The sequence below is a fragment of the uncultured Ruthenibacterium sp. genome (assembly GCF_963558415.1).
Classification (GTDB): domain Bacteria; phylum Bacillota; class Clostridia; order Oscillospirales; family Ruminococcaceae; genus Ruthenibacterium.
Genome location: NZ_CAUWGY010000015.1, coordinates 1 through 45846, shown reverse-complemented (window position 1 = coordinate 45846; position 45846 = coordinate 1). Strand labels below are relative to the sequence as shown.

37 protein-coding genes are annotated in these 45846 nt (G+C 45.7%); 21 read left to right on the top strand and 16 right to left on the bottom strand.

From position 1 onward, the window contains the following. Nucleotides 1-143: 143 nt before the first annotated feature. Nucleotides 144-827 (bottom strand): response regulator transcription factor, encoded by a 684-nt coding sequence (locus AB5H98_RS04400; protein ID WP_367924705.1) that lies wholly within the window; start codon nucleotides 825-827, stop codon nucleotides 144-146. Continuing rightward, the gene (locus AB5H98_RS04395; RefSeq protein ID WP_367924704.1) at nucleotides 824-2599 is read right to left on the bottom strand and encodes a Na/Pi cotransporter family protein; all 1776 of its coding nucleotides are present in this window, start codon (nucleotides 2597-2599) and stop codon (nucleotides 824-826) included. Before AB5H98_RS04395 ends, AB5H98_RS04400 begins: the two co-directional genes overlap by 4 nt. A 278-nt stretch (nucleotides 2600-2877) precedes the next feature. Between AB5H98_RS04395 and AB5H98_RS04390 the strand changes: the two genes are divergently transcribed. The 5 genes from AB5H98_RS04390 to phoU all read left to right on the top strand — a co-directional run bounded on the left by AB5H98_RS04390 (nucleotide 2878) and on the right by phoU (nucleotide 6979). After that, nucleotides 2878-3750, top strand: a complete 873-nt coding sequence (locus tag AB5H98_RS04390) for a phosphate ABC transporter substrate-binding protein (RefSeq protein WP_367924703.1) — start codon at nucleotides 2878-2880, stop codon at nucleotides 3748-3750. Nucleotides 3751-3818: 68 nt separating this feature from the next. Further along, entirely contained in the window at nucleotides 3819-4691 is an 873-nt protein-coding gene (gene pstC / locus AB5H98_RS04385; protein WP_367924702.1) for a phosphate ABC transporter permease subunit PstC, read from the top strand. Continuing rightward, nucleotides 4681-5529, top strand: coding sequence for a phosphate ABC transporter permease PstA (gene pstA, locus AB5H98_RS04380; protein WP_367924701.1), 849 nt, complete (start codon nucleotides 4681-4683; stop codon nucleotides 5527-5529). Before pstC ends, pstA begins: the two co-directional genes overlap by 11 nt. 13 nt (nucleotides 5530-5542) lie before the next feature. Beyond that, nucleotides 5543-6304 (top strand): phosphate ABC transporter ATP-binding protein PstB, encoded by a 762-nt coding sequence (pstB, locus tag AB5H98_RS04375; protein WP_367924700.1) that lies wholly within the window; start codon nucleotides 5543-5545, stop codon nucleotides 6302-6304. Nucleotides 6305-6322: 18 nt separating this feature from the next. After that, complete coding sequence (phoU, locus tag AB5H98_RS04370; protein WP_367924699.1) at nucleotides 6323-6979, top strand: phosphate signaling complex protein PhoU; 657 nt, start codon at nucleotides 6323-6325, stop codon at nucleotides 6977-6979. Nucleotides 6980-7121: 142 nt separating this feature from the next. Here phoU and AB5H98_RS04365 read toward each other — a convergent pair whose 3' ends face one another. From AB5H98_RS04365 to AB5H98_RS04350, 4 genes are read right to left on the bottom strand one after another with little or no spacing between them, the layout of a single operon-like run. Continuing rightward, nucleotides 7122-8063, bottom strand: a complete 942-nt coding sequence (locus tag AB5H98_RS04365; protein WP_367924698.1) for a carbohydrate kinase — start codon at nucleotides 8061-8063, stop codon at nucleotides 7122-7124. Nucleotides 8064-8082: 19 nt separating this feature from the next. Next, a complete protein-coding gene (locus AB5H98_RS04360; RefSeq protein ID WP_367924697.1) occupies nucleotides 8083-9249 on the bottom strand; it encodes an iron-containing alcohol dehydrogenase in 1167 nt (388 codons plus the stop codon). 15 nt (nucleotides 9250-9264) lie between these two features. After that, a complete protein-coding gene (locus AB5H98_RS04355) occupies nucleotides 9265-11001 on the bottom strand; it encodes an ABC transporter ATP-binding protein (protein ID WP_367924696.1) in 1737 nt (578 codons plus the stop codon). Continuing rightward, nucleotides 10998-12689: an ABC transporter ATP-binding protein gene (locus tag AB5H98_RS04350; protein ID WP_367924707.1), complete on the bottom strand. Its 1692-nt coding sequence runs from the start codon at nucleotides 12687-12689 to the stop codon at nucleotides 10998-11000. Before AB5H98_RS04350 ends, AB5H98_RS04355 begins: the two co-directional genes overlap by 4 nt. Nucleotides 12690-12852: 163 nt before the next feature. Here AB5H98_RS04350 and AB5H98_RS04345 point away from each other — a divergent pair, with 163 nt between their 5' ends. The 4 genes from AB5H98_RS04345 to AB5H98_RS04330 all read left to right on the top strand — a co-directional run bounded on the left by AB5H98_RS04345 (nucleotide 12853) and on the right by AB5H98_RS04330 (nucleotide 17398). After that, nucleotides 12853-13536, top strand: a complete 684-nt coding sequence (locus AB5H98_RS04345; protein ID WP_367924695.1) for a response regulator transcription factor — start codon at nucleotides 12853-12855, stop codon at nucleotides 13534-13536. Further along, entirely contained in the window at nucleotides 13529-14539 is a 1011-nt protein-coding gene (locus tag AB5H98_RS04340) for a sensor histidine kinase (RefSeq protein ID WP_367924694.1), read from the top strand. The genes AB5H98_RS04345 and AB5H98_RS04340 overlap by 8 nt, the downstream gene beginning before the upstream one ends. Nucleotides 14540-14664: 125 nt before the next feature. Further along, nucleotides 14665-15432, top strand: coding sequence for an ABC transporter ATP-binding protein (locus AB5H98_RS04335; protein WP_367924693.1), 768 nt, complete (start codon nucleotides 14665-14667; stop codon nucleotides 15430-15432). After that, complete coding sequence (locus AB5H98_RS04330) at nucleotides 15425-17398, top strand: FtsX-like permease family protein (RefSeq protein WP_367924692.1); 1974 nt, start codon at nucleotides 15425-15427, stop codon at nucleotides 17396-17398. The genes AB5H98_RS04335 and AB5H98_RS04330 overlap by 8 nt, the downstream gene beginning before the upstream one ends. 148 nt (nucleotides 17399-17546) lie before the next feature. On the opposite strand, the gene AB5H98_RS04325 is transcribed toward AB5H98_RS04330, so the two are convergent. Together AB5H98_RS04325 and AB5H98_RS04320 are read right to left on the bottom strand one after the other, a co-directional pair. Continuing rightward, nucleotides 17547-19682, bottom strand: a complete 2136-nt coding sequence (locus tag AB5H98_RS04325; protein ID WP_367924691.1) for a hypothetical protein — start codon at nucleotides 19680-19682, stop codon at nucleotides 17547-17549. A 3-nt stretch (nucleotides 19683-19685) separates the two neighbouring features. Continuing rightward, a complete protein-coding gene (locus tag AB5H98_RS04320) occupies nucleotides 19686-21794 on the bottom strand; it encodes an RND family transporter (RefSeq protein ID WP_367924690.1) in 2109 nt (702 codons plus the stop codon). A gap of 202 nt (nucleotides 21795-21996) precedes the next feature. Here AB5H98_RS04320 and AB5H98_RS04315 point away from each other — a divergent pair, with 202 nt between their 5' ends. Both AB5H98_RS04315 and AB5H98_RS04310 read left to right on the top strand, forming a co-directional pair. Then, a complete protein-coding gene (locus AB5H98_RS04315; protein ID WP_367924689.1) occupies nucleotides 21997-22587 on the top strand; it encodes a TetR/AcrR family transcriptional regulator in 591 nt (196 codons plus the stop codon). A 108-nt stretch (nucleotides 22588-22695) separates the two neighbouring features. Next, nucleotides 22696-25278, top strand: a complete 2583-nt coding sequence (locus tag AB5H98_RS04310) for an NYN domain-containing protein (RefSeq protein ID WP_367924688.1) — start codon at nucleotides 22696-22698, stop codon at nucleotides 25276-25278. A 31-nt stretch (nucleotides 25279-25309) separates the two neighbouring features. On the opposite strand, the gene AB5H98_RS04305 is transcribed toward AB5H98_RS04310, so the two are convergent. Beyond that, nucleotides 25310-26122 carry an alpha/beta hydrolase gene (locus AB5H98_RS04305; protein ID WP_367924687.1) on the bottom strand — a complete coding sequence of 271 codons (813 nt, stop codon included), beginning with the start codon at nucleotides 26120-26122 and terminating at the stop codon, nucleotides 25310-25312. 86 nt (nucleotides 26123-26208) lie between these two features. Beyond that, a complete protein-coding gene (locus AB5H98_RS04300) occupies nucleotides 26209-27096 on the bottom strand; it encodes a LysR family transcriptional regulator (protein WP_367924686.1) in 888 nt (295 codons plus the stop codon). A gap of 121 nt (nucleotides 27097-27217) precedes the next feature. Between AB5H98_RS04300 and AB5H98_RS04295 the strand changes: the two genes are divergently transcribed. The 3 genes from AB5H98_RS04295 to AB5H98_RS04285 are packed head-to-tail and all read left to right on the top strand — an operon-like array spanning nucleotide 27218 to nucleotide 29068. Continuing rightward, a complete protein-coding gene (locus AB5H98_RS04295) occupies nucleotides 27218-28030 on the top strand; it encodes a YoaK family protein (protein ID WP_367924685.1) in 813 nt (270 codons plus the stop codon). A gap of 53 nt (nucleotides 28031-28083) precedes the next feature. Continuing rightward, entirely contained in the window at nucleotides 28084-28785 is a 702-nt protein-coding gene (locus AB5H98_RS04290; protein WP_367924684.1) for a DNA alkylation repair protein, read from the top strand. After that, on the top strand, nucleotides 28775-29068 hold the full coding sequence (locus tag AB5H98_RS04285) for an MGMT family protein (RefSeq protein ID WP_367924706.1): 294 nt from the start codon (nucleotides 28775-28777) through the stop codon (nucleotides 29066-29068). The genes AB5H98_RS04290 and AB5H98_RS04285 overlap by 11 nt, the downstream gene beginning before the upstream one ends. Nucleotides 29069-29116: 48 nt before the next feature. On the opposite strand, the gene AB5H98_RS04280 is transcribed toward AB5H98_RS04285, so the two are convergent. The 4 genes from AB5H98_RS04280 to AB5H98_RS04265 are packed head-to-tail and all read right to left on the bottom strand — an operon-like array spanning nucleotide 29117 to nucleotide 32683. Continuing rightward, entirely contained in the window at nucleotides 29117-29827 is a 711-nt protein-coding gene (locus AB5H98_RS04280; protein WP_367924683.1) for a YggS family pyridoxal phosphate-dependent enzyme, read from the bottom strand. Beyond that, nucleotides 29824-30378, bottom strand: coding sequence for a TIGR01440 family protein (locus AB5H98_RS04275; RefSeq protein ID WP_367924682.1), 555 nt, complete (start codon nucleotides 30376-30378; stop codon nucleotides 29824-29826). Before AB5H98_RS04275 ends, AB5H98_RS04280 begins: the two co-directional genes overlap by 4 nt. 54 nt (nucleotides 30379-30432) lie before the next feature. Next, a complete protein-coding gene (gene glgB / locus AB5H98_RS04270; protein ID WP_367924681.1) occupies nucleotides 30433-32229 on the bottom strand; it encodes a 1,4-alpha-glucan branching protein GlgB in 1797 nt (598 codons plus the stop codon). Next, complete coding sequence (locus AB5H98_RS04265) at nucleotides 32216-32683, bottom strand: MarR family winged helix-turn-helix transcriptional regulator (RefSeq protein ID WP_367924680.1); 468 nt, start codon at nucleotides 32681-32683, stop codon at nucleotides 32216-32218. Before AB5H98_RS04265 ends, glgB begins: the two co-directional genes overlap by 14 nt. A gap of 126 nt (nucleotides 32684-32809) precedes the next feature. Here AB5H98_RS04265 and AB5H98_RS04260 point away from each other — a divergent pair, with 126 nt between their 5' ends. From AB5H98_RS04260 to AB5H98_RS04235, 6 genes are all read left to right on the top strand, one after another. Further along, nucleotides 32810-33583 carry an HAD-IIB family hydrolase gene (locus AB5H98_RS04260; RefSeq protein WP_367924679.1) on the top strand — a complete coding sequence of 258 codons (774 nt, stop codon included), beginning with the start codon at nucleotides 32810-32812 and terminating at the stop codon, nucleotides 33581-33583. A gap of 105 nt (nucleotides 33584-33688) precedes the next feature. Then, on the top strand, nucleotides 33689-34972 hold the full coding sequence (locus tag AB5H98_RS04255) for an aconitase X (RefSeq protein WP_367924678.1): 1284 nt from the start codon (nucleotides 33689-33691) through the stop codon (nucleotides 34970-34972). Beyond that, entirely contained in the window at nucleotides 34969-35409 is a 441-nt protein-coding gene (locus AB5H98_RS04250; RefSeq protein WP_367924677.1) for a DUF126 domain-containing protein, read from the top strand. Before AB5H98_RS04255 ends, AB5H98_RS04250 begins: the two co-directional genes overlap by 4 nt. A 92-nt stretch (nucleotides 35410-35501) precedes the next feature. Continuing rightward, on the top strand, nucleotides 35502-38639 hold the full coding sequence (locus AB5H98_RS04245) for a UvrD-helicase domain-containing protein (protein WP_367924676.1): 3138 nt from the start codon (nucleotides 35502-35504) through the stop codon (nucleotides 38637-38639). Between the two features lie 24 nt (nucleotides 38640-38663). Next, nucleotides 38664-40049 (top strand): MATE family efflux transporter, encoded by a 1386-nt coding sequence (locus tag AB5H98_RS04240; protein ID WP_367924675.1) that lies wholly within the window; start codon nucleotides 38664-38666, stop codon nucleotides 40047-40049. A 207-nt stretch (nucleotides 40050-40256) separates the two neighbouring features. Continuing rightward, nucleotides 40257-42914 carry a cation-translocating P-type ATPase gene (locus AB5H98_RS04235; protein ID WP_367924674.1) on the top strand — a complete coding sequence of 886 codons (2658 nt, stop codon included), beginning with the start codon at nucleotides 40257-40259 and terminating at the stop codon, nucleotides 42912-42914. 166 nt (nucleotides 42915-43080) lie between these two features. Here AB5H98_RS04235 and AB5H98_RS04230 read toward each other — a convergent pair whose 3' ends face one another. Both AB5H98_RS04230 and ptsP read right to left on the bottom strand, forming a co-directional pair. Continuing rightward, the gene (locus AB5H98_RS04230) at nucleotides 43081-43362 is read right to left on the bottom strand and encodes an HPr family phosphocarrier protein (protein ID WP_367924673.1); all 282 of its coding nucleotides are present in this window, start codon (nucleotides 43360-43362) and stop codon (nucleotides 43081-43083) included. 31 nt (nucleotides 43363-43393) lie between these two features. Continuing rightward, nucleotides 43394-45109, bottom strand: a complete 1716-nt coding sequence (gene ptsP, locus AB5H98_RS04225; RefSeq protein ID WP_367924672.1) for a phosphoenolpyruvate--protein phosphotransferase — start codon at nucleotides 45107-45109, stop codon at nucleotides 43394-43396. Nucleotides 45110-45385: 276 nt separating this feature from the next. Here ptsP and AB5H98_RS04220 point away from each other — a divergent pair. After that, nucleotides 45386-45846 (top strand): DeoR/GlpR family DNA-binding transcription regulator (locus tag AB5H98_RS04220; protein ID WP_367924671.1); only part of this gene is annotated, 461 nt, incomplete at its 3' end.

The following is a 45846-nucleotide window of genomic DNA, read 5'->3' as shown; positions in this document are numbered from 1 at the left end:
ACGTGCCGTTAATTCTAAATCATAAATGACCTGTCTTTTAAAAACGCTATGAAACATTGCCATGCATAAACCCGCCGTCAATGCCATCGCCACAAGTCCCACTATCACCAAACGACAGGTGATCTTTTCAGAAATGCTTTTTTTCATTCGCCAGCCTCATCTCTCTCGCTTAGGCAATAACCAACTTTTCGCACGGTGTGGACCATGCTTCCTGCATCTCCCAACTTCTGACGAAGTGTACGTACATGCATATCTAATGTGCGACTCTCGCCAAAAAATTCCGTATCCCAAACTTCTTTCATAATTGTTTCGCGTGGCAACACTTTTTCCGCATGGCACAAAAGCAACTTAAGCAAAGAATACTCTTTATATGTAAGAGAAATATCTTTTCCGCTCACCTGAACGGTGTGTGTACCCTCATCCAGACTGATAGGACCATACTGCATCCGTTCATCTTGCTTTTTTTCGGCTCTGCGCAAAACCGCTTTAACACGGCTGATAAACTCCATCACACCGAACGGTTTGGATATATAGTCATCCGCGCCACAATCCAAACCTGTTACAACATCAATTTCACTTGTTTTTGCTGTTACCATAATGACCGGAACACTTTTTGCCGGACCACTTGCACGCAATCGTTTCAGAATAGAAAATCCATCTTCTCCTGGCAACATTACATCCAACACAATCAGTTGCGGAACCTGCTTGTTGCACTCCGCCAAACAACTTTCCCCATTTTCAAATCCCTTTACATGAAAGCCGCTGTTTTGCAGTGCATATTCTTCTAAGCCACGAATACTTGCATCATCTTCCACAATATAAATCATTTTATTTCCTCCGATTCAACCATAGATGGGAACGTATATCTTTTTCGATATTTTTCAATCCGATTTTTAAACTCTTTGCTTTCCTCAGTTTTCATTTTACCTAAATATTCATGCGTGTCAAAACTGTCATGTGCTACTTCAATCATAGCAACCGCTACATTGCTGCAATGATCCGCCACGCGTTCGTAGTTATTGAGCAAATCCGAGAGAATAAATCCAAGCTCAATCGTACATTCGCCATTTTGTAAACGTGTAATATGCCGCGCTTTCATCTCGCGCACCAATTCATCCACGACTTGTTCCAGAGGTTCTATTTTTTCTGCTTCGCTTAAATTTTCTTCTACAAACGCGGAAACGGTCCGATTGACAATTTCCTGAATTGCCGATTCCAAAACATCCAATTCCTCTAATGCATTTTTGGAAAACTGCAATCCCTTTTCATGAATTTCTATCGCTGTTTTTCGGAGATTCATTGCATGATCCCCGATTCTTTCAAAATCGCCAATTGTGTGAAGCAAAACAGAACTTGCATGACTATCTGCCATGGTCAAGCTCCGGCTGGATAACTTTACCAAATACGTTCCTAACACATCTTCCAGGCGATCAATCGTCTCTTCGCCCTCGTTAATGCTGTCCGATAGACCTTTATCCCAATGATGTGTTAAGGACATTGCCCGCAGCAATCCCGTACGAGCCGTATCAGCCATTTTATCCGTCAATGCACGTGCTCTCTCGACTGCAACAGAAGGAGTAACCAACAACCTCTCATCCAAAAGCTGAATGGTCTCCGGGCTTTTTCCGTCTGGAATCGTAAGAACCGCCAGTTTCTCCAGTTGGCGATTAAATGGCAAAAGGACCATCGTGGCCACAATATTGAAAACTGAATGAACTACTGCAATTCCCGCCGCATTCACCGTTTGATTGACAAATGAAAAATGCACCAAAGAATTCAATCCGTAAAATCCGACTAAGAACAGCGCAACACCGATTACATTAAAATAAAGGTGAACCATTGCGGCGCGCTTCGCATTTTTATTCGCCCCGATAGACGAAATCAATGCTGTTACACAAGTACCAATGTTTTGCCCCATGATAATCGGAATAGCACTTCCAAAAGTGATGCTTCCTGTAATCGCCAGCGCCTGCAAAATTCCCACACTAGCACTGGACGATTGTATGATTGCCGTAAGGAGCGCACCAGCAAGCACACCTAAAATTGGATTTCTAAACATCGTAAAAAGGGCTGTAAACTCTGGCACATCTGCCAACGGCTTTACCGCTCCCGACATTGTCTCCATACCGCTCATTAAAATAGCAAATCCGAGAAGAATCGTGCCGATACCTTTCTTCTTTTCGCTCTTTACAAACATATAAAGAACGATGCCCACAAAAGCCAAAAACGGAGCAAAACTTGCAGGTTTCATCAGCCGAATCCAAAAGCTATCCCCCTCAAGGCCGGACAAGCTCAGAATCCAACTGGTTACAGTTGTTCCTACATTGGAACCCATAATAATTCCAACCGCCTGATGAAGCTGCATCAACCCACTGTTTACAAAACCTACGACCATCACAGTTGTGGCACTGGAAGATTGAATGACCGCAGTAACGATCAGTCCCAGAAAAAAACCTTTTAAAGGATTGTCTGTAAGTTTACTTAGGATCGTCTGCAAACGATTGCCCGCTTGCTTCTCCAGCGCTTTGCCCATGATGTCCATTCCAAAGAGAAACATCGCCAATCCGCCCATCAAGGACAGAACGTTGAAAAGACTCATAACAAATTCCTCTCTTACCAAAAATCTTTTTCTTTACACATACATTACCTACATTATTGTAAAAGAACCCATGTAAAATTCACGACCGTATTTATGTAAAATCCATGTAAAGTTTACAAGAATTTTGCTTTTTCTAAATCTCTTTACTTATTTTTTTCAAAATTCTGACTCAATCATGGTAGTTGCAAAATTGAAATCAAGGTATGCTAAATGTGCCCCAAGAGAAAAAGAAAAGTTCGGCAGGTGCCGAACGGCAAAGAGAAAAAGGAGAATGAATGATGAAACGCACTTCAAAAGTATTGGCATTTTTGACCATTGGCGCAATGCTTCTGGCCGGTTGTGGTCAGAGCACCAGTTCTTCTACGGCAGCAAGCACTGCTGAGCAGAGCGAGGCCACTGCCTCTAGCACTGCAACAGAGGAACTTTCCGGTAAAGTATCCACTGGTGGTTCTACCAGCATGGAAGCTGTAGTCGGTGCTTTTCAAGAGGCTTTCGCAGAGAAATATCCCGGAGTTGACGTTACTTACGATCCTACCGGAAGCGGCGCCGGCATCACCGGTGCTCAAGAAGGAAGTTTGGACATCGGCCTTTCCAGCCGTGCTCTGAAAGAGGACGAAACTGGTGTGACCGGAACGACTATCGCACTTGATGGCATCGCCATCATCGTAAACAGCGAAAATCCTGTTGCTGACCTGACTATCGAACAATTGGCCGGCATCGCCAAAGGCGAAATCACCAACTGGAGTGAAGTCGGCGGTGAAGATGCAGAAATCGTCTTCATTGGACGTGAGGCCGGCAGCGGTACACGCGATGGATTCGAAAGCATTGTAGGTGTTGAAGACTCTTGCGTATACTCCGAAGAATTGACTGCTACTGGCGCGGTCATCGCTAAAGTTCAATCCAACGCAAACGCCATCGGATATGCTTCTCTGTCCGCACTGGATGACACCGTAAAAGCAGTCACCGTAGAAGGTGTAGCTCCCAGCGAGGAGACCGTCCAGGATGGCACCTACAAAATTCAGCGTCCCTTCGTGTTTGTAACCAACGATTCCGCAGAGTTGAGTGAAGCTGCTCAGGCGTTCTTCGACTTTGCTCAGAGCGATGAAGCGAGCGATCTGATTCGTGCGGCCGGCGCCGTTCCCCTTGCATAATCTTCAGTGTGAAAATACAGAAACCCGACCGGCTATGCTGGCCGGGTCTTTTTTAGGAGGACGCATCCATGCGAATTAAAAAAGCTATCGAAGCCGTGATGAACGCAATTTTCTTTTTCTGCGGCATGGTCGCCATCTTGTCTGTTGCGCTCATCACTATTTACATGTTCGTTTCCGGTATTCCCGCCATGGTCGAAATTGGACCAATTAATTTTCTATTCGGAACCGTTTGGAAAAGTACTGCCAAAGAACCAAGCTTTGGTATTCTCCCCTTCATTCTCACGAGCGTGTGGGGCACATTGGGAGCGGCCCTCATTGGCGTTCCCATCGGAATTCTGACAGCAGTTTTTCTATCCAAAATCGCTCCCCGCAAACTTGCTGCTCCGGTCAGTGCTGCGGTAGAGCTTTTGGCCGGCATCCCCAGTGTTGTATACGGTCTTGTTGGCATGTTGGTCCTCGTGCCGGCTATTGCAAAAATTTTCGACTTAGCCAATGGCGCCAGTCTGTTAGCTGCAATCCTTGTGCTGAGTATTATGATTCTTCCCAGTATCATTTCCGTAAGCGTAACGGCCTTAAATGCTGTACCCCCGGAATACGAAGAAGCCAGTTTGGCTCTGGGCGCTACACCTGCGGAAACCTATTTTAAAGTGAGCATGCCCGCCGCCAAGAGCGGTATTGCCGCTGGCGTTGTTTTAGGAATCGGGCGTGCCATCGGAGAAGCTATGGCGGTCATGATGGTTGCCGGCAATGTAGCCAATATGCCGGGTCTGTTTAAAAGCGTCACATTCTTAACTACAGCAGTAGCCAAAGAAATGAGTTATGCTTCCGGACTTCAGCGTCAGGCACTGTTTAGCATCGCTCTGGTTCTGTTCCTTTTCATCATGCTCATCAATGGAGTTTTGAACAGCGTACTTAAGCGGGGTGACAACAATGCGAAATAAATCGAGAATTGTCTGGGACACCGTCCGCAAAATTCTGGTCTACGCGGCGGCCGCTCTAACGATGCTCCTCTTGATCGGTATTATTGGATATGTTCTTTACAAGGGACTGCCTGAATTAAGTTGGCAGTTGATCACCAGCGTACCGAGTGTGACAAAAAAAATCGATGGCATTCTCCCCTACATTTTAAATACGCTCTATGTCATCATACTTTCATTGTTGATTGTCCTTCCGCTGGGCGTAGGCGCTGCCGTTTATCTCACCGAATACGCACAAAATCGCAAGTTGATTCGTACCATCGAATTCACTACGGAAACTCTGGCCGGTATCCCTTCCATTATTTATGGTCTGGTTGGTATGCTCATTTTTTGCCAGAAACTTGGATTTCAAAGCAGTCTACTTGCAGGTAGCTGTACCTTAGTGGTTATGACGCTGCCTACCATCATTCGCACAACACAGGAAAGCTTAAAAACCGTACCGGAAAGTTATCGAGAAGGTGCACTGGGTTTAGGTGCAACCAAATGGCATATGGTACGCACCATCGTCCTGCCCTCCAGTGTAGATGGAATCGTGACTGGCTGTATTCTGGCGGTTGGTCGAATTGTAGGAGAGAGCGCGGCCCTTCTGTTCACAGCCGGCTTCGGAAAGATTGTGGCGGACAATATCATCGCCGCATACAGTCGCAGTGGTGCTACACTTTCAGTTGCTCTTTATATGCTGGCTTTTGAAGAAGGTAAATTCGACGTGGCTTGGGCCATCGCAGCACTCCTTCTTTGTCTTGTGCTTATTATCAACTTAGCTGCTCGCTATGTGCGAGCCAAAGCTTCCAAAAAACACTGAGGAGGACCGTTCCATGGAACAGACACCGATTATACAAACCAAGAAACTCACACTGCATTACGGCGATTTTGAAGCGCTGAAAGGCATTGATATGGATATTATGTCCCAACAGGTAACCGCCTTTATCGGCCCATCCGGTTGTGGAAAAAGTACATTTTTAAAAACGTTGAATCGTATGCAGGACCTCGTGCCCAGCGTTCGAATCAACGGCCAGGTTACTTTTCACGGCAAAGATATCTTTGCCAAAGATGTCGACGTAACTTGGCTGCGCAAAAAAATTGGTATGGTTTTTCAAAAGGCCAACCCCTTCCCCATGAGCATTTACGACAACATTGCTTATGGTCCTCGCCTGCATGGTCACCCCAGTCGTGCCGAACTGGATCAAATTGTAGAAAAAGCACTGCGTGGAGCTGCTTTATGGGACGAAGTAAAAGATCGTCTTAAAAAAAGCGCTTTGGGCCTTTCTGGTGGTCAACAACAACGTCTATGCATCGCACGTGCTTTGGCCGTTGAACCCGAAGTACTTCTTATGGACGAACCTACCAGCGCTTTGGATCCTGCCAGCACTATGAAAATTGAAGAGCTGATGACACAACTCAAACAGCAATATACCGTTGTCATCGTAACGCATAACATGCAGCAAGCCGCACGTATCAGTGACAAGTGCGCGTTTTTCCTCGTGGGCGAATTGGTAGAAATGGATGACACCCAAAAAATCTTTGCCAACCCCACTGACAAGCGCACCGAAGATTACATTAGCGGCCGTTTCGGCTAATCAGGAGGATTGAATATCATGCAGACACGCACCGAATATCTTTCTCAGCTTGCGCAATTGGATCAAATGGTAAATTCTATGGGAGACTTAGTTTCTTCTTCTCTGTCGCAAGCACTTCACGCTTTATGGAACAACGAAAAAGAATTGGCCCGCTCTATCGCAGCGCAAGATGATACCATCGATGATAAAGAACGGGATATTGAACATTTATGTATGACCTTGCTTCTTCGCCAACAACCGGTTGCTTCAGATCTTCGCCAAGTGAGCTCTGTGATGAAACTGGTTTCGGATCTGGAGCGAATTGGGGATCACAGCGCAGACATTGCAGAAATCGTGGAGCATCTCTCCGCCAATAGCTATATGCCCGAAAGGCTCAAAACAATGGCTGAAACTGTACAACAGATGGTTCGTGAAGCCGTGGCTGCTTTTGTTCAGCACGATACAAAACACGCCTCTTGTGTAATTGCCAAAGATGATGATGCCGATGCCGACTTCATTGCCATTCGCCAGGATATTACCGCTCATATTGTAAAGCAGCCGTCGGATACCGACGCCGCCTTGGACTCTTTTATGATTGCTAAATATCTGGAGCGTATCGGTGACCATGCTGTAAACGTAGCGGAATGGGTTTCTTTCTGTCATGACGGTGAATACAAAAACGGCCCCTTGCTTTAATAAAATACATTTAATAAAGAAGCAGCGTATGCCTATGAGCATACGCTGCTTCTTTATTGTCTCTAATAAATTCCAGCTTTTTGACAACATCGTTCTGCCTTTTCAAGCCTCGGCCAAAAATACGACGCCGAACAGGTTAGCTTCAACCGTAAATTTCTTTGGCGTAGTGTTCCACTTGTTCTCGGGTTGGCAGCGACTCAATGGCACCTTTTTTTTGAACACAAAGCCACCCGGCAATATTACCGTTTTGCATCGCCTGCCGTAAAAGCGACTTTGTCAATGAATCTGTCGAACGAATCTTTGCCCTTTCTAATGTTGCCAAAAATCCTCCCCAAAAAGCATCGCCCGCACCAGTAGCATCTATGCACCGCGCCTGAATTCCGGGCAATTCCAACCGCTCATTCTGCCAAAAGCAACGTACTCCCTGTTCTCCCAGCGTTTCCACTACCACCGCAATGTGATTTTCCGTCATTACCTGCGCGATCAAATCCTCTCCGCCCAACATTTGAGCTTCCTCCTGAGAAATCTTCAAAAAATCCACAAAAGGAAGGATTTCACGTATAGCCTGTACGGCGGCATGCTCGTCGTCGTCCCACATCACATTGCGATAATTTACATCAAAACTAACAAGCTTCCCAGTGGCGTGTCCTTGCTGAATCGCATATACCGTAGCATCTCGGGCACATCCTTTGGAAAGAGAACAAGAACCCGCATGCACCCAATCCGCACAATCAAAGGCTTCACAATTCACTTGTTCCGTATCCAAAAACATGTCTGCTCCCGGTTTACGTGCAAAGGTAAAGGAACGATCGCCCTTTTCATCCAATGTGACGAAAGCCATGGTCGTGATTGCTTGATCGGTCAGGCGAACAACTGGGTTCACATGATTCTCTCTCAAAGTTTCCAATAAAAAATTGCCAAAATCATCCTTGCCCAGTACTCCGCAGAAAGTCACATCACATCCGTGCCGAGCCAGTGCAATCGCGGCATTCGCTGGTGCGCCCCCTGCTCTGCGAATATAGCTGCCTGGTTCATCTCCTGGAAGGAAATCAACCAGCATCTCTCCCACACAGAAAACACTCATCTCTGTGCGCTCCTTTCCCTCACAGACAAGCTTTATAAATTTCTACTACGTCTTCCCAAGTCAGTTTCACAAAACCATCGTCCAACGCAACCTGCCGAACCTTTTTAGCCATTCGCTCAAAGTTCTCATTTCCAATTCCCAACTGAGTCAGTGTGGAAGGAATTTTTAATTCTTCAAAGAAAAATTGTTCTGTTTTGCGAATGGCCTCGTTGGCGATGCTAAACGGGTCTTGATCAGGAGAAATCCCCCACACGTTCACACCATATTCCACAAATTTTTGAACGGTTTCATCCCGCAAAACATATTTCATCCAACGAGGTGTTAAAATTGCCAAACCAACTCCATGGGTAATATCATAAAAAGCGCTCAACTCGTGCTCAATCGGATGCACTGTCCATACATTTGCTTTTCCATCTGCCAGAAAATCATTAATCGCCCAACTAGAAGCCCACATCAGGTTGGCTCTGGCCTCATAATTATCCGGTTGCTGAATGGCAATGGGCCCATAATGAATACAGGTTTTTAAAATTGCCTCTGCCATCCGATCCTGAAAATATGTTCCAGGCGTACGGTTAAAGTAGGTCTCCATTGTATGACTCATAATATCTACCGTACCAGCCGCAGTTTGATTGGCCGGAACGGTAAATGTATACGTAGGATCCAATACAGATGCCTTTGGACGCTGATCTGCCACTCCACCACCAATTTTTTCATAAGTGGCTAAATTTGTGATCACTCCGCCACAGTCCATTTCACTTCCTGTAGCCGCCAGTGTCAAAACACTAAAAACAGGCAAAACCTTTTTTATTTTAGACTTATCGATGCACAAATCCCATGCATCTCCATCATAATTGGCAGCCGCCGCCACATATTTTGCACAATCAATGCTGCTGCCACCGCCTACTGCCAAGACCATTTGAAGAGACTCTCTCTTACAAATATCGGCCCCTTCTCGCACACTCTCAATGCGCGGATTGGGTTCTACGCCTGACAATTCCTGCCAGTAGATTCCGTTTTCACGCAGCATATCCAGCACTTGCGCATACAGTCCAGTGCGTTTAATGCTTCCACCGCCATAAACCAGCAACAGACGATCTCCGTACTTTTTCATTTCCGGACCCAATTTGCCAAGTTGTCCCTTTCCAAAAAAGACCTTGGTGGGAATGTCATAATCAAAGTTCAGCATAACAAACCTCCTCTTTTACTCTACCGCGAATTGACTATTATACAAATTGGCGTAAAAACCGCCTTTTTTCAAAAGTGACTCATGCGTACCCTGCTCTACAATATGGCCCGCATTCATAACAAGAATAACGTCTGCCGATTGAATGGTAGAAAGCCGATGTGCTACTACGAAACTGGTACGGCCTTGCATCAATTTTTCAAAAGCCTGTTGTATCAGCATTTCTGTACGAGTATCGATGCTGGATGTAGCCTCATCTAATATTAACATTTCTGGCTGACAAAGCATAATGCGCGCAATGCACAAAAGCTGCTTTTGTCCGGCTGAGAGATTTCCGCCACCCGGCTCAATGACTGTGTCATACCCTTGCGGCAAGCGTTTAATAAAACCATGGGCGTATGCTGCTTTTGCCGCTGCTTCAATTTCAGAAAGAGTTGCGTTCGGTTTACCATACGCAATATTTTCACGAACCGTAGCATTTTTCAGCCACGTTTCCTGCAACACCATTCCATACATTCCGCGAAGCGAATCTCGTTTTAAGGTACGTATCTCATTTTCATCAACGTAAATAGCGCCCTCACAAACATCATAAAAACGCATTAGCAGGTTGATAAGTGTTGTCTTTCCACATCCTGTAGGACCTACAATGGCAATTCGCTGGCCCGGCTTTACATCCAAATGGAAGTTTTCGATCAAAGGCACTTTCGGAGTATAAGAAAAAGCCACATCTGCAATCCGAACGGCACCCTCACACGTTTGGGGCGCTAAAGCGTCCGGCGCGTCCGGCGTCTCTGGTTGCGCATCCAAAACAGAAAACAAACGTTCTGCACTTGCCAATGCCGTCTGCATTTGCGTTAATACACCAGTTACCTCATTGAATGGTTTCGTATACTGATTTGCATACGTTAAAAAGCAACTGAGCTGACCCACACTGATAGAACCGCCAATAGCAGACAATGCTCCAAACACTGCCACCGCAGCATACACAATCGCATTAACAAAACGTGTACCCGGGTTCGTGATTGAAGAATAAAAAACGCTTTTTAGCCCGGTCTCATACAGTTCGTCACTAATTTGATCGAATGTTTCAAAACAGCGCTGTTCATATCCAAAAGAGCGCACCACACTCTGACCTGTCACCATTTCATTGATATAACCGGATAACTTTCCCTGTGCCGCACTCTGCGCCCGAAAGAATCCATCGGTCCGCTTTGCCACAAATCCGGCAAACCAGATGGAAATCGGCGTCACCAGAACCACCACCAACGCGATAAACGGATTGAGTACCGCCATCACACAAAGGGTTCCCAAAATTGTAGCCACTCCAGGCAAAAGCTGGGTTAAGCCTTGCAAAAGTCCTTCGGACACCCACTCTGCATCATTCACCATACGGCTGATGATATCTCCATGTGAATGTCCATCAATGTACTTCAGGGGAACCCTATTCAAAACTTCAAAAGCTTCTTTTCGCAAATCGTTGGCTGCCCAAGCTGACACATTACGTGTGCAGACATTTAAAATCCACTGAAATACCGCTGCCAGAAGAACAGTAACAGCCAGCAATATCAAGTAAAAAAGGACCCCTTTATAATTCACGTCACCTGGACCGAAAACCTGATCAATTGCACGTCCAATAAATACCGGACCCAAAAGTGTAAACACAACATATAGAAATGCACAGACAAAGCCAGCGATGAGGTTGAAGCGATAAGGAACTGTATATCCCAAGATCCTCTTGATCGTTTTCATTTTCATTGCACACCCTCCTCGCTGAGCAGTTTTTGGGAACGGCAAATCTCCCGATAGACCTCGCAGTTGTTTAAAAGCTGCTCATGAGTACCATAACCACACATACGTCCATCATCTAAAACCAAGATTCGATCTGCATTTTTGATTGTAGACGCACGCTGACTGATCATTACCACCGTCATTCCCCGTGTGTCCCGTCGCAAAGCTTTTCGCAAAGCTGCATCTGTGGCATAGTCCAGCGCAGATGCCGAATCATCCAAAATCAAAATTTGCGGCTGTTTTGCCAAGGCGCGCGCAATGGTCAAACGTTGTTTCTGTCCACCGGATAGATTTTTTCCACCCTCTTCGATTACCGTGTCCAATCCATCCGGTTTGGAATGTACAAACTCCGCTCCCTGCGCTGTATCCAACGCTTTCCAAAGTACCGTATCATCGGCCGTCTCATTTCCCAGTTTCAAATTGGAACGTATTGTTCCACTAAATAACATCGCCGTCTGCGGAACAAGGCCTATCTTTTGATGCAAATCGGCCAAAGTATAATCTCGAATATCTACCCCTTCGATTTTAATCTTTCCCGCAGTGACATCATATTCTCGCGCAAGAAGCCGCGCCAATGTTGTTTTTCCGCATCCTGTACCACCAATAATCCCCAAAGTCCAGCCTTTGTCCACCTGAAAAGAAATCTTTTCTAAGGCCTCATCGCCACCGCTGTGGTAACGAAATGATACGTTCTCAAACTCAATATAAGGCGAACCAGATAGAGCTTTCTGACTTTCAGCTACATCCTGCATACTTGTTTGTTGTTCCAACACCTGAGCAATACGACGTGCGCTTGCAACTGCTCTTGTTAAGACAACAATGATATTGGCAAGCACAATCAAAGCCAACAACGTTTGTGTCATATAATTGACCAGTGCGATGATTTGTCCTTGTTCCAGAATTCCCATATCCGTAAAACGGGCACCAAACCACACAATCGCCACGATAGCAAGATTTACAATCACCGATGTAATGGGATTCAGCGCCGCCGAAATTTTTCCCACATAAACTGTGGTCTTTGCCAAATCATCGCCAGCCACATCAAATGTTTCGACTTCACTTTTTTGTCTGGAAAATGCACGAATCACACGCGCACCTTCCAAATTTTCACCCGCTAAACGGGAAATGCGGTCCTGCCCTTTCTGAATCTGAAGATAATACGGAACGCTTCTACTCATGATCACATAAAGGACCAGCACGATCAGCGGTGTGGACACTAAAAAAATCAGCCCGATTTTCCAATCAATTAAAAGCGCCATTACAATAGAGCCCCCCGTCAAAAAAGGAGCTCGTACAGCAAGGCGAATAAACATATTGACTCCCGTCTGCACCTGGTTGACATCACTTGTTAAACGGGTGATCAGAGAGTCCGTTCCAATTGTGCCATACTCTTTTTGCGAGAGGCTGAAAATGTGCCGAAATAATGTTTTGCGTAGACTACGGCCGAATCCTTGTGCGCACACTGCCGCAAAGTATTGGCAAATCAGAGCACATACCAGACCAATCGCTCCCAAAGACAACATAAAAAGGCCATGCGTCACCACATAGCCGCGATCCCCATTTCGAATTCCCACATCAATAATGTCTGCCATCAAAAGAGGGATCATCAGTTCCAATATCGCTTCTGTTAATTTGAACAATGGTCCCAAAATCATCTGTTTTCGATAGCCACGAAAGCATGCAAACAATTTTTTCAAAACGGATTCCTCCCCATTTTAAACCAGTTTATATTTTATCACACCCCCCTTGTCATGACAATTCTTCTTTTGAAGAAAAAGCGCTCGTTCGCGCGTTATGTAAAAGCGGAGGGATAGTGTAATGTATAAAATTATGATCGTAGAAGACGACCCAACCATCAGTGGGGCGCTCAAGCGTCTTCTTCTTAAATATGGATATACGCCGGTTGTTACAGATGACTTTCAGAATGTGATGAAGACATTTTCAATCTCCTCACCCCATCTTGTTTTGATGGATATAGGACTTCCTTTTTTTGACGGATATCACTGGTGTTCAGAAATTCGAAAAACAAGTCACACTCCTGTTCTTTTCTTATCCTCTGCGGCGGATAACATGAATCTTATAATGGCGCTTTCATTGGGGGCGGATGATTTTTTGTGCAAGCCCTTTGATTCAAACGTCCTTGTCGCAAAAATCGCAGCGCTCTTACGACGTGCCTATACTTTTAGCGATACACTGGATGTCCTTCAATGTCATGGTGCCATACTTGATTTAAAAAGCGCCAGCCTCTCTTACCACGGAGCAAAGTTAGAGCTCACCAAAAATGAGTTTCGTATCCTGAGTCTCTTATTTGAGCACCGAGGCCACACCGTCACTAGGGAAGAGATGATGCAGGCCCTTTGGCAAAGTGATTGCTTCATTGATGACAACACGTTAACAGTTAATGTCACTAGACTGCGCAGAAGGCTAAGCGATATTGGCTTGTCTACTTTGATCCGTACGCAAAAAGGACTTGGCTATATTGTGGAGGACAATCATGAATGAACATTCCCTACCCTATCTACTTTTTGCATACTGCCGAACGATATACCATGTTGCTTTAAGTGTACTGCTCGCTCTCGCCGGGTTATTTCTCTTGACAGTTTTTTACCATGCCCCTATGGAACTCCCCATTTACATTTCTTTTCTAACGGTAGCAATTGGGTCTCTTTTATTTGCCCGTGGTTTTTCACATTTTGTTCGACGCCATCGGGAACTCCATGTGCTTTTCATGCAATGCAACAGCAAGCTATCTGCTCTGCCCCATTCTACAAATCTTCTGGAACAGGATTGGGAAGCAATCGTTGATGCATTAGAAAAGAATCGGTTGGACGCTGAAAGGCGTGATTTTCTGCGCCAGCAAGACGCCTCCCAATACTATACTCTTTGGGCACATCAAATCAAAACACCCTTAGCTGCACTCAATCTTCTGGTGCAAGAAATACCTGATCCCAGATGTAAAGGAGAAATGAAGCAAGAACTTTTCAAAACAGAGCAATATGTGGATATGGTCTTGGGTTATTTGCGTCTGGAAAGTATGCACGGTGATTTGGTGCCACAAACACTTCGGCTGATGGATATTGTTACCGCCAGCGCCAAACATGTCTCCTCCCTGTTTATTCACAATTCAAAGATTAAACTGTGCATTGATCCGATAGACTTAGCCGTAACGACCGATTCCAAATGGATGGAATTCGTTTTGGAACAAATTTTGACCAACTCTGCTAAATATACGCATCATGGATTCGTAAGGGTATACACACATGGAACAGTCTTGACCGTAGAGGATACCGGAATCGGCATTCTTGAAGAAGAGCTTCCCCGCATTTTTGAGCGGGGATTTACTGGTTACAACGGGAGAGCAAACGAAAAATCCACAGGACTCGGTCTTTATCTATGCAATCAAATTTGTCAAAACCTCGGTCATAAGCTCTCAATTTCTTCAAAGCCCGGACAAGGGACCAAAGTAAATATCGACTTTGGACGCCCACAACTTTCATTGGATTAACCTGACAAAAATGTAAGGTACTACGATCCTTTTGTAAGGTAAAGTTATGGCAACAGCACACAGCACGCTTTATGATAAAGTTGCATACAAACATAATTCTTGCAAAATGATCTAGGAGGATTTTTATGTCATTGCTAGAAGTAGAACATCTACAAAAAACTTATACAACGCGTTTCGGTTCCACACAAGTTCCGGCGCTGAAAGATGTAAATTTCACTGTAGAAAAAGGTGAATATGTCGCCATTATGGGAGAAAGCGGCTCGGGAAAAACGACACTTTTGAACCTTCTTGCTGCGTTGGATCATCCTACAGGAGGAAGCATCAAATTATCCGGTAATGATATTACACAGATCAAAGAAGGGCGAATGGCACAATTTCGGCGTGAACACATGGGCTTTGTCTTTCAGGATTTTAATCTACTGGACACCTTCTCTATCAGGGACAATATTTTTCTTCCACTCGTCCTTTCACGTCGAGGATACAACGAAATGGCAGCACGCCTTGAAACACTCGCTCCAAAATTGGGAATTGAAAACATTTTAAACAAATTTCCTTATGAGGTGTCCGGCGGCCAAAAGCAACGAGCCGCAGTGGCTAGAGCACTGATCACAAATCCAGACATTTTATTGGCGGACGAACCCGCCGGCGCACTGGATTCCAAGGCGACAGCACAACTTTTGAATTTATTCAGCAAGGTCAACCGTGATGGACAAACCCTTTTGATGGTCACGCACTCCATTCGTGCGGCAAGCTGCGCCCAGCGTGTGCTTTTCATCAAAGACGGACTTGTTTTTCATCAAATCTATCGCGGCACAAGAACGGACGATGAAATGTATGCCAAAATTGGGGATACATTGACCATGTTGACTACAGGAGGCGTGCGTCATGCTTGATTTCTATCCCAAATTGGCACTAAATAATCTGCGTAAAAATCAAGATACCTACTTTCCTTACATGTTGACCAGTACCGTTTGCATTGCAACCTATTATATTATGCAGTCCATTGCACTAAACCAGGGACTTCTTCAAATCAACGGTGGAGCCGTTGCAGTTTCTATTTTTTTTCTGGGTACCGTGGTAATCGCTATTTTTTGCATGGCACTTCTGTTCTATACCAACAGTTTTCTCATCAAGCGTCGAAAAAAGGAGCTTGGCCTGTACTGTGTTTTAGGACTCGAAAAGCGTCATGTGGCCCTGGTGTTATTTTTTGAAACATTATTTAGTGCGCTTTCTTGCATGGTATTGGGACTTGTGTTCGGCATTCTCTTTTCCAAAGCACTATTTTTAGCGCTACTTTATGTTTTAAATTTCTCCACTCCAATCTCTTTTGGCATTTCCATTCCTTCCGTTATAATAACGATTCTTTTATTTTCGATTCTCTACACCCTTTTATTTATTTACAATGCAGCGCATGTACAACGTTCTCGTCCGGTGGAATTGTTGCATGGCGGCCAAACCGGAGAAAAAGAGCCGCGTGCATCTTGGATTCTGACTGTGTTCGGCATTGTATTCCTTGGAGCCGGATATTACATCGCAATCGCCGTAAACAATCCGCTGAACGCTCTGCTCCTATTTTTCGCCGCTGTCCTTCTTGTAATTGCGGGAACCTTTTGTTTGTTTACATCCGGAAGCATCGCATTTTTAAAGCTGCTTCGTCGAAATAAAAATTATTATTATCAGCCTCGCCATTTTATCTCCCTGTCCGGATTGATGTATCGTATGAAACAGAATGCTGCGGGACTGGCTGCCATCTGCATCCTTTCTACAATGGTTTTAGTAACCATTTCAACTACAGTATGTCTGTACATGGGACGTGGCCGAATGATTGATTCTCTTGCGCCTGCCAGTATCAGTGGAAATGTTGAACTAAAAGCCCCGTGCGATCCGGCACAGCTAAACGACGAAATTAATGCCGCACTAGAACAGGATCAAATTTCACCTGCAGTGATTGAGCAACGTTATGTATGGCGATATGTCGATTTTTATGCTTCTTTCGAAAATCAAAAATTCACGAGCGCAACCGATTATTCCACGCAATTATCTATGTACATAAATTTGATTCCCTTAGAGGATTACAACGCTATGACTGGTAGCAATGTATCCCTAGACGAAAGCGAAGCGTTGTTGTTTACAACCGATTCCTCATTCACAGGGAACACCATCCAATTGGGAGACGAAACACTGCACATTCTTCAAATATTGGACTCTTTTGGTCCTTATTCCGATACCGCACAGTTGCCAATTGTGAAGTCCTATTATCTTGTGCTTTCCGATTTCACTTATATTCAAAACTTGTTCCGCACTGTTACTGGACTCGAACCTTCTGCTAGTTTAGAACTTCATCTAAATACAAAGGATGATTTCGGGTTGCAAGAATCGATTGTTTCTGCAATCATCGCGCATACACCGCCCGAAACTCTGTATAACATTCATTCTAGAACCAGTATCGAAGAAAACTGGAATAGTATGTACGGCAGTTTTCTCTTCTTGGGATTGTTTTTGGGCAGTTTGTTTTTAATGGCAACGGTTCTAATCATTTACTATAAACAAATTAGCGAAGGGTTCGACGACCATGAACGTTTTTCCATACTGCAAAAAGTGGGCATGAGCAAAAAAGAAGTTCGCTCTACCATCAACAAACAAATTCTTCTGGTATTTTTTCTTCCTTTGATGATGGCCTTTGTACATATGGTTTTTGCTTATAACGTTATATGTAACATCCTTGTCATTTTCGGAATGACGGATCGGACATTATTTCTCATTTGCTGTTCTCTTACCTTTTTGGCTTTTGCACTGGTCTATTTGTTGGTTTATCGAATCACCGCACACACTTATTATCGCCTTGTTGACGCATGCTGAAAGGAGCTTTCTATGAAAAAAATCTTTTTATCTGTATTTTTTCTTTGCTTTGCCATTCTGGGATCCTTATATTTGATTGGAAATCATTCTGAACGGCATCTCTAAAAAAGGAGCGGAGATCGAATTCGATCTCCGCTCCTTTTTTATGTTATGCAAACAAATTTTTGATACGTTCCCAAAAAGTAGTCTGTTCCGTCAAAGAAGTTGATGTCTTTTGGCTAGGTTCTTCGGTAGTGTCAGGTCCATTCACCTTCATAACAAATTTTACGCTGCACCGTACACCTTCTGCCGATCCTGTATAACTGGTATATTCGTTTGCCTGTTCTTCCAGTGCATTTGCGATTTGACTGATTTGATCAAGCTGCGCCGCATTCAAATCATTCACAACTCCATCGGTTTTATTCCGAAATGTACTCATTCCCTGCTGAAGGTCCCCTGCACCGCTCGCCAACTGCGAGGAACCCGCTTTAAACTGAACAATCGCATCCTTGATTAGTTTACTGGACCCGGATAACTTTTCCAAGCCGCTTTGCAAACTTACTGCACCATTATCCAGTTGGGACGCTCCAGCCGCCAAAGCAGACGCTCCTCCTGCAATTTGCCCAATTCCATTTACAAGTTGTTCTGTTCCGCCTTTGATCTGCACCGCACCACCGTAGAGCGTATTTGTATTGTCTTGTGGATTGTACAGCTTGCCGGTCATTTCATTCATCATGGAAAGCAAATTTTCTGCGTCAACACTAACAGTCCCAAAAGTCTCTTTTAAAGCACTGGTATCCATGCCCGACAAAGGCGCCAACGCCTGCTGAACCGCCTGTCCTTGTGTTCCAACCGCCGTTTGAACCGCACCATTTGCGGTAGATGCTTCGGCGGATGCATCGTATCCACCCACTCCATCTAAAGCCGCCAGAAAGGCATTTTTTTGTTCTTCTGTCAAAGTTGCATCTGCATCCAATGCTGCTTTCAATGTTGCTTTACATTGTTCTTTTACGGACGCTGAAGCATTAGCGGCTGTGTTCAAGACAGCGTTTTGTGCGGTTGTTCCCGCGTCGGAGGCGGCACTTTGCAATGCCTGTGTAACAGTTCCGGATACTGTCTGAAGTTCATCCGTTTCAGGAACATTTTCCAAAGCTTGCTGAGCGGTCTTCATTTCCTCGTTTAACTTTTGTTGCAATTCCGCCGCTGTAGCAAGGCCTGGTAAAAGTGACTGTTCCAATTCATTTTTTAGCGTCGCCGCACCTTTATCTAATGTTTCAGCACCACTTTTCAAAGAGTTTAATCCACCGTTTAACTCTTGCGTTCCGCTCAAAAGTTTCTGTGCGCCATTTGCCACTTCTTTCGACCCCGCAAATGCGGCGTCCACTCCGGCGTCAAATGTATTATATTGGGCAGAAAATTCACTGAGCTTTGAATCCAATGTAGTAATCGCTTCAGAAATTTGCTGGGTCCCTTCGTCTAGCTGGGCAGTTCCGTTCTGCACATCCTGCAAGGTCCCATCAACATTTGAAAAATCCAATTGTTTTTTCAGTTCATCCATACTGGTAGCCGCAGCCAGTAAAATACTAGGCATTACAAAATGATCTGTATCTGCTTCGATAATGATCTGATCCAAAAAGTAATCATTAAGCTCACTCATTTTGCCTGTCAACAGCCCATCAAAGGTTTGTTTCATCCCTGGCAATGCCACCGCACAAGCAAGTTGGTTTTGGGAATCCGTCTGCACAGTCCCATGAGGAATTTTGACATTGCTGAAAGATTCGCGCGGCATGTCCGCTGCAACTAAAGTGACAAACGGCGTATAGATCGTTCGCTCTTGTCCGGCAATTTCGCGCTGGTGTTTTTCATGATTTTCAAGTGTTATCGTAATTTTTACATGTCCACTTTTTCCAATTAATTGCTCGGCGTTTATTTTTTCGCCATTCAGTTCATAATCAATCGCTGTCGTAAGAGGCGGTGTTTGATCCGTTGTTCCCTGATAATAAACATCCGTGTCATTTGTATTCCATGTAATGGTGTCTTCTACCTGCTCCGGTACTGCATCACTCTTTAAATTAGTGACATTGGACAAGCTTGTTTTGTCGACTACGCCTGCAAGTCCGTTGTCACAATGCAACCAATCACTGACGGTCTGACTTTGTATGGATCCGTCCGAATTAAGCAGTATGAAGACACTTTCATCCTTTGTAACCGTCGGGTTTTCATCCGCAAATACTGGCATGGCTAAACTACTCAAAATAGAAACGCTCATTATTAAGGATAAAACTTTTTTTAAATGCAACTTCATGATTTAAACTCCTTTCGTCTGTCTGGGCCAACGGCTGGTAGTTCTCTGAATCAGCGGTGCAAAAACAATCAAAAGCGCTGGCAAAATAAGAAGAATGACCGCCATACTGATCAGCGCTCCGCGACTAATCAGAAGGCAGAGGCTTTTAATCAACTCCATTTTTGAAATGAGCGCAACACTGGCCGTGGCTACAAAAAAGCTTAGACCACTGGTCAGAATGCTTGGACTGCACTGTTCCACTGAAATTCTGACAGCCTCACGAGTGCGATGACCATTTTCAAGTTCTTCTCTAAATCGTGTGGTCAACAAGATGGCATAATCCACTGTGGCCCCCAACTGAATCGTACCAATTACAATACTTGCTACAAAAGGAAGCACCGAACCGGTAAAATACGGTATTCCTAAATTGATAAAAATTGCACTTTCAATGGCCGCCACCAAAAGGACAGGAATGGACGCGGAGCGAAATACAACCGCAATAATAATGAATACTGCCAAAATCGATGTGAAGTTCACATTTCGAAAATCTGTTGCCGCTACTTCAATCAGATCCTTGGTCATAGCACCCTCTCCACTAATAACTCCCACCGGATCATATCTTTTTACAATGGCATTTAATTCTTCCAATTGATGGTTCTGTTCATCGGAACCACTCTCGTAACTGGAATTGGCAAGCAGCATTCTGTGTCCACCCGCATGGAATATTTCTCTCACTTCATCCGGAAGCATACTGTCGGGGATACCGCCACCTACAAATTTTTCATAGCTCATGACCTGATTAATGCCATCCACCTGTTCCAGTTCATTGGTAAGCTGGGTCATATCATAGTTGGACAAACCTTCGTCCACCATAATAAAATGTGTGGTCGTCATATCAAAATCTTCTTTGAGACGGTTGGTTCCAACGATTCCGTCCATGTCCTGAGGCAAGCTGTCAAAGAGCGTATAATAGACGCTGGTCTTGCTCTGACCAATCGCAAAAGGAATAAAGATAAGAACAAAAACCAGCAGAATGGGAAGATAGTGCTTTGTCACAAAAGATGCCGTTTTTGAAAGCTTGGGAATAAAAGTTCGGTGTGTATACTTTGAAATCGCCTTTCGGAACGTTAGAATCAACGCCGGAAGAATGGTCACTGTACAAATCACGCCCAAAGCCACTCCTTTGGCCATGACAATTCCGATATCCTTTCCCAGTGCCAAGCTCATAGTGCACATGGCCAAAAAACCCGCAATGGTTGTCAAAGAGGAACCTGCGATGGATGAGGCCGTGTTACAAATTGCTTTCACCATGGCCTGCTCTTCAATTTCACGAACTGCTACACCGCCTTCGCCATTTCCCAGCCGACGCTTTTCCTCTTCATATCGGTGCAAAAGGAAAATGGAAAAGTCCATGGTTACGCCAAGCTGAAGAACCGTTGCCAAGGCTTCTGTAATATAAGAAATCTGCCCAAGAAAATAGTTGGTTCCGAAATTGTACACAATTGGGAACGCAATTCCAACCATAAAAATTGCAGGGACAACGGTTCCCTTCAAGCTAAGGAATAAAACAACTATCGAACATGCCACTGCGCAAAGGACATACAGAGGGATCTCGCTGTTGATCAAAGCCTTTGTATCCGCCAAAATTGCGGACATTCCGCCAATAAAACAATCTTCCCGCAAAACGGATTTGATTTGCTCGATGGCATTCATCGTTTCTTCGCTGGCGCTTGTTCCGTAAAAGCGAACAATCATCATTGTTGCTCCGGATTCATTATAAAAGAATTTTTGTATATCCTCCGGAAGCATTTCTCGCGGAATCTGCACATCCACTAAATCACTGGTCCATAGTACATCCTCTACTCCAGGGATTTGTGCAATTTCATCTTTCATCTTCAAAAGATCTGCAGTTCCCATATGTTCCACCGTAATCATAGCGGTGCTCGCCATATGGAAATCATCTTCCAAATATTGCTCTCCAATCATAGAATCCAGTTGGGCTGGCAGGTACGTTAAAATGTCATAGTTGATATACGTTCCCACCGCGCCGAACACAGAAGGTATGAGCAGTATAACCGCAATCACCAAAACCATTTTACGGTGGTGAACAATGAATTTTGCAAACCGCTCCACTTTGCTCACTCCTTATTGACTATTAGTCAGTTTTAAGAACAAAAAACAGTATACCCCAACAAGCGAATTAACGCAATATTAAAAATGACCAATAGTCATATTTGCTTAAAACTGACTTTTGGTCATTTTGCTGTAAGTAGAACGAACTCTTGAAAAAGCTTCTTTCGAACTATATACTAATAAAAGGAAGGAGGATAAACCGATGCCAAGACAGTCTAAATTGCAACGCGAAGGAAAGGAACAGCATCTTCTGGACGCCGCTTACAAACTTTTTCTTGGAAAAGGTGTTTTCAAAACTTCCATTGATGAAATTGTTCATGAGGCCAATGTGGCCAAAGGGACTTTTTATCTTTATTTTCAGAACAAGGAAGAGCTTCTTCAAAAGCTGGTGGCCAGAATTTCAACGAGAATTCTCAGTGACGCCTATCACTATACGCAGGAACATCTTTCTCCCGATTTTGATGAAAACGTTGTCACGATGGTCGATTATATCGTGGAATATTTTAAATACAACAAATTGCAACTTCAGCTTTTGGAGCGAAATTTTTCATGGTCTGTGGTTCAGCAAGCCTTTTCCAGTCAAAGTGACCCGTTATGGCGCAGTCTTGCACAGGATTTGGCAGACAGTCCTCTCGCACAGCGCTATACCGAAGATGAACTTTTTAAATTGATTTTTGTTTTAGTGGAAATGTGCGGTTCCGTTTGCTATTCCTCCATCATCGAGGGCCGACCGGATAAAATTGACAATATGAAACCAATTTTGTATCGAATCATTCGTCAAAGTCTTTCTTGAAAAGCGGCGCGGACACAAGTCCTGCGCCGCTTTTTCCTGCCATATAGTGGCGCTGTAGCAACGGATATGGTAAAATAAACTTGAGTTTACAGCAGAGGCGGAAAACATATGAAAAAAATTGTCACCGGCATTCTTGCACACGTTGATGCCGGAAAAACGACTTTATCGGAAGCACTTCTCTATTGTGGCGGCAGCTTGCGGAAACTGGGACGCGTCGATCATCAAGATGCGTTTCTTGACACGGATCACCTGGAACGGGAACGTGGAATTACAATTTTTTCCAAACAAGCCATTCTGCCTTTGCCCGCTTTTACTTTGACCCTTCTGGACACGCCCGGTCACGTGGATTTTTCCGGCGAGATGGAACGGACACTGCAAGTACTGGATTATGCTGTCCTTGTCATCAGTGGCACGGATGGCATCCAAAGTCACACGCAAACCGTATGGAAACTGTTGGAACGTTACAGAGTTCCAACGTTTCTTTTTGTAAATAAGATGGACCTTGCGGGGGCAGAAAAAGAGAATATTCTCCAAGCGCTGCAAACACATTTAAGTCCTGCTTGTACGGATTTTTCGAATCCGGATACAGTAAAATTCGAGGAAGAAATTTCTCTTTTAGATGAAACCCTCATGAATAGCTATCTTGAAACCGGAAGCATTTCGAATGTTGACATTGCAAGTCTGATCCAGCAACGCAAAATTTTTCCGTGCTTTTTTGGTTCTGCTTTACGTCTAGAGGGCGTCTCGGCCTTTTTGGATGGTGTTCAAAAATATATGATGCCTCCCCAAAGTTTTGATGCTTTTGGGGCCAAAATCTATAAAATCGCTCGGGATTCTCAAGGAGCACGCCTGACCTACTTAAAAGTGACCGGCGGAACATTACGAGTGAAAGATGTCCTTTGTGGAAAGGCATCGGATGGCAGTACATGGCAGGAAAAAGTGGATCAAATCCGCATTTACTCCGGTGCACGTTTTCAAACGGTGGAACAAGCACAAGCCGGCACTGTATGCGCCGTAACTGGTCTATCCCGTACTTGGGCCGGCGAAGGAATTGGAGAAGAAGAGGATTCTCTTAAGCCTCTTCTCCAACCAGTCACGAGTTGTGAAATACGACTTCCGGATGGTTGCGATGTACACAACGCTCTCGCCAAGCTGTCACAATTAGAGGAAGAAGACCCACAACTTCACATCGCCTGGAATGAACCTTTGCAGGAAATTCAACTGCAAATGATGGGAGAGGTGCAACTGGATATCTTGAAGCGTCTCATTTTGGAGCGTTTTGGGCTCTCCGTTGGATTTGGACCAGGCAAAATTTTGTACAAGGAAACGATCTCCTCTCCGGTCATAGGAATCGGACATTTTGAACCACTTCGTCACTATGCCGAAGTACACCTTTTGCTGGAGCCGCTTGCCCGAGGTAGTGGTTTGCAGTTTGCCAGTTCCTGTAGCGAAGATCTGCTGGACCGAAATTGGCAGCGTTTGATTCTCACGCACCTCGCGGAAAAGGAACATTTGGGTGTCCTGACCGCGAGTCCTCTTACCGATATAAAAATCACTTTGGTTGCAGGTCGCGCGCACCTCAAACACACTGAGGGTGGTGATTTTCGTCAGGCCACTTACCGCGCGGTTCGCCAAGGTTTGATGCAGGCAGACAATCTCCTTTTGGAGCCCTGGTATTCTTTTCGTCTCGACGTTCCTTCAGGGCAAATCGGTCGCGCCATGGCAGACATTCAAAGGATGGGCGGAACGTTTGAGCCACCGCAAAACGAAGGCATGCAAGCGGTCCTATGTGGAAGAGTCCCTGTGGCCACGATGCGGGGATATGCGCTGGAGCTTGCTGGATACACCAAAGGTCAGGGACATCTCACCTGTACCTTGGATGGATACGAAATCTGTCATAACACAGAACAGGTACAACAGGAAATCGGATATATAGCTGAGCGGGACACAGAAAATCCTGCCGACTCTGTTTTTTGTTCTCATGGAGCCGGGTACGTTGTTCCTTGGAACGAGGTTCCCGCTCACGCGCATGTGGAAAGCCGCCGTCCAACAGAACATGTAGAGCCTCCCTCTCGCCCTTCTGCCGCCTACTCTCATGCCGCTACAACAAGTTTGGAAGAGGACCGGGAACTTGCCTCAATTTTTGAACGAACCTACGGTCCTTCAAAACGGCGGGGACTTTTCCGCACGCCCGTGGAAAAGCCAGCGGAGTATCACTTCGAACCATCTGGCCCTGAATATCTTCTGGTAGACGGTTATAACATTATTTTCGCTTGGGACGAACTCAAAGAGCTTGCACGCACCAATTTGGATGCTGCCCGTCAGGCCTTGGCCGATATTCTGTGTAATTACCAGGGGTTTCGAAAGTGTTCCGTAATTCTTGTGTTCGATGCCTATAAAGTGAAGCGAAATGCCGGTGAAATCGTAAAATACAAAAACATTCACATTGTATACACCAAAGAAGCGGAAACAGCAGATATGTACATTGAAAAGGCTACTTACCAGCTTGCCCGGCATCGCCGGGTGCGTGTGGCTACCTCTGACGGTGCAGAACAGCTTATCATTCTCGGCCATGGCGCTTTACGCATTTCTGCTTCAATTTTTCACGAGGAAATCGAAATGGCGAACATGGAAATTCGTCAGATTATTGCTGAAGGCAATCATCAAAACGAATTAAAAATGCGATCATAAAAAAGACGTGCGGCAATACCGCACGTCTTTTTTATAATCCGCCCAAAGGACCAAATCGATTTTCAAGCCATTTTTTGCACAAAGGCACCCACATTCCAACGGTATCCGAAGGCGTTTGCACTTCTTCGGAACAGACCGATAATCCATGACGCCCATGGGGAAAAAAGTGGCATTCGCACTCTACCCCGGCCTTGTGAAGCGCCTGTGCGAACAAGAAGCTGTTTTCAACTGGAACGCTGGCATCATCCATGGTATGCCAAAGGAACGTCGGAGTGGTCTCTTTGTTCACCTGCGTTTCCAAACTCCAGTAATCCATCGGAAGATTACAGCCGGCACTGACTAGTTCGAGACTCGCCTTATGTGCAAATGGACCTGCAGTAATGACGGGGTAACACAATACCATTGCATCCGGCCGCAAAGCGCGCTGGTCCTTTGCCGCACATCGACGCGCTATTTCTTCATCGTTCCAATGAACGCCAAGACAGCCTGCCAAATGTGCCCCCGCTGAAAACCCTAAAACTGCCAATTTAGAAGGATCGATATTCCACTCCTCCGCTTGGCTACGCACCAATAAAATACTGCGTGCCAAATCCTCCATTGGCTGCTGATTTCCCGCCTGATTTCCCACACGATAATCCAAAAGAAACACTTGAAACCCCATATTCAAAAAAGCTATCGCAGGGGGATCTGCCTCGCGAGGAGAAGTAAATACATAGCCGCCACCCGGACAAATGATCATGGCTGGTCTTGGCCCCCAGCCAATCTCCCCTGAATTGCCAGTTTGTTCATGGAGGTATCCCCTCAAACGCGCTCCATGAGGCAATGTTTCAACAAATGTTTTCATAAAAAAATCTCTCCTTTGTATTCCATCCAGCGGCCAATCCTTTATATGTGCTTCAGTCTAGCATAATCCAAATTTCTTGTCCATCTTCATTCTTCACAAAGAAGGGATACAAAAGTTTCCGCCACTGCACTGAGCGCTTTCTGATCATTTTTCACAATACAGACATGCCGCTTTGGAACAGCCTCTTCCAGTGGGATTTCAAAAACCTTTCCTTGGAGCAATGCCTCACGCGCAAGAGCTTCCGGCAAAAATCCGATGCCCAGATTGTGTTGAACCAAGGGCAAAATTTGATCGACGGTTTCTGCTTGCGTATCCGGTTGAAACGCAATTCCATGCGCAGCGAAAATGCGCTGATAAAAAGACCAGGTCATCGTATTTTGTCCCAAAGAAACAAGAGGATAACGTTTCAAATCGTCCCATGATATTTTTTGACGAGAAAGATGCTGAAACTGAACGCCACCCACAAGAATTTCCTGAAATGCAAGCACCGGCGTCTCACGCAACGGCAATTGTGCATTGGTAGGGGTGGTAACCACTGCAAAGTCGACCTTGTCCTGCTGCAATGCCTCCAGCGCCTGCGGCGTGGAATGATTGGAAATATGAATTTTGACATCTGGATAAGTTTTTCGAAACCACTGCAACTGATCCAACAAAAACAAATGCAGCGCCGTCTCACTTGCTCCGATGGTGAGGGTTTCTCTGTGTATTTTCATCTCTTCTTTCAGCTCTAACTCTGCTGCACGAAGATGCCGATAGGCAATGCTGACGTGCGTCATTAGGCGCTCCCCTTCCGCAGTCAATTCAACACCGCGGACAGAACGCCGAAACAAACGGCATCCAAGCTGCTTTTCCAGACGGTTCATGCTCCGTGTAATGTTTGGCTGGTTTGCTCCCAAACGCTGCGCCGCACGGCTAAAACTTCCGCAACGTGCCACATGATAAAAAATTCGATAGTAATCGTAATGAATTTCCATAGTCGCCCATCCATATCAAATTGATATACTTTTTATGTCAGTAATATATTTTACATAGAGCTTTTTCCTCATTATAATAAAAAGGCTAAAAAAGGGCAATGAAAATGAGGATGATGAGAAAATGAAACATAAAAAAAGACGACAAATGTCCGAGTCCTGGCCTACGGTGGCCCTTTTAACCTTTTCCGGCGGACTTCAGGATGCATACTCCTATTGTATGCACGGAAAGGTATTCGCCAATGCTCAAACGGGCAACATTGTATTAATGAGCCAATGTGCTTTTTATGGGGACTTAAAAGGTGTGCTACATTACCTGGTTCCGCTCACCGCTTTCATCTTTGGCGTATTCGTCACAGAACAAATACGTGCACGTTACCAGACATTGCAAACTGTACATTGGCGGCAACTTGTTCTCCTTGGTGAAATTTTTCTTCTGTTTCTTGCCGGGCTATTTCCTTCATCCTCCGACCTACTGGCAAATGCCCTTGTTTCTTTTGCATGCGCCATGCAAGTACAGGCCTTCCGAAAGGTAAACGGCTACGCTTATGCGAGTACTATGTGCATTGGGAATCTACGCAGTGGCATCGAAGCGCTCAGCGCTTATTTGCGCACCCAAGACCGCACCCTACTCAAAAAATTCTTCCATTACTTCGGCGTTATTGGTTTGTTTGCTCTGGGAGCCGGCAGTGGCGCTGTTTTCGGCGTGTGGCTGGGATTGCACACAATCTGGATCTGCTGTGTCTTGTTGGCTGTAGGATTTGCCCTGATGTTTGTAAAAGAAGAAATGGAAGAAAATCCTGAAATACAGGCAGCGTGGGCGAAAATTCAATCCGATGCTCAAAGTGCAGAAACGCAGGCAAAAGTGATTGGCCAAACGCTCGGCCGCGAAATCCACCAACAGGCTTGTGACCTTCGCCACCCAGAACAAAAGTAATTGTCATTGTCTGGGCGAGCTAAACGTGGTAAAATTTTGCCGAGGTGATTTCTGTGTCAAATATAAAAGAGTTGCTATATACGCTATCAGAACCTGCTTACGCAGACTTTGCCTCTCGCCTTTTGCCTTCTAATATGGAACAACCGCTTTTAGGAGTTCGCCTTCCAGTTCTTCGAAAGATTGCACGCGAATTGGCACGGCAGGACCTTTCAAAAGCGCTCGAGCAACTCACCGATGACAGCTTCGAAGAAAAGATGCTGCAGGGAATGGTTATCGGATATTCCAAGGCACCTCTTGAGCAAATCTTGAATGCCATCCGCTCTTTTTTACCAAAAATCGATAATTGGTCCATCTGTGATAGTTTTTGTTCCGGATTAAAAATCGCTCGTATTCATCCCTATCCGGTCTGGGAATTTCTTGAACCTTTTTTTGAATCAGAACATCCATATACCGTTCGCTTTGCCGTAGTCATGCTTTTGAACCACTATCGAACTCGTGAGTATCTTGCGCCATCTCTCGCTCAACTCATTTCTCTAAAAAACGAATCTTTAACCGTTCAGATGGCCACTGCTTGGGCTCTATCCATGTACTATGTCCATTTTCCAGATGAAACGTTCCAAGCCATGAAAAAGATATCCGATTCCAATGTACGCCGTCTGACGGTTCGTAAAATTTGCGAGTCCCATCAGGCTTCCTCTCAACAAAAAGAAATGCTCAAAGGTTGGAGAAGGGAGTGTGAAGCTCATGCAAAGTGAATTTACATACCGAGTGTACTGCGCGGCTCGCCAGATTCCTTCAGGGCGTGTATGCACATACGGATGTCTGGCTGCTATGGCTGGAAACCCGCGTGCTGCCCGTATCGTTGGATATATAATGCACACGTGCTCGGCCAGCGAAGGAGTGCCCTGCCATCGTGTTGTCACACGAGATGGACGCCTTTGTCCCAGCTATACACAGCAACACAACCTTTTGCAGGCAGAAGGCGTACATTTTCTTGCTGATGGGCGCGTAGATATGAAAAAGTTTGCCTGGCCATAAAGAAAGACTCCTTATCCAGAGATTTTCCCGGATAAGGAGTCTTTTTTATTATTTTATGAAGTAATCCCGCGCGCCAAATAAGGCCGTGCCAACACGCACAAGATTGGCCCCTTCCTGAATGGCGATTTCAAAATCTCCACTCATTCCCATTGACAAGTACTCCATGCATACATTCAAAATTTTCTCGTTTCCGATTTTTTCGAACAAACGCCGCATTTCCGCGAAGTGCCGCCGCGTCTGGTCGGGTGTGCACTGTGCTGGTGGAATCGCCATCAACCCCCGCACGCGCACATGGGGCAAAATAGACGCCGCTTCCACCAAAGCGTGCAGATTTTTTGCAGACACACCGCTCTTACTTGCCTCTTCTCCAATATTGACTTCCAGCAGAATGTCCTGACAAATGTTAAGTTTTTCTGCCTGCGTTTCAATCGAATGCAGCAGATGCTCCGAATCCACCGATTGAATCAGAGATGCAACCCCAACCACCTGCCGCACTTTGTTGGTCTGCAAATGTCCGATAAAATGAAGCGGTTTTGTGCCATAGGCTCCCTGTGCATGCTTTGAAGTTAATTCCTGAACTCGATTTTCTCCAAACAGATCAATGTCCATATCCGCCGCCATGCGAACAGTCTGCGCGTCTTGCGTTTTGCTTGCCGCACATAAAAGAATCTCCTTCGGATCTCTTCCGGCACTGGCCGCAGCCCGTTTCATCCGCTCTCGTACCAGAGCAACATTTTCCAAAAGTTGTTCGTTTGTCATCGCAGTTCCTCCTCGGGTGCATATACTGCACGACTGCCGCCAATGTATTTTGGGCGCGTTCGGGCACACACCAAATTTGCCTGTCCAATGCGTTTCACGCTCAGGCGTACAGGAACCGCCACACGTTTCAAATGCATTCCTATGAGAGTATCTCCAATATCCATTCCTGCATCCGCTCGAATTTCTTCTACCGCCACAGGATCGCTCATTCGCTGCCACGCTGTCGTGGCAAAGCTTCCACCTGCGTGAGGTTGCGGAATGACATTCACGATTTCTGCTCCCAATCCCAGTGCACGCCTTTCCAATACGATTGCTCGGTTCAAGTGCTCACAGCACTGCGCCGCAAGGAAAATTCCTCGCTGCTGCAATACGCCGGAAAGGCCGTTGTAAACTGCTTCAGCCGCTTCCATGCTGGAACCACGGCCAATACGCTCTCCCAGGATTTCACTGGTGGAACATCCTACCACCAAAATGTTTCCCGCAGACAGCTTTGCACATTGAATCAACTCTTCCGCCGCCCGGCGGACTTGTTCTTCGATTTCTTTTTCCATGCCGCCACTTCCCTTGTTTTTCTTCTTTTATTGTAGCTCTGTGCAGGGTTACCGTCAAGAAATCGCTGATTCCCACAAAAAGAGCTGTGCACTGAAGGCTGGCAAATCCAACGTCGCTTTTTTTCTTTCATCTGCAATAAGCTTGAATTTCTTTTCCGGCACAGTACCACCAAATTGCTGCCAGTCGGAGTGCAAAATCAATGTGGCGCATCCTGGTCCAGGTGTTTTGAGAACATAATTTTTTAATGGGTCCGTAGAAAAATGGAATACCGCTATCAACTGACTTGCAACGCCCTTGCGAAGAATGGCATAGGTACAACTGAGCGCACTCTCACAGTCCAGCCACGCAAAATGCGCAGAATTGTATTCTCCCTGCCAAAATGCGTCAAATTTCTGATAGATCTCATTGAGTTGACGCATGTAACAGGAAAAAGCGTCATGAATGGGATATTTCATGAGCATCCAATCCTGTTCTCTGGTTTCATCCCACTCCCGAAGCTGTCCGAATTCGCCCCCCATAAAATTCAATTTTTTTCCTGGATGCATCATCATATATAAATAAAATGCACGTGCCTGTGTAAATTTATCTTCATAATCTCCGTACATTTTTTGAAGCACCGTCGCCTTTCCGTGCACATTTTCATCGTGGGAAAGAGGCAGCAAATAGTGCTCCTGATAAAAATACATCATAGAAAAAGTAAGTTGGTGATACGCTTTGGGGCGCTGTTCGGGTGGCTTTTTAAAATAATCCAATGTATCGTTCATCCATCCGAGATCCCACTTATAATCAAACCCCAGTCCACCGTATTCAACCGGCGCCGTAACTTTGGGGTAGTTGGTGGAATCCTCGGCAATCAAAATCGCAGTGGAATGGAGCACGCGGAGGCCTGCATTCATCTTTTGCAAAAATCGAACCCCGTTGTGATTCACTCCTCTTGCAGGGTCACCCTGCCAATAAAGAAGCCGACTCACTGCATCCATGCGCAGCCCGTCAAAGTGGAATTCTTCCAGCCAATAGTGTGCACAGGATTGGAGAAAGCTACACACCTCGCCTCTGGAGTGCATAAAATTACAGCTTCCCCATTCGCTCTCACCCACATCGGCGTGGGGATACTCATACAGTGCCGTTCCGTCGTACTGCTTTAAACCATAATCGTCCAGCGCAAAATGGACCGGTACGAAATCCAGCAACACACCAATCCCGTTCATGTGGCAAAAATCAATTAAATAGCGAAGCCCGTCTGGAGTTCCATAACGGCTCGTAGGCGCAAAGAACCCCGTGTTTTGATAACCCCAGGAACAATCCACCGGATGTTCCGAAATGGGCATTAGTTCGATATAATTATAGCCATTTTGTTTTACATATTGCACAAGTGGCTTTGCCAATTCTTCGTATTGATACCAGGTGTCGTCTGCTTTACGGTGCCAGGATCCCAAATGCACTTCGTAAATATTTATGGGAGCATCAAACCCTTTGCCTCTTTGCGCCATCCACTTTCCATCCGAAAAATGATAAGCGGAAGGTGGCGTGATGATTGATGCTGTTCCTGGACGGCGTTCCATCCAAAAACCGTAGGGATCACAATGATCTCGCTCCGAACCATCGGCTCCAAAAATCTTGTATTTGTACATCATGCCGGGTTTCGCTTCAAAACAAAACAATTCATACACTCCGCTTTGGGCATTGCAACGCATAGCTTGGCCCTTCCAGTCATTCCACTCACCAATGACCAAAACTTTTTCGGCGCTCGGCGCATAAGTACGAAAAAAAGTTCCATTCTCAGTTACATGCGCGCCAAAATATTCATGCGCATCAAACGCACGGCCTGTATAGAAATCATACAGTTCCATTTGACATTTCCTCGCTTTCTTTTGCAAGTGCCATTTGTGCTGCTTTTACCGCACGCACAAGGTAGGTATCAAACTGCTTTTGTTCTCGTTCATCCATCCCTTGATACAGATAATCCGCCAATTTTCTCTGTGCACGAAATCCCTCCGAAATAATGGGTTTGGCTGCATCACAAATTTGCAAACAAACGCGCCGATGATCTACACTGTCCGGACACGTATTCAAAAGGCCACGGCGAGAGAGACTCTCTACCGCTTTAGAAACATGACTCTTTGTAAAGCCAAGGCGCGCTGACAGTTCACCTGCTGTTTCAATATCTTTTTTCTCAGCCAAAATCATCAGCACGTCCAGCTCCATACGCGTGAGGCCATATTGTCTGAAAATGGGTTCACAACATGTTTCATATAGTTTTTTTAGCAATTGCTGTGCTGCCAGAAATTGAAATTCCGTAAACATATGCCGCCTCCTAAAAAAGTTCTTTTTTGAACTATTTTCAGTATAGATGCCTTCCCTTGTACGGTCAAGTGCTTGCATGGCACGAGTTCCTCTTTTATAATAAAAAAGTTAGAGAGGAGGCGGAGTATGAAACTAATTGCCAGTGATTTGGACGGGACTCTGCTTTTAAATCGTTGCATGCAGGTCTCGGATAAAATGTTTCAGTTGATTGAGGCATTTCGCAAACAAGGGGTGCTGTTTTGTGCAGCCAGCGGCCGTCAATATAACAGCTTACGCGGATTGTTCGCCCCCGTGGCAGATGATTTGCTTTATGTTTGTGAAAACGGTGCGATTGTATTCTATAAAGGTCAGGTTCTCGGCAAAACCAGTATTCCTCATGAGAATGCATTGGCCATCTGCCGAAGTATTTTGGCACAGCCCAACTGTGAAGTACTTATTTCGGGAGAACGTACATCTTATTTGCTTCCCAAGCATGAAGATTATGTGGATCATATTCGTTATTTTGTGGGCAATCACGTTACGATTGTCCCTTCTTTGGAAGCCATTCCAGAAGAGATTCTTAAAGTCTCTGCATTCTGCCGGGATGGTGCTGTGAACTATGAAGAATGTCTGGGCCAAGCATGGAAAAAACATATGAATGTCGCCGTGTCCGGACGGCGCTGGCTTGATTTTACCGTGGCCGGAAAAGAGGACGCGTTAGAGGTGATTCATAAAACACTTTCTATTGCGCCAGAAGAAATGATTAGTTTTGGAGATAACTTTAACGACGTAGGAATGCTGCGCTACACCGGCCGCTCTTATGCTATGCAGAGCGCGCCTGATGCAGTCAAACACGCAGCCAGTGGAGTTTGTCAGACGGTAGAACAGACCCTTGAACATATTTACGGTGAGCTTTTTTAAAAAGGCAGCTCTTCTAAGCTCGTTGTTTTGTATCATCTGTTGACATTTTCTTAGCTTCGCGCTACGCTTGCAAGGAAGGAAAATCCACTTGAAGGAGGAATCTTTATGCCTATGCATCTCACAGAACAGCAACAAGCCGTTCTGAACGGAAGCAAAGGGGAAGTAATGGCCAAAGTGATGAAGACATTGGTCATGTATGGCGAAACCTTCGGTGCATCCCGTATGGTTCCCGTCACTTCGGAGCAAGGACACTTAGTGACCAGTTTCGGACTTTCCATGATGAAACCGGTCTATGACTTGATGGATCAACTGATTGAGGGAAATGCATTATCTCAACAGAAATTCACGATGGATCCTCGTCCTCTGGACCCGGCTGTTCCAAGCAACTTTTTGCAAAATCTTATTTTCCGCTTTATGTACTCCAAACAAGCGGATTATGAAAAACAGCTCAAACAACTCGGCCTTTTGTCGGACAATGCCTTTACTTGCACTTGTTATATGCCCGAAGTTGGGAACGAACCTAAAAAGGGCGATATTCTCAGTTGGGCGGAATCCAGTGCCGTAGTCTATGCCAATAGTGTTCTGGGTGCACGGTGCAACCGAAACTCTGGCATTATTGAACTGTTTGGCTCCATTGCGGGGTGGGTTCCCGAATTTGGTCTTTTGACGGATGAGGGCCGTAAAGCCACCTGGGTAGTGGATGTAAGGACCACTAAAAAACCAGAAGCACAGGTCTTGGGAAGCGCCATCGGCATGAAAGTGCTGGAAGATGTTCCTTATATTCGCGGATTGGATCAGTGGATCGGAACAGATTTGAACGATGAGGCGAAGGCCTACTTGAAAAATATGGGAGCCGCTACTGCCTCCAATGGAGCGGTGGGTCTGTACCACGTCGACAAACTGACGCCGGAGGCCTGTGAAATCGGCGAATCTCTCATTGCAGACGGCGCTCGGAGTTACATCATCGATGATGCGGAACTAGAGCGTGTAAAAGCCAGTTATCCTTGCATTTGGAAGGACTCGTCTGCCACCCCGAAACTCTGTTTTATCGGCTGTCCTCATTTATCTGCCGCTCAATTGGAACAATGGACCGATCAACTACAAACTGAACTGAAAAAGAATGGCCGGCAAAAGGTGGCCATTCCCACAGTTTTCACCGCTGCTCCGGCCGTAGCGGATGCTTTCCGTCTCACTCCCCGGGCTCAGGAGCTTCAGCGCATGGGCGTTGTATTGTCTTCCATTTGTCCATTGATGTATATGAACAACCCTCTGTGCGGAAAAATGCCTGTCATTACTAATTCCAATAAACTTCGTACGTACTCTACTGCGCGTTATTATACTGACGATGAGATTCTCGCTTTCCTTTCGAAAGGAGGTCAAAACGCATGAAAAAGTTTCAAGGACGTGTGGTCGTTCCGGGAACTGCCAAAGCTCAGGCTCTTGTGACCCGTAATGGATTCAACACGCTTGCCAGTTATCAAAAAAGTTTAATGTTCGGTGACAAAGAGGCCAAATGTTCTGATCAAAACAATCCCGAATTGTATAAAAAACCGATGGCAGGTACAGCGTTATGCCTACCGCAGACCATTGGTTCCACCACCGGTGGCATGGTTTTGTTCACAGCCGCGAGTATGGGCCGTCAACCAGCTTGTCTTTTATTTTCCAAACCCATTGATAGTCTGGCTGCCGCCGGAGCAATTCTTGCGGGTGTATGGAGCTCCCATCCCATGCCTACAGTAGACAGTCTGGGCGATGAATTCTTGGACGCAGTACGTACTGGGGATACCATTACCATTGAAGAAAATGGCGTTGTTACAATCGAATAAGCATCGTTCCAACAGGCCGAACCGTCGGCCTGTTTCTTTTTTTCTCAAAAAAGAGTAGAATAAAAAAAGAGTTTTTTGTGGGAGGGATCGCTGTGTATCTTGCCGATCTTCATATTCATTCACGATTTTCTCGCGCCACCAGCAAGGATTGCGATTTACCTCACCTTGATTTTTGGGCGCGCCGCAAAGGCATCACGCTCGTTGGAACAGGAGACTTTACGCATCCGGCCTGGCGCCAGGAATTGCAGCAACAACTTGTACAAGGTTCGGATGGCTTTTATCACTTAAAAAATGAATTTCTTCTTGAGCCTGATGGTATGGCACAAGCGGTAACGCCACGCTTTGTCGTCACTGGTGAGATCAGTTGCATTTATAAACGACATGGAAAAACGCGGAAGGTACACAATGTAATTATTTTGCCGGATCTGGAGGCTGCCGAGCTTTTGAGCAGAAAGCTGGAAGCGATCGGAAATATTCATTCCGATGGGCGCCCCATTTTAGGCTTGGATAGTCGGGACTTGTTGGAGATTACATTGGATAGCTGTCCTGAGGCCATTTTTGTTCCTGCACATATTTGGACTCCGCATTTCTCCATGTTTGGTGCCTTTTCCGGCTTTGATACAATGGAGGAATGTTTTGGAGACCTGACTGACTGTATTCATGCGGTCGAAACCGGGCTTTCTTCTGATCCGCCCATGAACTGGCGCGTTTCTGCGCTGGATGGCCTTCAATTGGTTTCCAATTCGGATGCCCATTCTCCTTCAAAACTGGGTAGAGAAGTAAATATTCTCGATGGTGAGCCCTCCTTTTCATCCCTGTCCTGTGCCATTCAAACGGGCCAAGGACTTGCCGGTACAGTAGAATTTTTTCCGGAAGAAGGCAAATATCATCTGGATGGACATCGAAACTGCAAAGTTCGGCTGACTCCTGGAGAAACCCAGGCTCTTGATGGTCTTTGTCCGGTTTGTGGAAGAAAACTGACCATCGGGGTAGAACATCGTGTAGAGGAACTTGCAGATCGTCCTGCCGGTACAATTCGTCCAAACGCAAAACCCTTTGAGCGTCTCGTTCCCTTGACACAGATTATAGCCGCATCCATAAACGCCGGAGAAGGAAGTAAAAAGGTTCAAAGAATTTATGAGGAGCTGCTTGGCAGTCTAGGGCCCGAATTTTACATTTTGCGCCAAGCGCCGCTTGAGGATATTGGCCGACAGGCCGGTCTATGCATTTGCGAAGGAATTCGTCGTGTGCGCGCAGGCCAAGTAGAGCGTCTGGGCGGTTACGATGGTGAATACGGAACCATTTCCCTTTTTCGGCCGGATGAACTGGAAGAACTAAACGGTCAAATGAGTCTGCTGCCCCACACCGACCAGTCCAGTGCGCCTATTGTTCGCCCTCTGGTCCCCTCAAAGTCTACCGTCCAAGAACCTTCTATCGCCAGTCCGAACCTTTTGAATGAACAGCAAAAGGAAGCGGTCTGTTCTCAGGCTTTTGTCACCGCAGTCACGGCTGGGCCCGGTACGGGAAAAACCAAAACGCTCGTAGAACACATTGTATTTTTGATTCAGGAATGTGGCGTTCAACCCGAGGAAATCACTGCGGTTACATTTACACGTTTGGCTGCAAAAGAAATGGAACAACGTCTCGTTCACGCTCTCGGTTCGCACCAGTCAATTCGTGGCATCCAAATTGGCACATTCCACAGTCTATGTCTAAAACAACTTGATACCCCCTTACTAATTTCACCGGATCAGGCCCTAGAGCTCGCCCGTGAAATTTTAAAAGCGCATTCTTTAAAACGTTCGCCCCGCACCTTTTTAGAAGCGGTTTCTCGTTTCAAAAACGGCATGTCCGATTCCGAGACTTTTCCCATTCAAGAATACATTGCTGCGCTGGAACAACTGGGGCTCATGGACCTTGACGATATTTTGTCCGCGGCATTGAAAAAAACGCTTTCTTCCGACCAAAAAAAGCATCTAAAATACCTTTTGGTAGATGAATTTCAAGATACGAATCCGATTCAGTTCGCGCTTGTTCAAAAGTGGCATCAGTGCGGGAAACATCTATTTGTTATCGGAGACGATGACCAGGCAATTTACGGATTTCGCGGTGCCGGCGGTCATTGCTTTGAACAGCTTTGTCAGGTTGCTCCACACGCACAAGTCATCCGTTTTTTGGAGAATTATCGTTCTTCTGCCCCCATTTTGGACAGCGCATTGTCCTTGATCCGCCACAATCCCGGACCGAAACGAATTCTTCATTCGCATCATGCGGGGACAGCCAGCCTCCGGCTGATCGAAGCTCCCAGCGCCTATTCGGAAGCCATTTTTCTTGCCAAGGAAATTGCACGTATGACCGGCGGGGTGGATATGTTAACCTCTCAAAGCCGTTCGGACGAAAAGCCTCGTGCTTTTTCGGACATTGCTGTTCTCTGCCGCACACACAGGCAGTTAGAATTGATTGAAAATTGTCTTTTGCACGACGGAATCCCTTGCACCATTTCGGGACGCGACGATTTTTTATCAGACGAAGCTGTGTGCGGTGCCATTGGCTTTTTCCGCCACCTTTTTCATTTTCGCGACGAACTTTCTCTTCGCCATTACCTTTCCTTTTCTCTGCATTGTCCGGAAGATCTGATTCAAAGGGCGATTCATGTATGCTCCTGTTCTGAAAACTGGGAGTCAATTCAATCAAAGCTAGAGACAGAAGGCTTCTATGGTCAATGGTTTGAGCAAGTCAACGCTTTTCTGCCGCTTATTAAGAAAGAAAATCCATACAAACTACTGAATGCTTTCTGGAAAAATCAGCCATTGCGCGGCCCGCAGCAAAAGCTTTTGGACACTGCTGTTTTTCACAAAACAATGTCTGCTTTTCTTGATACGCTTCTCTTGGGAAGCGAAAGTGATATTGTTCGGGCAAGCCGCAAGGAATATTCATCGGGCGCAGTACGGCTTATGACATTACACGGTTCCAAAGGACTTGAGTTTCCAGTCGTTTTTCTGGCTGGATTGTCGTCTGGTATCGTTCCATTGCAAGATGGCCACTCTTGCCTCGAAGAGGAGCGCCGATTGCTTTATGTCGGAGTGACCCGCGCCATGGAAGAGCTTGTTTTATCTTTTTACGGGGAGCCTTCTTGTTTTTTGAATGAGCTCAAAACGCCGAATCTGCGACATGAAACGCTCAATGAGCCTTTTCAGGCTTCGAAATTTCAACAACTGAGTTTTTTATAACATATTTCTTATTTAGGTGATTGCATGGTATCTAATTCTTCCGTCAGTGACTTTTCAAAGGGATCAGTCGCATCCAACATTCTTCGTTTGGCCATCCCTATGACATTCGCCCAATTAATCAATGTACTTTATAATGTAGTAGATCGAATCTACCTTGGCCATATGCCCGGTGCAAGTGCCGGCGCACTGGCCGGAGTTGGGCTGGCCTTTCCTATCATTACAATGATCACTGCCTTTGCGAATCTATTCGGATTCGGCGGCACCCCTCTTTTCTCCATTGAGCGCGGAAAAAACAATACGCAAAATGCCAGTCGAATCATGGGTGCCACTTGTGCACTCCTGCTGGGAACTGGCGTCATTCTCAGCCTTCTATGTTTCCTTTTAAAAAAGCCTCTTCTCTATGCCTTTGGCGCAAGCAGTGCCACTTTTCCCTTTGCCAATGACTATCTCACGATCTATTTATGCGGAACACTTTTCGTAATGCTGAGTCTAGGCATGAACGGCTTTATCAATGCACAGGGATTTGGACGCATCGGAATGATGACTGTTCTTTTGGGCGCTGCGGTGAACATCGCACTGGATCCACTGTTTATTTTCTATTTCGACATGGGAGTCAGAGGAGCTGCGCTTGCTACCGTTTTATCTCAATTTCTTTCTGCCACATGGGCAATGTACTTTTTATGCAGAAAACGAGCTGTAATTCGCCTACGTTTTTCGCAAATGCGTCCCACGCTTAAATTGACCCTTAAAATTATTGCACTTGGAACATCCGGATTTATTATGTCTGTTACCAATGGTTTAGTACAAATTGCTTGCACCTCTACTCTGCAACAGTTTGGTGGAGATCTTTATGTCAGTGTCATGACCATCGTAAACTCCGTGCGCGAAGTCGCAGTAACCCCCATTAATGGAGTTGTTCAGGCAGCGCAGCCGATTCTTGGCTACAATTATGGCGCACGCGAATATGGACGTGTTCGAAAAGGAATTCGTTTTTTGACAATTTTAAGTGTTTGTTATACTTTGTTTACCTGGCTTGTGATTTTTTTGTTCCCACAATTTTTTGCGGGATTGTTTACTTCCGATGCCCAATTGATTGCAGAAAGTATCCCCGCAATGCATATTTATTTCTTTGGCATTTTTATGATGGCGCTTCAATTCTCGGGACAATCTGCGGCTGTGGCGCTAGGACGTTCGAAACAATCCATCTTTTTTTCTTTGTTCCGCAAGGTGGTTATCGTGATTCCATTGACACTTTGGCTTCCGCACGTCGCCTCCCTCGGTGTAAAAGGCGTATTTCTAGCGGAACCAATCTCCAACTTTATTGGAGGTGCAGCATGTTATATCACCATGTTGCTTACCATCGGGCGTGAAATGAATCAAAAAGAAAGTAAAAAAATCACACAAAATTGATTTTCTGTCACAAATACAGTTGCAATCCGAGCAAAGCACTGTATAATATAGGAAAAGAAGTTTCATGAGGGAGTAGTTGCGCGCTGCACAGCGTGATTTAAGTCAACACACGACCCTTTGTGGTCTGGCTTAGATTCGACAACGAGACTCATGTGCATTTTTTGCACATGAGTCTCGTTTTTTTATTATTGCTCATACTATTCTCAAATGAGGAAAGGAAGTTGTATCTTGAAATTTTACTGTGAAGAAACAAATGTTGTTTTGCAGGATCTGACCAGTTCTACTACCGGCCTGTCCAACGAAGAGGCGCTTCGTCGTGTAGAACAATACGGTCCCAACAAACTAAAAGAAGGCAAAAAGGCCACTTTGTTGCAAAGATTCGCACAACAATTGTGCGACCCGATGATCATTATTCTCCTTGTAGCGGCCGCTATTTCCGGCGTTACCGCCGCCTATGCTGGCGAAAGTTTCGCGGATGTCTTTATTATTCTGATTGTCGTCTTGATCAATGCTGTTTTAGGCGTCTATCAGGAGAGCAAGGCCGAAAAAGCCATTGAAGCCCTTCAAGAAATGACTGCCGCTACCAGCAAAGTTTTGCGCGATGGCAAAATGGTTGTTTTAAAAAGCGACGAACTGGTTCCGGGCGATGTTATCATTTTGGAGGCAGGAGATGCCGTACCTGCGGACGCGCGTATTTTGGAAAGCGCCAGCATGAAGGCCGAAGAAGCTGCTCTCACAGGTGAAAGTGTTCCGGTGGAAAAGACTTCGCAAGCTCTTTCCGCTCAAAGTCAGGATATTCCTTTGGGCGATCGAAAAAACATGGTATATATGGGAAGCACCATTGTCTATGGACGTGGCAGTGCCGTAATTACAAGTACCGGCATGGATACAGAAATGGGCAAGATTGCTGGTGCTTTGGCAGATGCACAAGATGGTGAAACGCCGCTTCAAAAAAAGCTTGGACAACTTAGCAAAATTTTGAGTGTCCTTGTGCTCGGTATCTGCTTGTTCATTTTTGCCTTTAGCTTGATTCGCGCCGGAGATTTTCATCTGGACGTCGTGATCAATACCTTTATGGTTGCGGTCAGCTTGGCCGTAGCCGCTATTCCCGAAGGACTTGCCGCAGTTGTTACCATTGTCTTGTCGATTGGCGTTACCAATATGTCCAAACGAAACGCGGTCATCCGCCGTTTGACTGCTGTGGAAACACTCGGCTGTGCACAGGTTATTTGTTCGGATAAAACCGGTACGCTGACCCAAAACAAAATGACTGTGGTGGAGCACACTGGTGACGCTGCACTTGTGGCACGCGCCATGTCTCTTTGCAGTGACGCTAAACCAGACGAAAACGGTGAAGCAGTTGGAGAACCCACCGAATGCGCACTGGTCAACTGGGCGACAAAAGAAAATCTTTCGAAACCGGATATGGAAAAGGCAACCCCACGTGTATCAGAAGCGCCCTTTGACAGCATGCGCAAAATGATGAGCACCATCCACAAAACCCAAGAGGGCTATGTGCAATACACAAAAGGTGCGCCGGATGAAATTCTGAAACGTTGCACCCATTACATGAACAATGGGCAATGCATGGAATTAACCGAAGCAGCTAAAAGAAAAATTCTCGCAGACAATAAGGCCATGGCGGACAAAGCACTTCGTGTGTTGGCCGCGGCCCAAAAAACGTATGCAGAACTGCCTGCGGATCAGACGGCCGATGCTCTCGAGCAAGGACTCACGTTTCTGGGGCTTGCCGGCATGATCGACCCCATTCGTCCCGAGGTGAAGGCTGCGATTGAGGAATGCCGCGGAGCTGGTATTCGACCCGTCATGATTACAGGAGATCATCGTGATACCGCCGTAGCCATTGCACGCGAATTGGGTATCCTAACCGATGAAAAACAAGCTCTTACAGGTTCTCAATTGAATGAGATGAGCGATGAGGATTTAGCCGCTAACATCGATCAATATAGTGTATATGCTCGAGTTCAGCCCGAACACAAAGTGCGAATCGTCAATGCCTGGCGCAAACGCGGCTGCATCACCGCCATGACCGGTGATGGCGTCAACGATGCTCCCAGTATCAAAAGTGCTGATATCGGTATTGGAATGGGCATCACTGGCACCGACGTCACCAAAAATGTTGCAGATATGGTTCTTGCCGATGATAACTTTGCTACCATCGTCGGAGCAGTAAGTGAAGGTCGGCGCATCTACGACAACATCCGCAAGTCCATTCAGTTTTTGCTCGGCTCCAACATGAGCGAAGTCTTGAGCGTTTTTCTTGCTACCATGTTCGGCTTTGTGATTTTAAAACCTGTCCATCTTCTCTGGATCAATTTGATCACCGACTGTTTCCCCGCTTTGGCTTTGGGAACCGAAAAAGGCGAACCTGATTTGATGAAACGAAAACCCCGCAGTGCTACGGATGGCATCTTTGCAGGCGGTCTGGGAATTGATGTAGTTTATCAGGGCGTGATGGTCACCATCGTTACAATGATTGCCTATTTTGTAGGCCATTTTATGGAAAGCGGCCTTTGGGAAATCACCGATAGTCCGGATGGAATGACAATGGCGTTTCTGACCATGAGTATGGCCGAAATTTTCCATTCGTTTAATATGCGCAGTCAACGTGGCAGTGTATTTAAACTGGGAACGCATAATAAAATCTTGTGGGGCGCCATGCTTCTCAGCCTGATTCTCACTACGGCCGTGATCTATTTGCCGGGTATTTCAGACGCCTTTGGTTTCACACATATTAGCATCGCGGAATATGCCGTTGCATTGCTATTGGCCGTTGTAGTAATTCCCATTGTGGAATGCGTAAAGTTTTTCCAGAGAAAATTTCACAAAAAGAATTTGTCATAAAATATCTTCACAACAAATCTTCAACAGCTTCTGCTAAAATAAATTTTGAGAAAACACCCCCTGATGCAGACTTGCATCAGGGGGTGTTTTCTCTTTTTAATAAAAATCGCGCAAATTTTGCGGCAGATAGATTCACATGTATTTCGGCAGAAAACCGAACAAATTCTTATACTTCTCCAAAACCACCGTCAATCAGTTCCACCAATGCATCGACTGCCTGCTGTTCGTCAGGACCATCCGCTGTCAATTCAATCTCTGAACCACGCACCATCGCCAAAGTCAGCACCGAAATAATGGATTTTGCATTGGCAACATTGTCCTCTTCTGCCAAGCTAAGATTCCGAATTGTAATACGGCTTGAAAACTGCTTTGCCGCATTTGTAAACACCGATGCAGGACGGGCGTGCAGTCCCGTTCGATTGATTACCGTTGTCTTTCTTGTGTACATAGAGTTATTCTCCTTTCTTTGCGAACAGCACTCAATTCTTTTGCGCGGACTGTATCTGCTGTATACATTGTAAAACTTCTTGAGAGTTGGCACAACCCAAAATTTGCCCAGCCATCGCTTCCATTTCGGATACCGTGTATCGACTCAAAGCACGCTTCACTCGTGCCACCTGTGAGAGACTCATCGATAGTTTGCGTAATCCAAGCCCTACCAGAATGCATGACGCATATTCATCTCCTGCCAACTCTCCACATACGCACAGAGGTTTATTGGCCTTCTGAAAGGCTTGTACAGTCATAGCCACAGCGCGGTACAAAGCTGGATGGAAAGGACTGCAATATTCGGCTACAGACGGATTCATACGATCTGCGGCGGTCAGATATTGACACAAATCGTTTGTGCCAATAGAAGCAAAATCAGCAACAGCAGCAATTTCTGGCGCCATCAATACCATGGCCGGAGTTTCAATCATCACTCCCAATTTCACACAACCGATTTCCACTCCCTGCGCAACCAGCTCATCCCGCGTCTGATCCAACAGTCTTCGAGAACGCTCAAAATCTTCCACACCAGATACCATTGGAAGCATCAACCACAAGTTACCGTGTACAGCCGCCCTTAATGCAGCTCGGAACTGTGTTTGAAGAATTTCCGGATGGGCAAAACACAGACGCAGTGCACGTTGTCCCAAAAAAGGATTTTCCTCTTTTGGCAGTGCAAAATAAGGAAGTGTTTTATCTCCTCCAATGTCCAGTGTACGCACGGTCACCTCACGTGAGCCCCATTCACGCAATACCTTTTCATAGGCCATACACTGCTCATCCTCAGTAGGCATATGATCTGTTTCCATATATAGGAACTCAGTGCGTAAAAGGCCCACAAACTCCGTAGCTTGAGCACCTGCCAATTCGTCATCCTGCAAGCCGCCCAAATTCAATCCAATATGTACTGCTACACCATCTGCTGTAGCCCCTTTCACCGTTAAGAACCTTCGAGCCAGCTCAGCATCCTTCAGCCATGCTTCTCTCTTTTGCAATGCCTGGTTTCGGGCAAAATCATCCGGTGTTGTATCCAATGTCCCCGCCATGGCATCCAAAATCACCACATCGCCATCACGGACCTGTGTTAGCAAATCTGCAATACCAAGCACTGCCGGAATTTCCCAACTACGTGCTATAATTGCCGAGTGAGAGGTTGCACCACCTTTACATGTCACAATGCCAAGCACATTACGACGATCCAATGAAGCGGTATCAGAAGGCAAAAGGTCTTCTGCCGCCACAATTACGGGCCCAGGCAAACAAGACAAATCCTGCTCTGGCACCCCATATATTTGACGCAACAACCGCTGACACACATCCGCTAAATCGTCAGCACGTTGAGACAGCGTCTCATCCTCAACCGCCGCCATCATGCGAGCATAACGATCATAGACTTGTTCGATTGCAAAACCGGCCTCATTTTTCTTCTCTTCGATGGCCAATTCGATTTCTTCCACAATTACTTCATCATCCAGAAGATCCAAATGTGCGTCAAAAATCGCTGCCTTTTCCGCATCTTGTTCTTTTAATCGGTTTTGCAATTCACGCAATTGCTTTTGAGCGGCTATGCGTGCCGCTGCATATGCTTCTTTCTCAGCCGATACCGATTGTGCAAATTCGCTTCGGGCATGCAGCACGTGAGGCGCATATATGTATACCTGTCCCACTGCTACGCCGGGAGATACACCCTTTCCCTGACAGATCATATTTCTGGTACTCCTTTCTATTTGCGCACTAGTTGAAAAATTTACTCACAACTATGATTTATTTTGTTCTATTTCGCTCGATAAATCGAAATTTTGCAAATTAGTTTTTCTCTATTTTTTCTTTTGAAGTGCCAAAAGCCCTGAAAATCCCTTGTATTTTGAAAAATATTACGGTATCCTATAAATAGCACAAACTTGCACACTTTTCAATGCTGTTTGTATATTTGCAATATTTTGTCTGTTCTTGTGAACAGAATGGATCGGGGAGAGATGAATATGATTGCTACCGAACGCGCTAGTTATATTCTAAACAAATTGCGCGACAAAGATACCGTAACGTTAAAGGAGATTGCCAGCGAATTGGGGGTTTCTGAGGCCACAGTCCGTCGCGATTTTGAACGATTGGACGAACAAGGTTTTGTGGTGCGCGTCCGTTCTGGTGCGACACGGGTAAATGGACCCGCTCCGGGAAATGCCGCTCCGCTGATCACCAGCGAAAAAATGACCGAGCACACGGACGATAAAACTGCCATTGCTCGCTTGGCTGCTGAATATGTGCACGATGGCGACTGCGTATTTCTGGATGGTGGAACCACCATTGCACCTATCATCGATTTTATTCAAGATAAGCGCATTAAAATTGTCACCCACAATCTTTTGGTTACACGCCGGCTAAAAAATATTAATGTAGATATTTTCCTCATCGGCGGACATTACACTCATTTTCACGAAAGTAC

Excerpts from the sequence above, each read along its gene's own strand:
- glgB (WP_367924681.1), bottom strand. The coding sequence starts at position 32,229 with ATGGAACTGTATGATTTCTATACAGGCCGTGCGTTTGATGCGCATGAA.
- AB5H98_RS04350 (WP_367924707.1), bottom strand. The coding sequence starts at position 12,689 with ATGATTTTGGGACCATTGTTCAAATTAACAGAAGCGATATTGGAACTG.
- AB5H98_RS04365 (WP_367924698.1), bottom strand. The coding sequence starts at position 8,063 with ATGAGTGTTTTCTGTGTGGGAGAGATGCTGGTTGATTTCCTTCCAGGA.
- ptsP (WP_367924672.1), bottom strand. The coding sequence starts at position 45,109 with ATGATCTGTCAGGGAAAGGGTGTATCTCCCGGCGTAGCAGTGGGACAG.
- pstB (WP_367924700.1), top strand. The coding sequence starts at position 5,543 with ATGGAACAGACACCGATTATACAAACCAAGAAACTCACACTGCATTAC.
- AB5H98_RS04295 (WP_367924685.1), top strand. The coding sequence starts at position 27,218 with ATGAAACATAAAAAAAGACGACAAATGTCCGAGTCCTGGCCTACGGTG.
- AB5H98_RS04360 (WP_367924697.1), bottom strand. The coding sequence starts at position 9,249 with ATGCTGAACTTTGATTATGACATTCCCACCAAGGTCTTTTTTGGAAAG.
- pstA (WP_367924701.1), top strand. The coding sequence starts at position 4,681 with ATGCGAAATAAATCGAGAATTGTCTGGGACACCGTCCGCAAAATTCTG.
- AB5H98_RS04305 (WP_367924687.1), bottom strand. The coding sequence starts at position 26,122 with ATGAAAACATTTGTTGAAACATTGCCTCATGGAGCGCGTTTGAGGGGA.
- AB5H98_RS04260 (WP_367924679.1), top strand. The coding sequence starts at position 32,810 with ATGAAACTAATTGCCAGTGATTTGGACGGGACTCTGCTTTTAAATCGT.
- AB5H98_RS04265 (WP_367924680.1), bottom strand. The coding sequence starts at position 32,683 with ATGTTTACGGAATTTCAATTTCTGGCAGCACAGCAATTGCTAAAAAAA.
- AB5H98_RS04325 (WP_367924691.1), bottom strand. The coding sequence starts at position 19,682 with ATGAAGTTGCATTTAAAAAAAGTTTTATCCTTAATAATGAGCGTTTCT.
- AB5H98_RS04355 (WP_367924696.1), bottom strand. The coding sequence starts at position 11,001 with ATGAAAATGAAAACGATCAAGAGGATCTTGGGATATACAGTTCCTTAT.
- pstC (WP_367924702.1), top strand. The coding sequence starts at position 3,819 with ATGCGAATTAAAAAAGCTATCGAAGCCGTGATGAACGCAATTTTCTTT.
- AB5H98_RS04285 (WP_367924706.1), top strand. The coding sequence starts at position 28,775 with ATGCAAAGTGAATTTACATACCGAGTGTACTGCGCGGCTCGCCAGATT.
- AB5H98_RS04230 (WP_367924673.1), bottom strand. The coding sequence starts at position 43,362 with ATGTACACAAGAAAGACAACGGTAATCAATCGAACGGGACTGCACGCC.
- AB5H98_RS04280 (WP_367924683.1), bottom strand. The coding sequence starts at position 29,827 with ATGACAAACGAACAACTTTTGGAAAATGTTGCTCTGGTACGAGAGCGG.
- AB5H98_RS04275 (WP_367924682.1), bottom strand. The coding sequence starts at position 30,378 with ATGGAAAAAGAAATCGAAGAACAAGTCCGCCGGGCGGCGGAAGAGTTG.
- AB5H98_RS04315 (WP_367924689.1), top strand. The coding sequence starts at position 21,997 with ATGCCAAGACAGTCTAAATTGCAACGCGAAGGAAAGGAACAGCATCTT.
- AB5H98_RS04300 (WP_367924686.1), bottom strand. The coding sequence starts at position 27,096 with ATGGAAATTCATTACGATTACTATCGAATTTTTTATCATGTGGCACGT.
- AB5H98_RS04400 (WP_367924705.1), bottom strand. The coding sequence starts at position 827 with ATGATTTATATTGTGGAAGATGATGCAAGTATTCGTGGCTTAGAAGAA.
- AB5H98_RS04310 (WP_367924688.1), top strand. The coding sequence starts at position 22,696 with ATGAAAAAAATTGTCACCGGCATTCTTGCACACGTTGATGCCGGAAAA.
- AB5H98_RS04250 (WP_367924677.1), top strand. The coding sequence starts at position 34,969 with ATGAAAAAGTTTCAAGGACGTGTGGTCGTTCCGGGAACTGCCAAAGCT.
- AB5H98_RS04340 (WP_367924694.1), top strand. The coding sequence starts at position 13,529 with ATGAATGAACATTCCCTACCCTATCTACTTTTTGCATACTGCCGAACG.
- AB5H98_RS04345 (WP_367924695.1), top strand. The coding sequence starts at position 12,853 with ATGTATAAAATTATGATCGTAGAAGACGACCCAACCATCAGTGGGGCG.
- AB5H98_RS04255 (WP_367924678.1), top strand. The coding sequence starts at position 33,689 with ATGCCTATGCATCTCACAGAACAGCAACAAGCCGTTCTGAACGGAAGC.
- AB5H98_RS04235 (WP_367924674.1), top strand. The coding sequence starts at position 40,257 with ATGAGGAAAGGAAGTTGTATCTTGAAATTTTACTGTGAAGAAACAAAT.
- phoU (WP_367924699.1), top strand. The coding sequence starts at position 6,323 with ATGCAGACACGCACCGAATATCTTTCTCAGCTTGCGCAATTGGATCAA.
- AB5H98_RS04240 (WP_367924675.1), top strand. The coding sequence starts at position 38,664 with ATGGTATCTAATTCTTCCGTCAGTGACTTTTCAAAGGGATCAGTCGCA.
- AB5H98_RS04395 (WP_367924704.1), bottom strand. The coding sequence starts at position 2,599 with ATGAGTCTTTTCAACGTTCTGTCCTTGATGGGCGGATTGGCGATGTTT.
- AB5H98_RS04330 (WP_367924692.1), top strand. The coding sequence starts at position 15,425 with ATGCTTGATTTCTATCCCAAATTGGCACTAAATAATCTGCGTAAAAAT.
- AB5H98_RS04335 (WP_367924693.1), top strand. The coding sequence starts at position 14,665 with ATGTCATTGCTAGAAGTAGAACATCTACAAAAAACTTATACAACGCGT.
- AB5H98_RS04390 (WP_367924703.1), top strand. The coding sequence starts at position 2,878 with ATGAAACGCACTTCAAAAGTATTGGCATTTTTGACCATTGGCGCAATG.